This is a genomic window from Streptomyces sp. NPDC058198 (assembly GCF_042882605.1).
GTDB lineage: Bacteria > Actinomycetota > Actinomycetes > Streptomycetales > Streptomycetaceae > Streptomyces.
Genome location: NZ_JBHVVP010000008.1, coordinates 1 through 55980, shown reverse-complemented (window position 1 = coordinate 55980; position 55980 = coordinate 1). Strand labels below are relative to the sequence as shown.

53 protein-coding genes and 2 pseudogenes (1 of these 55 only partly in view) are annotated in these 55980 nt (G+C 70.5%); 29 read left to right on the top strand and 26 right to left on the bottom strand.

Annotated features, from left to right (window positions below):
- A protein-coding gene (sdhC, locus tag ACFVWW_RS24415) for a succinate dehydrogenase, cytochrome b556 subunit (RefSeq protein WP_384182336.1) crosses the window boundary here: on the bottom strand, positions 1 to 244 show its 5' portion. Its footprint begins 137 nt before the window's first position; 244 of the gene's 381 nt are visible here — the first part of the coding sequence; it begins with the start codon at positions 242 to 244; its stop codon lies beyond the left edge, outside the window.
- A 187-nt stretch (positions 245 to 431) separates the two neighbouring features.
- Positions 432 to 1055 carry a 2-oxo-4-hydroxy-4-carboxy-5-ureidoimidazoline decarboxylase gene (locus tag ACFVWW_RS24410; protein ID WP_386877956.1) on the bottom strand — a complete coding sequence of 208 codons (624 nt, stop codon included), beginning with the start codon at positions 1053 to 1055 and terminating at the stop codon, positions 432 to 434.
- 291 nt (positions 1056 to 1346) lie between these two features.
- Between ACFVWW_RS24410 and ACFVWW_RS24405 the strand changes: the two genes are divergently transcribed.
- The 3 genes from ACFVWW_RS24405 (at position 1347) to ACFVWW_RS24395 (ending at position 4866) form a co-directional block, all read left to right on the top strand.
- Complete coding sequence (locus ACFVWW_RS24405; protein ID WP_384182477.1) at positions 1347 to 2984, top strand: glycoside hydrolase family 20 protein; 1638 nt, start codon at positions 1347 to 1349, stop codon at positions 2982 to 2984.
- Between the two features lie 196 nt (positions 2985 to 3180).
- Entirely contained in the window at positions 3181 to 4002 is an 822-nt protein-coding gene (locus ACFVWW_RS24400; RefSeq protein ID WP_384182331.1) for a DUF4328 domain-containing protein, read from the top strand.
- 249 nt (positions 4003 to 4251) lie between these two features.
- Positions 4252 to 4866, top strand: coding sequence for a hypothetical protein (locus tag ACFVWW_RS24395; RefSeq protein WP_384182329.1), 615 nt, complete (start codon positions 4252 to 4254; stop codon positions 4864 to 4866).
- Between the two features lie 170 nt (positions 4867 to 5036).
- Here ACFVWW_RS24395 and ACFVWW_RS24390 read toward each other — a convergent pair whose 3' ends face one another.
- The 9 genes and pseudogenes from ACFVWW_RS24390 to ACFVWW_RS24350 all read right to left on the bottom strand — a co-directional run bounded on the left by ACFVWW_RS24390 (position 5037) and on the right by ACFVWW_RS24350 (position 9792).
- Positions 5037 to 5399 (bottom strand): glutamate ligase domain-containing protein, encoded by a 363-nt coding sequence (locus tag ACFVWW_RS24390; protein WP_386877955.1) that lies wholly within the window; start codon positions 5397 to 5399, stop codon positions 5037 to 5039.
- Positions 5399 to 5920: a C39 family peptidase gene (locus ACFVWW_RS24385; protein ID WP_386877954.1), complete on the bottom strand. Its 522-nt coding sequence runs from the start codon at positions 5918 to 5920 to the stop codon at positions 5399 to 5401. Before ACFVWW_RS24385 ends, ACFVWW_RS24390 begins: the two co-directional genes overlap by 1 nt.
- A 37-nt stretch (positions 5921 to 5957) precedes the next feature.
- The gene (locus ACFVWW_RS24380; protein WP_386877953.1) at positions 5958 to 7049 is read right to left on the bottom strand and encodes an ATP-grasp domain-containing protein; all 1092 of its coding nucleotides are present in this window, start codon (positions 7047 to 7049) and stop codon (positions 5958 to 5960) included.
- Positions 7046 to 7417, bottom strand: a pseudogene (locus ACFVWW_RS24375) (diaminopimelate epimerase); the annotation flags it as partial. The gene ACFVWW_RS24380 and the pseudogene ACFVWW_RS24375, both read right to left, overlap by 4 nt.
- Positions 7418 to 7438: 21 nt before the next feature.
- Positions 7439 to 7846, bottom strand: a complete 408-nt coding sequence (locus ACFVWW_RS24370) for a hypothetical protein (RefSeq protein ID WP_386877952.1) — start codon at positions 7844 to 7846, stop codon at positions 7439 to 7441.
- 321 nt (positions 7847 to 8167) lie between these two features.
- Complete coding sequence (locus ACFVWW_RS24365) at positions 8168 to 8857, bottom strand: DUF5753 domain-containing protein (protein ID WP_386877951.1); 690 nt, start codon at positions 8855 to 8857, stop codon at positions 8168 to 8170.
- Position 8858: 1 nt separating this feature from the next.
- Positions 8859 to 9011 (bottom strand): annotated as a pseudogene (locus ACFVWW_RS24360) (helix-turn-helix domain-containing protein); the annotation flags it as partial.
- 27 nt (positions 9012 to 9038) lie between these two features.
- Positions 9039 to 9551 (bottom strand): DUF6879 family protein, encoded by a 513-nt coding sequence (locus ACFVWW_RS24355; protein ID WP_386877950.1) that lies wholly within the window; start codon positions 9549 to 9551, stop codon positions 9039 to 9041.
- Positions 9529 to 9792, bottom strand: a complete 264-nt coding sequence (locus tag ACFVWW_RS24350) for a hypothetical protein (protein ID WP_383914685.1) — start codon at positions 9790 to 9792, stop codon at positions 9529 to 9531. The genes ACFVWW_RS24355 and ACFVWW_RS24350 overlap by 23 nt, the downstream gene beginning before the upstream one ends.
- A gap of 624 nt (positions 9793 to 10416) precedes the next feature.
- Between ACFVWW_RS24350 and ACFVWW_RS24345 the strand changes: the two genes are divergently transcribed.
- On the top strand, positions 10417 to 11220 hold the full coding sequence (locus ACFVWW_RS24345) for an RNA polymerase sigma factor (RefSeq protein ID WP_384182474.1): 804 nt from the start codon (positions 10417 to 10419) through the stop codon (positions 11218 to 11220).
- Positions 11220 to 12434 carry a hypothetical protein gene (locus ACFVWW_RS24340; RefSeq protein WP_386877949.1) on the top strand — a complete coding sequence of 405 codons (1215 nt, stop codon included), beginning with the start codon at positions 11220 to 11222 and terminating at the stop codon, positions 12432 to 12434. The genes ACFVWW_RS24345 and ACFVWW_RS24340 overlap by 1 nt, the downstream gene beginning before the upstream one ends.
- Before the next feature lie 211 nt (positions 12435 to 12645).
- Here the strand turns inward: ACFVWW_RS24340 and ACFVWW_RS24335 are convergent, their stop codons facing one another.
- Positions 12646 to 13533, bottom strand: a complete 888-nt coding sequence (locus ACFVWW_RS24335) for a L,D-transpeptidase family protein (protein ID WP_384334368.1) — start codon at positions 13531 to 13533, stop codon at positions 12646 to 12648.
- A gap of 380 nt (positions 13534 to 13913) precedes the next feature.
- On the opposite strand from ACFVWW_RS24335, the gene ACFVWW_RS24330 reads away from it, so the two are divergent.
- The 6 genes from ACFVWW_RS24330 to ACFVWW_RS24305 all read left to right on the top strand — a co-directional run bounded on the left by ACFVWW_RS24330 (position 13914) and on the right by ACFVWW_RS24305 (position 22347).
- Entirely contained in the window at positions 13914 to 14843 is a 930-nt protein-coding gene (locus tag ACFVWW_RS24330; protein WP_384334370.1) for a class I SAM-dependent methyltransferase, read from the top strand.
- Positions 14844 to 14985: 142 nt separating this feature from the next.
- Positions 14986 to 16584: a methylmalonyl-CoA mutase gene (locus ACFVWW_RS24325; protein ID WP_386877948.1), complete on the top strand. Its 1599-nt coding sequence runs from the start codon at positions 14986 to 14988 to the stop codon at positions 16582 to 16584.
- 110 nt (positions 16585 to 16694) lie between these two features.
- Complete coding sequence (gene leuE / locus ACFVWW_RS24320; protein ID WP_384182294.1) at positions 16695 to 17351, top strand: leucine efflux protein LeuE; 657 nt, start codon at positions 16695 to 16697, stop codon at positions 17349 to 17351.
- Positions 17348 to 18391, top strand: coding sequence for a pyridoxal-phosphate dependent enzyme (locus ACFVWW_RS24315; RefSeq protein WP_386877947.1), 1044 nt, complete (start codon positions 17348 to 17350; stop codon positions 18389 to 18391). Before leuE ends, ACFVWW_RS24315 begins: the two co-directional genes overlap by 4 nt.
- Before the next feature lie 234 nt (positions 18392 to 18625).
- Positions 18626 to 20107: a hypothetical protein gene (locus ACFVWW_RS24310; RefSeq protein ID WP_386877946.1), complete on the top strand. Its 1482-nt coding sequence runs from the start codon at positions 18626 to 18628 to the stop codon at positions 20105 to 20107.
- Positions 20104 to 22347: a polysaccharide pyruvyl transferase family protein gene (locus ACFVWW_RS24305; protein ID WP_386877945.1), complete on the top strand. Its 2244-nt coding sequence runs from the start codon at positions 20104 to 20106 to the stop codon at positions 22345 to 22347. Before ACFVWW_RS24310 ends, ACFVWW_RS24305 begins: the two co-directional genes overlap by 4 nt.
- A 122-nt stretch (positions 22348 to 22469) precedes the next feature.
- Here ACFVWW_RS24305 and ACFVWW_RS24300 read toward each other — a convergent pair whose 3' ends face one another.
- Positions 22470 to 23846 (bottom strand): polysialyltransferase family glycosyltransferase, encoded by a 1377-nt coding sequence (locus ACFVWW_RS24300; RefSeq protein ID WP_386877944.1) that lies wholly within the window; start codon positions 23844 to 23846, stop codon positions 22470 to 22472.
- Positions 23846 to 24826, bottom strand: coding sequence for a glycosyltransferase family 2 protein (locus ACFVWW_RS24295; protein WP_384182282.1), 981 nt, complete (start codon positions 24824 to 24826; stop codon positions 23846 to 23848). The genes ACFVWW_RS24300 and ACFVWW_RS24295 overlap by 1 nt, the downstream gene beginning before the upstream one ends.
- Before the next feature lie 208 nt (positions 24827 to 25034).
- Here ACFVWW_RS24295 and ACFVWW_RS24290 point away from each other — a divergent pair, with 208 nt between their 5' ends.
- The 12 genes from ACFVWW_RS24290 to ACFVWW_RS24235 all read left to right on the top strand — a co-directional run bounded on the left by ACFVWW_RS24290 (position 25035) and on the right by ACFVWW_RS24235 (position 38747).
- Positions 25035 to 26354 carry a DUF6716 putative glycosyltransferase gene (locus ACFVWW_RS24290; protein WP_386877943.1) on the top strand — a complete coding sequence of 440 codons (1320 nt, stop codon included), beginning with the start codon at positions 25035 to 25037 and terminating at the stop codon, positions 26352 to 26354.
- 29 nt (positions 26355 to 26383) lie between these two features.
- Entirely contained in the window at positions 26384 to 27586 is a 1203-nt protein-coding gene (locus tag ACFVWW_RS24285) for a cytidylyltransferase domain-containing protein (protein ID WP_386877942.1), read from the top strand.
- A gap of 10 nt (positions 27587 to 27596) precedes the next feature.
- Positions 27597 to 28523 (top strand): N-acetylneuraminate synthase family protein, encoded by a 927-nt coding sequence (locus ACFVWW_RS24280; protein ID WP_384182276.1) that lies wholly within the window; start codon positions 27597 to 27599, stop codon positions 28521 to 28523.
- Positions 28524 to 28527: 4 nt separating this feature from the next.
- The gene (locus ACFVWW_RS24275; protein WP_384182273.1) at positions 28528 to 29613 is read left to right on the top strand and encodes a hypothetical protein; all 1086 of its coding nucleotides are present in this window, start codon (positions 28528 to 28530) and stop codon (positions 29611 to 29613) included.
- A gap of 219 nt (positions 29614 to 29832) precedes the next feature.
- Positions 29833 to 31056 (top strand): amidohydrolase, encoded by a 1224-nt coding sequence (locus ACFVWW_RS24270; RefSeq protein WP_384182473.1) that lies wholly within the window; start codon positions 29833 to 29835, stop codon positions 31054 to 31056.
- A 138-nt stretch (positions 31057 to 31194) separates the two neighbouring features.
- The gene (locus ACFVWW_RS24265; protein WP_384182270.1) at positions 31195 to 32256 is read left to right on the top strand and encodes a BMP family protein; all 1062 of its coding nucleotides are present in this window, start codon (positions 31195 to 31197) and stop codon (positions 32254 to 32256) included.
- A gap of 212 nt (positions 32257 to 32468) precedes the next feature.
- Complete coding sequence (locus ACFVWW_RS24260; protein WP_384182470.1) at positions 32469 to 34013, top strand: ABC transporter ATP-binding protein; 1545 nt, start codon at positions 32469 to 32471, stop codon at positions 34011 to 34013.
- Positions 34010 to 35137, top strand: coding sequence for an ABC transporter permease (locus ACFVWW_RS24255; protein ID WP_384182267.1), 1128 nt, complete (start codon positions 34010 to 34012; stop codon positions 35135 to 35137). Before ACFVWW_RS24260 ends, ACFVWW_RS24255 begins: the two co-directional genes overlap by 4 nt.
- Positions 35134 to 36423 carry an ABC transporter permease gene (locus ACFVWW_RS24250; protein ID WP_384182264.1) on the top strand — a complete coding sequence of 430 codons (1290 nt, stop codon included), beginning with the start codon at positions 35134 to 35136 and terminating at the stop codon, positions 36421 to 36423. Before ACFVWW_RS24255 ends, ACFVWW_RS24250 begins: the two co-directional genes overlap by 4 nt.
- Positions 36420 to 36827, top strand: a complete 408-nt coding sequence (locus tag ACFVWW_RS24245) for a cytidine deaminase (RefSeq protein ID WP_384182261.1) — start codon at positions 36420 to 36422, stop codon at positions 36825 to 36827. The genes ACFVWW_RS24250 and ACFVWW_RS24245 overlap by 4 nt, the downstream gene beginning before the upstream one ends.
- A gap of 62 nt (positions 36828 to 36889) precedes the next feature.
- Positions 36890 to 38167 (top strand): thymidine phosphorylase, encoded by a 1278-nt coding sequence (locus ACFVWW_RS24240; RefSeq protein ID WP_384182258.1) that lies wholly within the window; start codon positions 36890 to 36892, stop codon positions 38165 to 38167.
- 181 nt (positions 38168 to 38348) lie between these two features.
- Complete coding sequence (locus ACFVWW_RS24235; RefSeq protein WP_386877941.1) at positions 38349 to 38747, top strand: STAS domain-containing protein; 399 nt, start codon at positions 38349 to 38351, stop codon at positions 38745 to 38747.
- A gap of 95 nt (positions 38748 to 38842) precedes the next feature.
- Here ACFVWW_RS24235 and ACFVWW_RS24230 read toward each other — a convergent pair whose 3' ends face one another.
- Together ACFVWW_RS24230 and ACFVWW_RS24225 are read right to left on the bottom strand one after the other, a co-directional pair.
- Positions 38843 to 39826, bottom strand: a complete 984-nt coding sequence (locus tag ACFVWW_RS24230; protein ID WP_384182251.1) for a sigma-70 family RNA polymerase sigma factor — start codon at positions 39824 to 39826, stop codon at positions 38843 to 38845.
- A 142-nt stretch (positions 39827 to 39968) separates the two neighbouring features.
- A complete protein-coding gene (locus tag ACFVWW_RS24225; RefSeq protein WP_386877940.1) occupies positions 39969 to 41276 on the bottom strand; it encodes an MFS transporter in 1308 nt (435 codons plus the stop codon).
- A gap of 62 nt (positions 41277 to 41338) precedes the next feature.
- On the opposite strand from ACFVWW_RS24225, the gene ACFVWW_RS24220 reads away from it, so the two are divergent.
- Entirely contained in the window at positions 41339 to 42325 is a 987-nt protein-coding gene (locus ACFVWW_RS24220) for a LysR family transcriptional regulator (protein WP_386877939.1), read from the top strand.
- Positions 42326 to 42355: 30 nt separating this feature from the next.
- Here the strand turns inward: ACFVWW_RS24220 and ACFVWW_RS24215 are convergent, their stop codons facing one another.
- Positions 42356 to 43036 (bottom strand): alpha/beta hydrolase, encoded by a 681-nt coding sequence (locus tag ACFVWW_RS24215; RefSeq protein ID WP_386877938.1) that lies wholly within the window; start codon positions 43034 to 43036, stop codon positions 42356 to 42358.
- Positions 43037 to 43277: 241 nt separating this feature from the next.
- On the opposite strand from ACFVWW_RS24215, the gene ACFVWW_RS24210 reads away from it, so the two are divergent.
- Both ACFVWW_RS24210 and ACFVWW_RS24205 read left to right on the top strand, forming a co-directional pair.
- Positions 43278 to 44411 carry an adenosine deaminase gene (locus ACFVWW_RS24210; protein WP_384182242.1) on the top strand — a complete coding sequence of 378 codons (1134 nt, stop codon included), beginning with the start codon at positions 43278 to 43280 and terminating at the stop codon, positions 44409 to 44411.
- 151 nt (positions 44412 to 44562) lie between these two features.
- Positions 44563 to 45006 (top strand): ATP-binding protein, encoded by a 444-nt coding sequence (locus ACFVWW_RS24205; RefSeq protein ID WP_386877937.1) that lies wholly within the window; start codon positions 44563 to 44565, stop codon positions 45004 to 45006.
- 83 nt (positions 45007 to 45089) lie between these two features.
- On the opposite strand, the gene ACFVWW_RS24200 is transcribed toward ACFVWW_RS24205, so the two are convergent.
- The 5 genes from ACFVWW_RS24200 to afsQ1 form a co-directional block, all read right to left on the bottom strand.
- Entirely contained in the window at positions 45090 to 45305 is a 216-nt protein-coding gene (locus tag ACFVWW_RS24200; protein ID WP_384182236.1) for a PspC domain-containing protein, read from the bottom strand.
- A 91-nt stretch (positions 45306 to 45396) separates the two neighbouring features.
- Positions 45397 to 45918 carry a VanZ family protein gene (locus ACFVWW_RS24195; RefSeq protein WP_384182233.1) on the bottom strand — a complete coding sequence of 174 codons (522 nt, stop codon included), beginning with the start codon at positions 45916 to 45918 and terminating at the stop codon, positions 45397 to 45399.
- 235 nt (positions 45919 to 46153) lie between these two features.
- Complete coding sequence (locus ACFVWW_RS24190) at positions 46154 to 46810, bottom strand: hypothetical protein (protein ID WP_386877936.1); 657 nt, start codon at positions 46808 to 46810, stop codon at positions 46154 to 46156.
- Between the two features lie 5 nt (positions 46811 to 46815).
- Positions 46816 to 48591, bottom strand: coding sequence for an ATP-binding protein (locus ACFVWW_RS24185; RefSeq protein WP_386877935.1), 1776 nt, complete (start codon positions 48589 to 48591; stop codon positions 46816 to 46818).
- Positions 48489 to 49166, bottom strand: coding sequence for a two-component system response regulator AfsQ1 (gene afsQ1 / locus ACFVWW_RS24180; RefSeq protein WP_173476453.1), 678 nt, complete (start codon positions 49164 to 49166; stop codon positions 48489 to 48491). The genes ACFVWW_RS24185 and afsQ1 overlap by 103 nt, the downstream gene beginning before the upstream one ends.
- A gap of 192 nt (positions 49167 to 49358) precedes the next feature.
- On the opposite strand from afsQ1, the gene ACFVWW_RS24175 reads away from it, so the two are divergent.
- The gene (locus ACFVWW_RS24175) at positions 49359 to 50111 is read left to right on the top strand and encodes a SigE family RNA polymerase sigma factor (RefSeq protein WP_384182224.1); all 753 of its coding nucleotides are present in this window, start codon (positions 49359 to 49361) and stop codon (positions 50109 to 50111) included.
- Positions 50112 to 50343: 232 nt separating this feature from the next.
- Here the strand turns inward: ACFVWW_RS24175 and ACFVWW_RS24170 are convergent, their stop codons facing one another.
- Positions 50344 to 51009 carry a hypothetical protein gene (locus tag ACFVWW_RS24170; RefSeq protein ID WP_384182467.1) on the bottom strand — a complete coding sequence of 222 codons (666 nt, stop codon included), beginning with the start codon at positions 51007 to 51009 and terminating at the stop codon, positions 50344 to 50346.
- A gap of 157 nt (positions 51010 to 51166) precedes the next feature.
- Here ACFVWW_RS24170 and ACFVWW_RS24165 point away from each other — a divergent pair, with 157 nt between their 5' ends.
- Entirely contained in the window at positions 51167 to 51574 is a 408-nt protein-coding gene (locus tag ACFVWW_RS24165) for a hypothetical protein (RefSeq protein WP_384334418.1), read from the top strand.
- Positions 51575 to 51679: 105 nt separating this feature from the next.
- Here ACFVWW_RS24165 and ACFVWW_RS24160 read toward each other — a convergent pair whose 3' ends face one another.
- From ACFVWW_RS24160 to deoC, 3 genes are read right to left on the bottom strand one after another with little or no spacing between them, the layout of a single operon-like run.
- Complete coding sequence (locus ACFVWW_RS24160; protein ID WP_384182219.1) at positions 51680 to 52591, bottom strand: aldehyde dehydrogenase family protein; 912 nt, start codon at positions 52589 to 52591, stop codon at positions 51680 to 51682.
- The gene (locus ACFVWW_RS24155; protein ID WP_386877934.1) at positions 52584 to 54014 is read right to left on the bottom strand and encodes an aldehyde dehydrogenase family protein; all 1431 of its coding nucleotides are present in this window, start codon (positions 54012 to 54014) and stop codon (positions 52584 to 52586) included. The genes ACFVWW_RS24160 and ACFVWW_RS24155 overlap by 8 nt, the downstream gene beginning before the upstream one ends.
- 7 nt (positions 54015 to 54021) lie before the next feature.
- Positions 54022 to 54969, bottom strand: coding sequence for a deoxyribose-phosphate aldolase (gene deoC / locus ACFVWW_RS24150; RefSeq protein WP_384182464.1), 948 nt, complete (start codon positions 54967 to 54969; stop codon positions 54022 to 54024).
- Positions 54970 to 55104: 135 nt separating this feature from the next.
- Here deoC and ACFVWW_RS24145 point away from each other — a divergent pair, with 135 nt between their 5' ends.
- Positions 55105 to 55740 (top strand): PH domain-containing protein, encoded by a 636-nt coding sequence (locus ACFVWW_RS24145; protein ID WP_386877933.1) that lies wholly within the window; start codon positions 55105 to 55107, stop codon positions 55738 to 55740.
- The last annotated feature ends 240 nt before the right edge of the window (positions 55741 to 55980 follow it).

Genomic DNA, 55980 nt, shown 5'->3' with positions numbered 1-55980 from the left:
CGATGACACGCAGGCCGTTGAGCGCGTGAAAGAGGATGGCGGCCACAAGGCCGTACTCGAGCAGCGCGACGACCGGGTTCTTGTAGGTCGCTACGACGTCGTCGTAGGCCTCGGGGGAGACACGGACGAGAGCGGTGTCCAGCACGTGTACGAACAGGAAGAAGAAGATGAGGACGCCGGTGACTCGATGAGCCACCCAGGACCACATTCCTTCCCGGCCGCGGTACAGCGTTCCAGCCGGCACGGAAAAACCCTCCGGGAGCGGTGATCGGGGCCGGCCGCCATCTTCTACTCAATCAAGCACAGTGGTGTCGGTCGCGCCCGGCCGGGTACGGTCCACCGGCCCCGGCCATCGTAGCGACGAGTTGTCGGTTCGTTCGCCCGGGGTCCGTAGGTGTGATCAAACAGGCAATCAAACAGCCACGGACGGGCTACTGGGGCGCCCGAAATCCCTGCATTCCATATGAACCTATCGTCGCTCGATCACCCGAATGGCCGGTTTCCGGAGGGCATTCCGGATCGCATCCCGGCTGGCGTCCCGGATCGTGTCCCGGATCGCGTCCCGGGTGGCGGACGAGCAGCCGGGTGATCCGGCCCCTGGCGAGCCGGCGCAGCTCGTCGGCGGCGACGGCCCGCTCGTGGTCGGGATCGTGGCCGAGTCGGGTCCGGATGACGGCCAGCATGTGGTCGAGGTACTCCTCCGGCCGGTGTCCGTCGGGGCTGATCACGAAGGCGTGGCCGAAGCTGCTCTCGTACGCGGCGTGCGCGGCGCGCAGCGCGGTGATGGCCGCGGGCGGGGCGCTGCGGGGCGGCCCCGAGGACGATTCGTCGGCGAGCGCCTCGGTGAGGTCGGCGTGCGAGAGGTCGTAGCTGGCCTCGTCGGACGCGGCGAGCAGGGTGTCGAGATCGGCGTAGGGACGGTGGGCGGCGAGCCGCTGGGCCCAGCGGTGGCTGCCGCAGCACGTGAGGAACGCGGCTTCCGCGGCGCAGGCCGGGGCGGCGTTGAGGAGGCGGAGGCCGTCCGGAGGGCCGGCCTGGGATGCACTGGACAGCATGGGCTCCTCGAACGCGGCGTGCGCGGGGCGCAGACGTGACGGCGGACGTGCCGGGCGTGCCGGATGCGGCAGACGCCCTGGCAGACGTCATGGCGGACGCGGTGGTTGAGCGGTGAACGGATGAATCTGCCGTAACCGTATCGACGCCTGGAGTGAATTGTCCCAGGGATGCTCGATTTTCACCCGGACGGGAGAGTTTCAGCGCGCGCCGTGGACGTGGGCGTGGGACCTTCGCCGTAACTGCGTCATGCTTTTGCCGCGCTTTCCCCGCACATGGGAGGTTTCTGAGTGATGTGGATATCCCGGGGTACCCAGGTCGTGGGCACGGTTGTCGCGGTGGCCGCCACCTTCACGGTGGTGGGATGCGGCTCCGGGGGCGCGCGTGCCGGCTCGCCGGACGACGTGCGGTCGGCGTCCGCCGCCTCCGCCTCCGCCTCTTCGGCGGCGGCTCGTTCCTCCACCCTCTCCTCCGCGGCCTCCCCCTCACCGACGTACGCACTCTCGGTCGCGCCGCGATCCATACCCTCCGTCCGCACGCACGAGGCGGCCCGCGGTCCCGGCTGGCGGCCCGGCGCGAAGAGCGGGGTCGTGATCGCGACCGGCAGCGAGGGACTCGCCGACGAGGGCAAGCTGCTCTCCCAGGAGCTGAAGATCGCCTACCGGGGCACCGCCAAGGCGCGCGCCGGAGATGTCGAGCTGGCCCTCGCGAGCGGGGGCGGCGCGGCGGAGTCGTACACCCTGAGCGTGCGCTCCGGCCGGGTCCGGATCACCGGCCCCGACCAGGCCGGGGTCTTCTACGGCACCCGCACGCTCAAGCAGTCCGTGCGCGCCGACGGCGCGATGCCGGAAGGCGTCGTACGGGACCGTCCCGGCCGTCCGCAGCGCGGGCTCAACCTCGACATCGCACGCAAGTACTACACCCCGGGCTGGATCGAGGACCGGCTGCGGGAGATGGCCGACCTCAAGCTCAATCAGCTGGGGCTGCACTTCTCCGACGACCAGGGCTTCCGTATCGAGTCCACCAGCCATCCCGAGATCGTCTCCAAGCAGCACCTGTCCAAGGCCGAGGTGCGGCACATCCTGGCGCTGGCCAAGCGGCTGCACATCAACGTCGTCCCGGAGATCGACAACCCGGGGCACCTCGGCGCGGTGCTGCAGGTGTACCCCGCGCTCCAGCTGCGCAATGTCAACGGCACGCCCACGCGCGGTGCGATCGACATCTCCCAGGCGGCGTCCGCGCGGCTCCTGGACGATCTGCTGCGTGAGTTCGCCGGGCTGTTCCCCGGCCCGTACTGGCATCTCGGCGCGGACGAGTACCAGGCGCTGGTCGTCGCCGACCCCCAGGCGTCTTTTCCGAAGCTCGCCCAGCTCGCGGTCAAGAAGTACGGAAGCGGGGGCACCGTCCAGGATCTGACGACCGGCTGGACGAATGACCGCGCCGCGGTGATGCGTCCGTTCAAGAGGCAGCTCAGGGTGTGGAACGACGGCATCTTCAGGGGCGGTTCCGTCCAGGCCGACAAGAGCCTGCAGGTCGCCTACTGGACGGGCAAGGAGATCGGGGCGCGGCCGCCGGAGGAGTATCTGAGCGCCGGCCGCACGATGGTCAACTACAACGACGAGTACCTCTACTACGTGCTCGGCCAGCCCAACGACTTCCGCTATCCGACCGGGCAGCGGATCTACGAGCAGTGGACCCCGCTGGTCCTGCGCGGCACGAACGCGGTGCCCGCGCGCTACTCGAAGCAGATCCTGGGCGGAGTGTTCGCGGTCTGGGGCGACTTCCCGAACGCGCAGACCCAGGACCAGGTGGCCAACGGGATCAGGCTGCCGCTGGCGGCGGTGTCCCAGAAGCTCTGGGATCCGGGCAAGCCGCCGCTGAGCTGGAGCGGGTTCACGGCGCTCGCCGCGAAGGTCGACGGGAACGGCTGAGGCGACGGCGGAGAGTCGGCGGCGGAGTCGGCGGCGGAGGGCGGGCGGCGCGCGGCGCGCGGCGGATACGGACCGCGCGCCGTGCCGAACCCTGTGGACAGGGCGTGCGGCGGACGCATATCTTCCGCTGGCGCCCGGGGAGGGCGCGTTCAAGAACCTTGGGGGGTTCCACACCATGCTGTGTACGGACTGCCGTATGCGAGCCGCGGTCACCGCGGACGGACTGTGCGACATATGTGCCACCGAGCGGGCGCGGACGGGCGGGACGGCGGGACACCTCGCGCCGCTCGCGCCCCCGCCTGCGCCCGCGTACGGCTACCCGGCCGCGCCCGCTGTCGCTCCGCCTCGGCTGGCCTCACCGGTCGGGCTGTCGCGGGCCGTTGTCGTACTTCTCTGCGCGGTCATCGCGGCGGACATCTTCGCGCTGGCCGCCGGGGCCAATGTCTACGGGCTGATGTCCGATGTCCTGGCCGAGGACTTCGACGCGTTCACCGACGCGGACCTCGACCGGGCCGACTGGCTCTACGCCGGGTCCGGCGTCGCGCAGCTCGTCGCGCTGCTGGCGGCGGCCGTCGTCTTCATCATCTGGTTCGTCAGGGTGCGCAAGAACGCGGGCGTCTTCGCCCCGGACCGGCACCGGATGGGGCCCGGCTGGGCCATCGGCTCGTGGTTCGTGCCGTTCGGCAACTTCTGGCTGCCGCGCCGGGTCGCGGGCGACATCTGGGCGGCGAGCACGCAGGACGAGCCGGACGGGAGCCGGCGCCCGGTCTCGTACGCACTGGTCAACGCCTGGTGGGCGGCGTGGGTCTGCACGCTGCTGCTGGGGCGGTACGGCTCTCGTATGTACGACCAGGCAGAGGAGGCCGACGCGGTCAGGGAGGCGGCGGGTGTGCTGTTCGCCGCGGACCTGGTGGATGTACTGGCCGCCGTGCTCGCGATCCTCTTCGTACGGAAGCTGACGCGTATGCAGCACCTGAAGGCGACGCAGGGACCGCTCGCGCCGGCCCCGCCGCTGTAGCGGACGCCGCTGCCCGGGTCCGGCACACCACCGGCGCGATCCCGCCGGACCGGGCCTCGGGGCAGCACCCGGCGGTCGGCGGCCGGATTCATTCGTCGAAGATCCGTTTCTCCCCTTCCTCGGCGGCGGGTAATTCCGGCGTACCGGGCCTTCGTCGCGTAAAGCCCCGGGTTGCATGATCTACGAGTGACGTATTCCAGCCGTTCGGCGCTGTAGGGGTCAGTACTGCGTCCGCGACGGGAGACGTGAATGAGCCTGGTGAAGCTGATCGCACAAGCGGACGAGCGCGGTCTGGCCGCGAGCGGGCTCGCCTGCCTCGACCGGTGTCTGCCGCTGCTCGCCGAGGAGCCCGATGTCCTGCGGCCGCTGTGGGCGGGCATCGTGGACGGTGAGCAGGACTGGTCCGTACGGCTGGCGGCGGCCAGGGTCGCCCTGGACCACGCCGTCGACGAGGAACCCGCCGAGAACGTCACCACCGCGCTCGTACGGACCATGCTCGGTTCCGCGCCGTCGCAATGGTCGGCGGAACCGCTGCGGCTCTGGGCGGACACCTGCTCCGTCGTCGCCCTGGAGATCCACCGGACGTTCGACGCGGTGAGTGAGGACGGGAGCGACGCCGCCGCGGAGCGGCTGGCGCGCTGCCGCGAGGACACGGCGGAGGTGGCGGACGCGGTGGACGGGGCCGAGGGCGCGTACGGCGTCGGCCCGCTGGTCGCCGGTGAACTGCGGCGCCAGATACGGATCCTGGAGATCCTGGCCGAGACGCCGGGGGCGCCGGGACTGCGCCTGGCCATGGACCACTCGACCGAGGGACAGCGGGTACTGCGCGCGGTGGTCTCACGCCGAGCGAGGGCGGAGAGCTGACGTTCCCGGCAGCTGTGAGGTGACCGGTTCCGACCGGTCCGCCGCCGAACCGGCGCGTCCGCCCGGAGACATCGGGAGGACGACCGGGGCCGCCACCCCCCACAGGAGAGGCCCCGGTCGCCGTCCGCCGGTTCAGGAGACAGCGAGGGGCTGAGCGAGCGGAAGGCGGCTCAGAAGCCGGTGATGGGTTGTCCGGTGAGGGCTTGCGCGATCTGCCAGAGCTGACTGGCGCGCGATGCCTTCACGAGTACCACATCGCCGGGCTTGAGGATGGAGTCGAGGTAGGCGGCAGCGGTCGTGTTGTCGCCCACCAGCGCGATATCCGGAACGCCTGCCGCGCCCGCTGAGAGGGCGAGCTGCTTCGCCATGAGACCGCCGACTGCCACCACGAGATCGACACCGCTCTCGGCTGCGAAGCGCCCGGTCTCGCGGTGGGCTTCTGCTGCCCCGTCGCCCAGCTCAAGCATCTCCCCGAGTACGGCGATCCTCCGGCCGCCCTCGGCCTCGGTCGTATCGCCGACCGCCTCGGTCATCAAGACTCTCCGTTGTTCAGAGGCGCGAAGGTGATCGCGCGGCCCGTGTAAGAAAGGGACAGGCGGCTGAGGGGGACTCGATCATGCGTCTGGCCCCACGCGGAAGGGTCTCGGATGAAGACCGCGGGGTCGGGGCCGTCCTCGTAGCCGTGCAGAATTACGAGGTGGCCGCCTGAGCGGCCGTCGTCGGGGAACTGTTCTGTCACTGACACGATCATGGGTGCTTGGCCGAGGCGTTCGAGGAGGTTCCCCGCCGGGATCGGCTCGGCACGGGAGGGGACGCCGAGGTCGGTTGCGAGGTTGGCGATCCCCGCGTGAAGTGCTCCACGCGGGGTCAGGACCTTCTCCTTTTCCGCGAGTTTCAGCAGCTCCGTAACCGTTGGAGCTTCGCGCCCGTAGGCGAGCAAGATCATCCGGAGTGACGCCAGGCCGCACGCCCGGTTGGACCATGCGATCCGATCCCCGAGGGCCCAGCCTCCGTGTAGATCCCACTCGGCGGCGTCGATGAGCTGTCGGCACATGGGGACATCGTGGACGCGCGGCACAGCTGGCTGGCTCCTACGGTGAGACGGCAGCCTCCCGAGTCGACTCGGTGCTGGAGAACGCGGGAGTGGGCAGGGGGACAGCGTACGGCTGGCGGGCGAGCGCCTCGTGAAGCATCGCCAGGACGACATCCGTGTGCGTGAAGCCGAGTGTGGCGGCGCCCACCACGAAGTTGCTGTCACGCGACATGCCGGGGGTGGAGTTGACCTCCAGCGCATACGGCTGGCCGTCCGAGGTGAGCATGAAGTCGATGCGAGCCGAGCCGCGCAGCCCGAGACCGTCCCACAGCCTCTTGACCTGCCGGGTGATCTTGCTCAGCGCCTTGGGGGCAAGGTCCGCGATCCGCACGGCGACGGCTCCACGGGAGTCGGCGTCGAGCTTGGTGTCGGCGTCGTAGAACTCGGCGTCGGTGGCTTCCGTCGCCAGCGGCGGAAAGGTGGCGACGGAGCCGCCCGGCAGTTCCAGGAGCCCCACGGTCAGCGGCGTGCCGGTCAGGTACTCCTCCACGAGTACGTCGTCTCCCGTTTCACCGGCCGCGTCGGTCAGCGCTCGTCCGAGGTCCGCCTGCTCGCGAACGAGGCTCATGCCGACGCTGGAGCCTCCGAAGGGCGGCTTCACCATCACAGGCCGCCCGGTCCAGGCCGCCGGCCCTCCCGACCATACGGACCAGCCTGGGGTGGGTACCCCCAGACTGAGCATCACCCTCTTGCAGAGGATCTTGTCGGCGGCCACTGCGGACGCCGAGACCCCGCTCCCGCAGTACGGCACCCGGAGGTAGTCGAGGAGGCCCTGCAAGCGTCCGTCCTCCCCGTACGGGCCGTGGAGGTTGGAGAGGGCCACGTCGTACGAGGCCAGCTCCTCGATGAAGCTCGGCGCGCAGGGGTTGAGCACAGTCCAGCGTGCGCCGATCTCGTCCAGAGCCTCGGACAGGGCGGTCACGGAGCGCTGGTCGACGGGGCACTTCGAGTGGTAGAGCCGATCCTCGGCCGAGACCGGGCCGTGGATGAGAGCGACGCCGAGACCCTGGCGGGTGTGCCCCCAGGCGCGAAGGTCGTGGACGGCCTTCTGCGTAGTGGGGTCCGTGCCGGGGTTGAGGAAGAGACTCATGCGAGTAACCCTTCGAAGGTGTGGGTGACCGGGCCGCCAACCCATTGCGTTTGCTCCGGCCGGTCGCTGTGTGGCCGGACGCTGAGTGGTTCCCCGGCGCGGTTGTGAACGGTGACGGGCCGCGCAGAAACGAGTCCCCGCATGGTGGCGATGACGACGGCCGCGACGGCTCCACTGCCGCACGACAGGGTTTCCGCTTCGACTCCGCGTTCATAGGTGCGGATCGTGAGCGCCTGGTTGCCGGCGGCCTGGACGAAGTTGACGTTCGTGCCGAGCGGGGCAAGGTCGGCGTGATGGCGGATCAATCGCCCCACCAGAACGGCGTCGATGGCCTCAACGTCGTCCACGACGGCAACGACGTGCTCGGTGCCCGTGTACGCGCTGTCGAATCACGTCGGCTTGCCGTTGATCATGGCCTGCACCCGTCGCGGGCGGATCGCGCCGACCTCGGCCGTTACCCACACCGAGTCGTCACTGACGACCGCTTCGTGCGTGACCCCCGCCATGCGGAGGCCCATCTCCTGGAAGCCGTGATCACGGTGCGCGGCCCACGCGGTACACCGCAAGGCGTTGCCGCACATGGCTGCGATTGACCCATCCGCGTTGAAGCAGCCGACTTCGAGAAGGGCAGGGCTGTTCTCAATCAGGCTGCCGACGACCAGGCCATCCGCACCGACTCCGGTTCGTCTGGCGCAGAGGCGCTCGGCCTCCTTCGACCAGTCCTTGTCGATGCCCGGTTCGAGATCGGAGAACAGGACGAAATCGTTTCCCGCTCCGTGGATCTTCCGGAAGCGCATGGCAAAGCTCCTCGTGTCGTGCGGTGACAAGCAAGATGTAGGCAGCAAGCGCCAAGAGATTTCCGCGGTAGATGAGTTACTGGTTGCGTGGGTTGTGGTGGCCATCTGCATCGCGAGCACGACATCGGTGCGCGAGGAGATTGTCTCAACGTCGATGGGGGAGGGGGCGAATGCCGTTCCTCCGGCTGCTCCCAGTGCCTTGCCGGTACTTGCCACAGTCATCACCGCTTCGCCCCTCCGGAGCACGATTTGAGCCGTGCTGCACAAGCTAGGAAGGGAGAGAGGCGAGGCTCCACGAGTGTGCCGGAACGTGCCCGGAGTTCACCCGAGAGATTCGATCGCAGCCGTAATGATCTGCCTTGCTGCCGCGCCGTAGACGGCGAGTTCCTTCAACTCGGCGAACGTCCGCGAATACATGGAAAGTTCGTGGTCCTGTACGACGGTGAGGTGTGCGGAGACCAGCTCGACGTTCACGGTGGTGTCGTCGTACAGGAAGAATCCCTCGACGGGCCAGAGCATGCGGTCGACATCCTGCGGAATGATCCCGAGGCTCACCGAGGGCAGCGCCATGACGCTGAGCAAGTATCCCAACTGCCCTGCCAGCACGTCCGCTCCGCCGATGCGGTACCGGAGTGCGCTCTCCTCCAAGAGGATGGCGAACGTGTGGTTCCCGTAGACGATGTTCTGCTTTTCCACGCGAACCTTCACGGCCGCCGGCACATCGTCCTTGAGGCCGCGACGGTCACGGATGGAAGTCAGAAGGGCGGTGATGTACGACGCCGTCTGTACCGGGCCAGGGATGAGCCACGGCGAGTAGATGCGAAACCGTTGGGTGCGTTCCCACAGGGGGAGCACCGACTCCTGCGCCAACGTGAGTCCGTCGCGTTCCATCCTTTGCCACTCGACGTACATGCCGTCGATTCCGCGGGCTGTCGAGATGAGGTCTTCGGCCTTGCTCTCCGCCCCCGCAGGCAGAGCACCAATCGCGAAGGTCGCGTTCCGAGGGCGCACGGGTACCGCTCTCGAAGCGCGAAGCCTTCGACTCGTGCCAGCCACAGCGTCTGGCCAATTCCCGCTTGCTGATTCCGGTGGTGCCCCGGATTTCAGCCAGGCGTTTCCCGAGCGCCTTGCGGGCTTCCTGAACGCTCGAAGATGGCGATGTCATGTCGTCGCGACGGCGCTGTTCGACCTGTCAGGACAACTCGAACTCTGCGTGTGGCGTTGCTCGCGTCCACACGGCCTCGAAGGCGGATTCGCAGAGCTTCGCCACCTCTGGGTCTTCGGTGAGTTCCATGTCCATGTTCTCGCCCTCACCGTCGAAGTGGTTGAGGAGAACGAGGCTGGAGTCGAACAGCCAGAAGTCGTTGCCGGGGAGTGCGACAGCCGTCACTCGGCGGCGCGAGAGCCAGCGCACGTCTTCGCCGGCGGCAATGTTCAGCCCGTCCGTCACGGCGTGCTCGAAGCGGATGTACTCGCTGACGGGCGTCGACACGATGCGTGCCCGGCGGACCGCGACACCTCGTGCGGTCGCCTCCGTGACGATGCTGTGCCAGCCGGCCCAGCGCTCAGCGGGGTCGAGGGTCTTACCGGCCTTCCAGTCGATGAAGGCCGGGTCCGACTTCATGTACGCGTCGCGCATCTCCAGATGGACAGCCGTCCTCTGGCAGTCGCGGAACAGCTCCTCAAACGTCGGAGTCCTCGTCATCCTCTTTCACCTCCGGTTCGGCGTCCTTGGCGCTCTGCTCCATCTCCAGGAAGAACTGCACCATGCGCCGGGGGATCTCCACCACCGACTCATGGCCGGGGATGTCCATCTGCCCGAGGCGCTCGGTGTCCTCCACCTTCCACCCCTGCACGAGGTAGTTGTCCTTCTCCTTGTCGAGGTAGATCGTGGGCGAGCCGCCGCTAGGGCTCTCCGGGTCTTTGCCGAGCTTGATCAGGGCCATGAGGTTCTCCTCGAACGCCGATGACGATCTGTGTGGCAGAGCTTGCCCACGACTGACCTGCGGAGCGAGGAACTTGCCGAAACGTGCCAGGACCCGTCGAGGATGCAGCTTGTGCGGGGGAAGAGTGACGAGCGACTGATCGGCTGCCCCGTCCCAGGACACGGCGCGACAGGCCGGAGAGAGGCTGGACCTTCCCGAGCGGTTCCGCATCCCCGACCGGCGTCACAGCAAGGTCACCAACGACCTGGACGCGGGTGAGAACCCCGTGGAGGTCTCCGCGAATGTGAGGCACCTCGCATGAAGCGCCGGGTCGGTTGGTCACGCGCTTGGTCACAGCGGCGGGCGGCGGCCCGTATCTTCCCAGGTCATAACGGGAGACATCGGGAGGACGACCGGGGCCGCCACCCCCCACAGGAGAGGCCCCGGTCGCCGTCCGCCGGGGCCGCAGTGCGGCCCCGTACTCATATCAGCGCCATGGATGCGTTTTCTGTCACACCGCACAACGTCAGCAAGTTGTTGCTGGTTGTACAAGTCATGGACGCGGCCCCCGACAAGGCCGTAGCGTGCAGAAACGCGTGGGCGGCGCGGCAGTGACCAGCCGCGATTTCAGGACAGGTTGTGGGAGTGCTGGGGGACGACGCGGAGCTGACCGCCGCGGTGCTCGCGGCACAGGACGGGGACGAGGACGCCTTCCGGACTGTGTACCGCGCCGTGCACCCGCGGCTGTTGGGCTATATCCGGACGCTCGTCGGCGAACCCGACGCCGAGGACGTGGCCTCCGAGGCGTGGCTGCAGATCGCCCGCGACCTCGACCGCTTCAGCGGTGACGCCGACCGGTTCCGTGGCTGGGCCGCCCGGATAGCCCGTAACCGCGCCCTCGACCACATCCGGATGCGGGGCAGGCGCCCCGCGGTCGGCGCCGACGAGACGGAGCTGTCCGGGAAGCCGGCCGAGTCGGACACGGCGGACGAGGCCATCGAGGCGCTCGCCACCGGCCGGACGATGGCGCTGATAGCGCAGTTGCCGCAGGATCAGGCCGAGGCCGTCGTGCTGCGGGTCGTGGTCGGGCTCGACGCGAAGAGCGCGGCCAAGACGCTGGGGAAACGTCCCGGCGCGGTACGGACGGCCGCGCACCGGGGGCTCAAACGGCTGGCAGAACTGCTCGGTACGGACGACTGCCCCGGTGGCTCGGACGTTGTGTGCGGTGCGGGTGGCGGGGGAGGCGGACCCGTTTCCGGTGGCGCCGGTGAAACCGCTTACTCCAGGGACACGGGACCTGCCGAGGGTACGGCCGCCGACCCGGTCCACGCCTCCGCAGGTCAGGGCGCGGGACTCGGCGTCGTACCGCCGCAGCGCAGCGCTCGGCCGGAGGCCGCGGCCTCCGCGGGTGTGACGCATTCGCGCCTGCGGACGCAGAAGGACATGTGATGGCCGACGAGCGTGACGCGTGGCTCGACAAGGACGCGGCGGAGAGATTGCTGCGCGGTGAGCCGGTCGAGGCCGCGGACGAAGCTGTCCGCGCCCGGGCGGAACGGCTCTCCGGTGCCTTGCGCGATGTGGCGGCCGTCACGTACGCAAACGACGCCGAACTCCCCGGCGAGGCAGCCGCCCTGGCTGCCTTTCAGCGTGCCAGGAGCGCCGGCGGCGAGCGCGCGGGCCGGATGCGGGCGGGGGAACTGCTCGGGACGGTACGGCTCGCTCCCGCGCCCCGGGCCCGGCGCGCGGCGGTCGGCCGGCCGGTGCGGATGGGACTCGTCGCCGCGGTGGCCGGATGCGCGCTGGGCGGGATGGCCGCCGCCACGGGCGCCGGGGCCCTGCCCTCTCTGTTCGGCGGCGAGCACAACCCCGTGCCCGCGAACTCCGTCTCGTCGGTCCCCTCTCCGAGACCGCTCGCATCCGGCTCGTCCGGCGGCGGCAGCTCGGCCGGTCCGTCGGACGCCCCGGCCGGTACGGGGCAGCCCACGCCCGAGTCCTCGTCGGCGGCGGACCCCGGGAAGGGTCACGGCGCGGCGGAGGACGGAAAGCGCGGGAAGGGCGAACCGGCGGGACCGGACAGCGGGCACGGCGACCGGCCGGGTTCGCCGGACAACGACGCCGGCGCGTGGTACCGCAAGACGGTCGAGGCCTGCCGCGACTACCTCAGCGGCGAGATCGACGCGGCGCGCAGGGACGCGCTGGAGTCGGCGGCCAAGGGACCGCAGGGGGTCGAGCGCTTCTGCGGCCGGCTGCTGGCCGGCGACGGCAAGGGCGGCGGCGGGGACAAGGGCGGCAAGGACGAGGGCGGTAAGGACGACGGGGACGGGGACGGTTCACCGGGCGTGCCCACCGCGCCCCCGACCGTGCCGCCCATCTCCTGGTCGCCGTCCCCGTTCGAGCCTCCGACGCCGACGCCGACCGTGACACTCGAGCCGACCTCGCCGCCCGAGCCGACGGCGACGCCTCAGCTCACCCTGGCGCCCGACGCTTCCCCTGACGCGGACGCCGACGCGGACACGGAGGTTCACGTCGATGTCGATGTCGCCGTGAACGTCGATGGCGCCGTGGACGCGGACGTGGACGCGGACGTGAACCTGGACGTAGACGTGGATGGGGACGTGAACGTCGGCCTGAGCCTCGGCATATCGCCCCTCGCCAGCTCCTGACCTGCTGGTTCTCCCCGTTCAGAGATCAGGTGTGACGTTTTTCCGGACCGTGACGCAGTAGTGAGTGAGCCGACTGGTCATCGGCCGCGCATCGAGCCGGGGTTCCCCCCGTACCTTCGGCTCAGCGCATCGGCGCGGGCGGGACACGTTCCCCCGGTCCCGCCCGCGCCACCTCTCCCTCCGCGCCGTGAGCCGGCGCCGCGTGCGGCCGCTACCAGTAGATGACGACCTTGTCGCCGTTGCGGACCTGCCCGAAGAGCGACGCGATCTTCTTCTCGTCCCGGACATTGACGCAGCCGTGCGAGGCGCCGGAGTAGCCGCGGGCCGCGAAGTCCGCGGAGTAGTGCACCGCCTGGCCGCCGCTGAAGAACATCGCGTACGGCATCGGGGTGTCGTACAGCGTCGAGACGTGGTGCCGGGACTTCCAGTACACCTCGAACGTGCCCTCGCGGGTCGGGGTGTACTGCGAGCCGAAGCGGACGTCCATCGACGACTTCACCGTGCCGTCGATCATCCACGAGAGCGTGCGGCTGTTCTTGCTGATGCACAGCACCCGCCCCGTCATGCACCGCGGATCGGGCTTGGCGACCGGCTTGGTGGTGGGCGGACGCAGTTCGTCGCGCGTCGGCTTCCTGGTCATCCCGAGCAGCTTCTGCCAGGTGTCCGTGTCCGTCGCGCCGGTGCGCGGCAGACCGCGCTTGCCCTGGAACGAGGAGACGGCGGTGACCGTGACGGAGCCGTAGTAACCGGTGGGGCTGCGGTCGAAGTGGCCTATCTGGCGCAGCCTGGCCTGGAGCTCCCGTACCTGCTCGCTCTCCGCGCCGCTCGCCATCAGCGTCTTGGGCTTCGCCGCGCTCGGGGTGGGCGCCGGGCTCGTCCTGGTGTCGGCGATGGGCCGCGGCGGCGCGGTCGACGGCTCAGAAGGCTCGGCCGGTTCGCTGGGCTCGGCCGGCTCGGGCGTGGGCGTGACACGCGCGCCGCCGGCCGGCTTGGCGTCGGCCACCGGCCCGCTGTTGGCCGGCTGCACCGTACAGCCGACGCTCACGGCCAGCACGGCGGCCGTGGCGAGCCCTCTGCACAGGCCGGATTTCGTGAGCATTCTCGTCCCCCCAAGATTTCCCGTGTCCCAAGGCAGCTGTTCTGTGGTTCAGACGGTTTTCCGTCCGGCGCGGTTGCGTAGCGCGTACGGAGCCTTCCGCCGGAGTCATCTTCCCTTGACGGGAGGTGAATTCCAGCGGGCGGTTCGCCAAAAAGAAAGTACTTTCCGCCATGTTCTCCGGCCGGGCTGACATGATCCCGCGCATGGAGAGCGGCGCTGCCCGTTCCCCCGCGCGGCGGTGAGCCGGAAACCGCCCGCCGCGCCTCGCGGAAGATCATCCAGTCCACGAGACAAGCCCAAGAGACCTACCCAAGAGACATAAGAGACACAACAGAAGCGCACTTTCAGTAATTCCTGTTTCCTCGTGAGGGTTCTCTGTCATGACGACCGCATACGAAGACAAGCCGCGCCCGCGTGAACTCAATGACGTTCGCGGCTGGTTCCCCCCTCTTGATCAGGTTCTCTTCGAGAGGCTGCTCACCCGTCAGGAAGACCGAGGCGAGCGGGGCGATCTGCTGGAGCTCGGCGTCTTCATGGGCAAGAGCGCGATCTTCCTGGGCCACCATCTGCGGGACGGGGACCGGTTCACCGTCTGCGACCTCTTCGAGTCGGAGGCCCCCGACCTGGCCAACAGCGCGGAGACGGCGAAGTCCTATCCGACGCTGACCCGGGACGCGTTCGAGCGGAACTACCTCTCCTTCCACGACGAGCTGCCGCGCGTGCTCCAGGCGCCCAGCTCCGTCATCCCCGGCGAAGTCGAGCCGAAGTCGTGCCGTTTCGTGCACATCGACGCCTCGCATCTCTACGAGCACGTGTACGGGGACATCGGTGCGGCGCGGGAGCTTCTGAAGCCGGGCGGCATCGTCGTCCTCGACGACTTCCGCTCCGAGCACACCCCCGGCGTCTCCATCGCCACCTGGGAGGCGGTGCTCACGCGCGGACTGCGCCCGATCTGTCTGAGCACCCAGAAGCTGTACGGCACCTGGGACGACCCCGAGCCGATCCAGGACGAACTGATCGCCATGGCCGAGGAGCGCGAGGACTGCGACCTCAGCGTCCAGCAGGCGGCGGGCCACCGGATCGTACGGCTGAAGAGCCGGGGCATGACGGCGCCTGACTTCCCCTTCTCCAAGTACTACACGGAGGAGACGCCGGCCCCGGCCGAGCTGCCAGGACCCGAGCCGGTCGCGTCCCCCGCGGCGCCCCGGCGCAGGTCGGCCCGGTCCCGGGTCCGGCGCGTCGCCATCGATGTCCTGCCGCCCGTGATCACCCGCGCGGTCCAGCGCAGCAGGGCCCAGCGCCGGGCGTGAGCGCCGCTGTGGGGCGGCTTCCCGCGTGTGGCCCGCCACTCGACGCGCACCCGCCGCTACAGTCCGTCGCGAAGGCCGTCGTCACCGGAAGGCGACGGCGGCCGGCGGATGACGGCGGTCGGTCCAGCGGGAGGCACAGCAGATGGCGCGCGAGCCCGGCAGCGTACGAGTCACCGAGAGCGGACTGCCCATCGAGCCGGTCTACGGCCCCGACGCGCTGGACGGGTGGGATCCCCGGGAGAAGCTCGGCGAGCCGGGCTCGTACCCCTTCACCCGCGGCGTCTACCCAACGATGTACACCGGCCGGCCCTGGACGATGCGTCAGTACGCGGGCTTCGGCACCGCGGTCGAGTCCAACGCCCGCTACCGGCAGCTGATCGCGCACGGCACGACCGGCCTGTCCGTCGCCTTCGACCTGCCGACCCAGATGGGGCACGACAGCGACGCGCCGATCGCGAGCGGTGAGGTCGGCAAGGTCGGGGTCGCGATCGACTCGCTCGACGACATGCGCGTACTGCTCGACGGGATTCCGCTGGACCAGGTCTCCACCTCGATGACGATCAACGCGCCCGCCGCCCTCCTGCTCCTTCTCTACCAACTGGTTGCGGAGGAGCAGGGCGTCCCGGCGGCGCGGCTGACCGGCACCATCCAGAACGACGTGCTCAAGGAGTACATCGCGCGGGGCACGTACATCTTCCCGCCCAAGCCCTCGCTGCGGCTGACCGCGGACATCTTCCAGTACTGCCGGGCCGAGATCCCCCGGTGGAACACCATCTCGATCTCCGGCTACCACATGGCGGAGGCCGGGGCCTCGCCCGCGCAGGAGATCGCGTTCACGCTGGCCGACGGCATCGAGTACGTACGGACGGCGGTCGCCGCCGGCATGGACATCGACGACTTCGCGCCCAGGCTCTCCTTCTTCTTCGTGGCGCGTACGACCCTCCTCGAAGAGGTCGCCAAGTTCCGCGCCGCGCGCCGCGTCTGGGCCCGGGTGATGCGCGACGAGTTCGGCGCCAAGGACCCCAAGTCGCTGATGCTGCGCTTCCACACCCAGACGGCCGGGGTGCAGCTGACCGCGCAGCAGCCCGAGGTCAATCTCGTACGGGTGGCGGTCCAGGGGCTGGCGGCGGTCCTCGGCGGTACGCAGTCGCTGCACACCAACTCCTTCGACGAGGCCATCGCCCTGCCGACGGACAAGTCGGCGCGGCTCGCGCTGCGTACACAGCAGGTGCTGGCGTACGAGACGGATGTCACCGCGACCGTCGATCCCTTCGCCGGCTCGTACGCCGTCGAGCGGATGACGGACGAGGTGGAGGCCGCCGCGGTCGCCCTGATGACCCGGATCGAGGACATGGGCGGCGCGGTCGAGGCCATCGAACGGGGCTTCCAGAAGGGCGAGATCGAGCGCAGCGCGTACGCCGTCGCGCGGGAGACGGACAGCGGCGAGCGCGTGGTCGTGGGCGTCAACCGCTACGCGATGGACGAGGAGGAACCGTACGAACCCCTGCGCGTCGACCCGGCGATCGAGGCCCAGCAGGCGGCCCGGCTGGCCCGGTTGCGGGCGGAACGCGACCAGGGCGCGGTGAACGCGGCGCTCACCGCGCTGCGGAAGGCCGCGGAGGGCACGGAGAACGTCCTTCACCCGATGAAGTCGGCGCTCAAGGCGCGGGCGACGGTGGGGGAGGTCTGCGACGCGCTGCGGCAGGTGTGGGGGACGTACGTGCCGACCGACGCGTTCTGACGGACGCGTTCTGACGTTCCGCATCCGGCGCGGGCCACGGAAGGGGAGCGTGCGTCCGGTCGCCGGACGCCTCGTGTGAGGGGGCGGGCGCATGTGCGACACTCCGGCACATGCTGGGTGTTACTGATCTGCCGACCTATCTGATCGGCCTCGTCCTGATCGTCCTGCTGCCGGGACCGAACTCCCTCTATGTGCTCTCGGTCGCGGCCCGCCGCGGGACCGGGCCCGGATACAAGGCCGCCGCGGGCGTCTGGTGCGGTGACACCGTGCTCATGGTGCTCTCCGCCGCGGGCGTCGCGTCGCTGCTCCAGGGCAACGCACTGCTCTTCGGGATCGTGAAGTACGCGGGCGCCGGGTATCTGACCTGGCTGGCCATCGGGATGATGCGGGCGGCGTGGTCGCTGTGGCGCAGCCGGCACGAGAGTACGGAGGGGGCCGGCGAACCCGGTAGCGCGCCGGAGGCCGTCGAGCGGCCGTACCGCCGGGCCTTGGTGATAAGCCTGTTCAATCCGAAGGCGATCCTGTTCTTCATCTCGTTCTTCGTGCAGTTCGTGGATCCCGGCTACGCGCATCCCGCGCTGTCGTTCGTGCTGCTGGGAATCCTCGCCAATGTGGCCAGCGCGCTTTATCTCTCGGCCCTGATCTTCGGCGGTACGAAGCTGGCCGCGGCCTTCCGCCGCCGCAAGCGCCTCTCGGCGGGGGTCACGAGCGCGGCCGGAGCGCTGTTCCTCGGCTTCGCCGTGAAGCTCTCGGTGAGCAGCGTATGACGGCGGGGACGGCGGGGACGGCCGGGGCGGGCGGTACGGACCACGGCCCGGCGTCCCGCGTGGTGCTGGCGAGCTGGCCGACACCGCTGGAACCGGCGCCCCGGCTGGCGCGTGCGGTGGGGCTCGGCCCCGACGACCTGTGGATCAAGCGCGACGACCTCATCGGGCTCGGCGGTGGTGGGAACAAGGTCCGCAAGCTGGAGTGGCTCTGCGGCGCGGCGCTGGCGGCGGGCGCGAAGACGCTGGTCACCAGCGGAGCCCCGCAGAGCAACCACGCCCGCCTCACGGCGGCCGCGGGCGCCAGGCTCGGACTGGGTGTCGTCCTGGTCCTCGCCGGAAACCCGGACGACTCCGCCTCGGGCAACCTCGCGCTCGACGGACTCCTCGGCGCGGAGATCGTATGGGCGGGAGACACCGACGGGACCGCGCTCGCGGCCACGCTGAAGGAGGTCACGGACCGCCTGCGGCGCGAAGGGGCCGCGCCCGCGCTGATCCCGTTCGGCGGATCGAGCGTGACGGGAGCCCTCGGCTACGCGGAGTGCGGCCGCGAACTGCTCGCCCAGGCACCAGACCTGTCGCAGGTGATCACGGCGGTCGGTTCCGGAGGCACGATGGCGGGGCTGGTGTACACGCTCGGCGGGGAGCGGGTGCTCGGCGTCCACTGCGGCGCGGTTCCGGACCCGGTGCGGACCGTGAGCGACCTCGTGGCCGGACTGTCGGCGGAGGGCGTGACAGCGGACGGCGTCGTGCCGGACGGCGTCGTGCCGGAAGGGCTGAGGATCCGGCTCGACCAGGTCGGGGACGGATACCCGAGCCTTACGGAACCGGTGAAGGCCGCCATGAGCGTCGCGGCGCGTACCGAGGGAATCATCCTGGACCCGGTCTACACGGGCCGGGCGATGGCGGGCCTGATCGCGGCGGTCAAGGACGGAGACGTGCGTCCTGGCCGGCGGACGGTCTTCCTCCACAGCGGAGGACTGCCGGGCTTCTTCGGCCACGGCGCCACGGTGACCTGGGCGAAGAACCCCGGGCTCCAGTGACCCGACCGCACGCCCCCTAGCCGAAACGCAGGTCCGTGCTGGTCGTGATCTCGCCGAACCGGGGGAGGTCAAGCGTCACCGCGGCATGCTCGGCCCGCTCCATGGGGCCTAAGTGACGCCCGAAGCGGTTCGTTCGCCTGACCGACGGTGTGAGTTCACCTCAGGGGCCGGGAGGTTTCCTACCCTGTCACCCACCCACCATCTGTCCGTGGGGGAGTAGACGCCGGGAGCAGCATGACGAAGGCCCGCAGCCTGTGGCCGAGATGGCGCGGCGGCAAATACGCCAAGGCCGCCAAGAGCACGAAGAGCGCCGCCGTCCCACCGGGCGGTCCGGCGCCCGGCGCCCGGATCAGTCCGACGGCGCCCGCGGACTGCCTGCGTGCCTGTGCGCTGCACAGCGAGAGGCTCGTGGCGGGTGACGGTGACGACCGCAGGCGTACCGAGCTCGCCGGGAAGCTGCGGCAGCTCACAGCCGTCCACGCCGCGGCGCCCCTCCCGGCGTCCGGTATGGGCGCCGAGCTGTTCGACGCGCTGCTCGGCGTCGGCACCAAAGCCATGGAGTGCGGCGGCGACGAGCTGAAGCTCGCCCTGCTCATCAGCGACACCGTGCTGACCGAACGCGGGAACTCCCGCGCCGGCTGGCGGCTGCGCGCCCGGACGCTGGAGGCCCTCGGCGACGAGGCCGCGGCCGTCGAGGCGTACGACCGCTACCTCACGCTCACCTCCGACGACACGTACGGCGTCGCTCCCCGGCTCGCCGGACTGCGGATCGCCGCACGGTCCCAGGAGGAGATGCTCCAGCTGCTGGCCCGTGAGTGCCCCCGGGCCGAGGAGTTCTCCGCCGCGCCCGCGACCGACGTGTGGGCCGAGGGACTGGAGCTGCACGGCCGGGGCGACCGGGAGCAGGCGGAGCCGCGCCTGGTCGGCGCCCTGCTGGCCCTGGGCCGAGGCGGCGGGCCGGTGCCGGAACTCCAGGACGCCGTCGGCCACTACCTCGACCTGCGGATCGAGGCGGCCGGTGGCGACGCCTCCGAGCTGAGCGGACTCATCGGCCTCTACGCCGAACAGCGCAGGAACCGGATGCGGCCGCCGGTCGTCGACCCCACCTTCGGCGGCGTCGACTGGATCAGCCTCGGTGAGCTGCGCAATCTGATCGCGGGCCGGTCCGTCTGCCTGGTCGCCAACTCCCAGAGCCTCGGCGCCGGCACCCTGGGCCCGGAGATCGACGCGTACGACCTGGTCGTCCGCTTCAGCTCGTACCGGATCGACGCGGCGGCCACCGGCAGCCGTACCGACATCCATGCCACCAGCCACGAGCACCACTTCAACTGGGACCGGAAGGTCACCACGCGGCTGGTGTTCGGCGGCGCCTCCGACGAGTGGAGGTACGCGCTGCGCGAGCGGCTGGTGCCCGGGGCGCAGCGGTACGTGGCCGACGACTCGCTGCGCTGGCCGCTCCGCCATATCGGCGGGGTGGACTGGGACGCCTGGCCGTCCGTCCCGACGAGCGGCTTCAACACGCTCTGGCTGCTGGACTTCCTGGACGTCAGCCCGACGCTCGATCTGATCGGCTTCGACTTCTACGAGAGCGGTGTTCACCGCCTGCCCGGAGCGATGCGGATCCCCGTCACCTCCGAGCGCGAACGGGCGAGCGAGAAGGCCTGGGTCATGGAACGCGCACAGAGCGTCACCGATATGAGGATATCCCTGAGATGACCGCCACCAGCCTCTCCGGTGCCGACACCGGCGCCGACGCCGCTGGCGGCGTCGCTGTCCCGGCCCCCGCTGCCGCCCACGCGTCGCACGCGCTGACCGGCAAGCGCCGCATCGCCTTCGCCTCCTTCGTCGCAGACGACGACGTGCCCGCCTTCCTCGTACTGCTGCGCAGCCTCGCCCTGTCCAACCCGGGCCTGTGCGAGGACTTCATCGTCCTGCACGACGGTCTGCCGTCGGACGCCGCCGCCCGCATCAGCGCGCTGCATCCGCGGATCGAGCTGCGGCCGGTGGCCGGCGAGCGCTACGCGTCGTACGCCGGCGACGGTTCGTCCCGTACGGCCTTCTTCGGCCTCGACGTGTTCCGCGTCCGCGACTACGACACCGTGATCAGCCTGGATCCCGGCATCGCCGTCCTGGGCGACCTCGGTGAGCTGCTGGTGCTGCGCGAGGGGCTGGCCGCAGCCGACGGGCTCACCGCCGCGGGACCGCTGGTCATCCAGCGCGAGTATCTGACCGACGCGTTCTGCGCGCGGCTCGACGCCCTGGGCCGCAGCGGCGCGTACGACCGCGAGCGGACCGTCCGCGGCCTGCTCGACGCCGTGCTGGACGGGGACCTCCTCCCCCTCGACGGTACGGCGAAGTACAGCGCGGCCGAGGACGACCGGCGGAAATTCGAGCTCTCGGACGCCGCGTTCCACGCCGCGTACATGGCGCTGAACGGGACCACGCACCATGACCTGATCGTGCGCTACGGCACCGCGCACGTCGCCCGCACCGGGGATGTGGAGAGCGCCCGGCGCGTCGCCCTGGCCCATATCGGCGCGGGCGAGTTCCAGGAGGCGGCCGACCTGCTCGGCCAGGTCCGTATCCCGGTGAACGAGGCGTGGCCGCACGAGGTGTTCGGTCATGCGCTGATGAGCGTCTCGCGCTACGACGAGGCCAGGGCCCAGCTGCTGCTGGCCACCGCCGCCCCCAAGCGCGCCGCGACCGCCTTCGCGCGGCTGGCCCAGATCGCCTGGGTCCACGGCGACGACGGCGCGGCGCGGGAGTACGCGCTCGCGGGCCTCGCCACCGACCCCGCCCACCCGGCGGGCCGGGAGATGCTCCGCCGTACGCCGGTCCTGCCGACGCCGCGGGAGGGCGCGGCCGAGGACCAGCTCGCCCATGTCGCCTTCTACATGCCCCAGCAGGGCAACGCCGGGGACAAGCTGCTGCCCGAGTCCGTACGGCTGACCTTCGGCACCGACACCGGCCCGCGCCGCTGGCACTCGATCCACGCCCACCGGCTCTTCGACGAAGCGGCGCTGGAGCGGGTCAACGCCCGGCGCGGTCTGGTCATCGGCGGCGGCGGACTGTTCATCCCGGACACCGCGCCCAACGGCAACAGCGCCTGGCAGTGGAATGTCCCCGACGCGCTGCTGAAGCGCATCGACGTACCCGTGATGGTGTACGCGGTGGGCTTCAACGCCTTCGACGGGCAGTCCTACCGGCGCGAGCGCTTCGCCGCCAGTCTGCGTCAACTCGTCGAGCGTGCCGCCTTCTTCGGGCTCCGCAACCACGGTTCGATCGAGAAGGTCCGCGCGCTGCTGCCCGCCGGACTGCACGACAAGGTGCGCTTCCAGCCCTGCCCGACCACCGTCACCCGGCAGCTGGTCGACGGCTGGACCGATCCCGAGCACCGCGAGAACACCGTTCTGGTCAACGCCGCGTACGACCGGGCGGGGCTGCGCTTCGGCCATGACTACGGGCACTTCCTCGCCGAGATGGCCACGGCGGTACGGGCGCTGGGCGCCCACGCCGAGGTGAAGTGCGTGGCGCATTCGCTCGACGACGAGCGGATCGCCTTCGACCTGCGGCGCGAGCACGGCATCTCGCTGCCGGTGATCCCGATGTACGACTTCGGGAACGACGCGATCCGGGACCTCTACGCCCGTACGAAGCTGGTGATCGGGATGCGCGGGCACGCGGGGATGATCCCGTTCGGCTGCGGGACGCCGATCATCAGCCTGATCTCGCACCCCAAGATGGCGTACTTCCTGTCCGACATCGAGCGCCCGGAGTGGGGTGTCTCCGTCCACGACAAGAACCTCGGGGCGCTGCTCACCGAGCGGGCGCTCGGGCTGCTGGACGACCATGCCGCGGCCGTGGCCGACGTACACGGCCGGCAGCAGGAACTGTGGAAGATCACGCAGGCGAACGCGGCGGATCTGCGGGCGGTCCTGGGGACCTCGGCCGGCTGAGCCGCCGCACCCGGTCCACCGGGACACGAGCCGGGACCTGAGTCAGGACCTGAGCCGGGACATGAAGGAGGGCGGGCCACTCGTCAGTGGCCCGCCCTCCCCCCCCGGTACATCAGCCCCCGTCAGGAACCCGTGCGCAGCACCGTCCGCCGCAGCTTCCGCGCCCGCCGCACCATCCGCCGCGCCGTCGCGTTCCGCGGCAGACGCGCCAGCTGCGCCGGGACCGCGCCCGGCAGCGCGAGCGCCGTGAGCCGGCGCCGCTTGAAGTAGCGCCAGGTGTACTGGTTCAGCTGCTGTGAGAGATACGCCTCCGCCGCGGGCCGCAGCTCGGGATAGATCTGCGGCTGCATCGCGTAGCCGACGGCCGCGACCAGCTCCGCCACCCGGGCGTCGGGCCGGTGCTTCCCGTCGTCGTCCAGCGGCGGCAGCAGCGCGTCCACGATCGTCACCGGCACACGGTTGCTGTTCTGGTACGGAGCGAGCCGCTCCAGCAGCAGTTCCGTGCCGGTACGCGCCACCGGGAGGCCGTAGAAGGCGGACGCCGTGAACAGGGCCGTGGAGAAACAGCCGACGACCAGCGCCGGCTTCAGCCGCCGGTACAGCACCTCGGCGAGCACCGGGCTGTCCAGGATGGTCAGATCGGCGCCGAGCTTCTCCGCCTCCCGCTCCAGCAGCCGCGACCAGACGGCCGGGGCGCTGGGGTGCGGCTTGAACACCACCTGGGTGTGCCCGAGGGCGACCGCGCCCCGGACCATCCGGATGTGCAGGTCCTCCTCCTCGCGCTCGCTGAGGATGCCCAGCGCCGAGAGGTACTGGCCGAGCAGCAGCGCCGGAGGCACCGACGGCGTCTCGATGCCGGTCGCGCTCACGTCGTCGGTGAGTTCGTCCAGGACCCGGGTGAACGCCTCCGTGGGCACCAGCTCGGGTTCGACACCGAACTCGGTGAGGAGCAGCGGCTTGAGCCCCGGTACGAGATCGAGATGGAGCAGTCTGCGCACCCGTTCACCGACCAGCGGCTCGATCTTGGACCGGGTGGGGCCGTAGCTCATCAGCCCGTCCGCGTACACCTCGACCGGTGCGCCGGTGAAGATCTGCGCGATGGCGAGGGCCGGGTTGACCTGGATCGACTCGACGATCAGCTCCACGCTGTCGTCGCCGAGGTGCCAGGCCAGCCGCAGATGGCGCTCCCAGATGGGGATGTCGTCGGGCCGCGGGGCCCAGCCGCCCGGATGGAAGGGCGCGATGGTCTCGTTCCACGACACCAGGTCGTCGAACCGGCCGCGCAGCTGCTCGAACCCCGGCATCTCGTCGACGGACGGCGACAGTTCGGGTGATCCCGCGTTGTTGCAGACGACCAGCAGGCGCCGGCCGACCGGCCGGAAGAGACCCGCGTCGATCGCGGCGGCCAGGGTGGCGGCTCCGTAGAGGGTGGAGACACAGAAGACCTGCGTCGTGCCGGTGCCGGCGTTCGTACCGCGGGCCGGGAAGGGCGACGCCATCACGCTGCCGCCTTCCCGCCGGACACCGGCCGCCTTCGCAGGCGGCGCAGCAGGACGGAACGGTCCAGGTCCATCGAATCCAGCGCTTCCTTCAAGATGTCCTGGGGCAGTCGTTTCAGAGCGGCGGCGCTCATGGAGCGCAATTGGCGGGCCACGGCCGGCTCGAACCGCTCTTTCGATCCCAGATGGTGGGCGATGATGGCGCAGTAGGTGCGTACGGCCTTGCCCAGAAAACGGTCCGCTTCCTCGTCCTTCGAGGTTTCCTCGATGACCTGGTCGAAAGCCCGGATGAAATCGAGCTGCCGTACGTCCCCGATCTGGGTGAGCGACGTGGCGACCCCGCGCCGGTAGAAGATTCCCAGCAGGCCGACCGCGGCGAAGGACTCCGCCTCGCGGTGCAGCCGCCAGATCCACGGCCGGTCCTCGGCCGTCCGCAGCCCGTCCGTGAAGTGAATGAGACCGCGGTCGACCAGACGCCGGTGGTAGATGCCCGCCCAGGCGAACGGATAGTCGACGGAGGTGGACCGGTGGGAGGGCAGGATCCAGTCCCGCGGCCGCAGCACCTCGTCGCGCCGGCCGACGGGCACGCGCTGGACCGTACGGGCCCTGGCCGTGAACTGGACATGGTCCGTACGGACGAAGTCGCAGCCCAGTCCCTCGATCGTCGCGAGCAGCCGCTCGTAGTAGCCGGGGGCCACCCAGTCGTCACCATCGAGGTACGTGACGTACTCGCCGCGTGAGGCGTCGAGGCCCGTATTGCGCGCGGTCGCCAGTCCACCGTTCCGTTCATGTCTGAGCAGGACCGCCCCCGGAAGCTCGCGCTCGGCGCGTTCGAGGATCTCCGGGGTTCCGTCGGTCGAACAATCGTCGACAAGAAGGAACTCGAAGTCCTCACGGCTGTTCGCTCGGAGGCTTCTAAGGGTTTCGAGGGCGTATGTCTGCACGTTGTAGAACGGCACGACGACGGAGAGCTTGACCACTCACCTGACGCTAGGCGGCGGCCCGTCATTCGGCCTGACATCCGGACGCATGGAAGGTGAACGAAGAATGGCGGAACGGTGAACCAGCCCGCTTCCCGGCCGTTCCGGACCGTTTCCGGGGCTCCGACGCCATTCGTAGATGTTCTGTTAACCCTTTATTGCCATTGAGTTGGGACGACAAACGGAATGACTTCCTAACGTCCTCGTCGTGCCATCACGTACCAGCCAAGCGGTCCGGGTCGCCGTGCTCGCCGACTCCGACACCCGGTGGAAGTGGGGTGCGCTCACCGCGCGCCGCATCGCCCCGGCAGGCCGCTCCACAGAGCTCAGCGGGTTTCTGCTGCGCGGACGAGCTACGCCCACCGCCCGACAGCTCGCGGAGGTCGGCGCGGAGGCTGACGCCCTGCGCGAGATGACCGGCACCGACTTCCTGCGGACGCTGCGGGAGGAGCAGTACGACGTGGTCGTGCTGGCCCTGGTCGGCGGCGCCGTACAGGCGATGCTGCACGGGATAGCCGCTCTGAAGCTGGCGAGCAGACCCGTCGTCGTCACCGGCTATGTGGGAGTCGTCTACGAGAAGCTCTCCGACGGCCTGCTGCTGCGGCACGGCGCGGATGTCGTCCTCGCCAACTCCCGTTACGACGCGAAGCGGTTCCGCGCCGTGTACGAGGGAGTGGGCGCCGACGCCTCCTCGGTGACCGAGGCCGCGCTGCCGTTCCTCGGCGGCGAGCGGTACGTCTCCGAGGAAGCCCGCGACACCGTCGTCTTCGCCGCCCAGCCGTCCGTGCCGGCCAGCCGGGCCGACCGTACGTATCTGCTGCGGCGCCTCGTCCAGCACGCCCAGCTGCACCCGCGGCGCGAGGTCCTGCTGAAGCTGCGCAGCCGGGTCGGCGAGCACACCACGCACGTGGAGGAGTTCCCGTACCAGCGGCTCGCCGAGAAGCTGCCCGGCGGTCTGCCGCCCAACTTCAGGCTCGTGTACGGGAACATGGGCGAGGTCCTCGACCGCACCGATCTGCTGGTCACCGTCTCCTCCACGGCGGCCCTGGAGTCCCTGCACCGGCGCATCCCCACGGCGATCCTCACCGACTTCGGGGTGCGCGAGCCGCTCGGCAACCACCACTTCATCGGCTCGGGCTGCCTGGCCTCCTGGGACCAGCTGGACAGCGGCCACCGGCCGCGCCCCGATCCCGTCTGGGCGGACCAGCAGGGCGTCGCCGCGGACGGCTCGTACTCCTCGGCCTTCGACACGGCCCGCGAGCGCGTCGCCGAGCTGCTCGACGAGACCGAGCTCCCCGCCGTCAGCCCGTATTACACGGCCACCACCGCGCCCGGATATCTGCCGGGGCTGCTCGCCCGCTACCACCTGGCGGCCGACGGCACCCCGCTGACCACCCCGGCCGCTTCGAGCAGCACCAGCGGGGTCCGCCGTGTGGTGCGCGAGGCCGTACGCGGAGCGGCGCGCGGCGCCTACCGCCACGGCGTGCAGCGCGTGGCCCCCGTCATCCGCCGGATGGGCGAGCTGTGAACCGCCGAGCCGCCGACCAAGGAGTACCGATGACCGTCCTCGCCGTGATCCCCGCCCGCGGTGGATCCAAGGGCGTCCCCGCCAAGAATCTCGCCCCCGTCGGCGGTGTCCCGCTGGTCGTGCGCGCGGTCCGCGCCTGCCTGGCGGCCCGGCGGGTGACCGATGTCGTCGTCTCCACGGACGACGCGGCGATAGCCGACGCGGCCCGCTCCGCCGGGGCCGAGGTCGTCCTGCGTCCCGCCGCCATCGCGGGGGACACCGCGACCAGCGAGGCAGCGGTGCTGCACGCGATGGACGCCTACGGGGCGATGCGCGGCGCGAGCGCGGACGTCGTCCTGCTGGTCCAGTGCACCAGCCCGTTCATCACGGGCGAGGACCTGGACGGCGTCACGAGCGCCGTCACCGAGGACGGCGCCGACACCGCCCTGACCGTCGCGCCGACCCACGGCTTCATCTGGCGCAACGACGGCGCGGCGAGCGCCGAGCGGGACGGCTACGGCGTCAACCACGACAAGGCGAACCGGCCGCGCCGCCAGGACCGTCCCCAGGAGTACCTGGAGACCGGCGCCGCGTACGCGATGCGCGCCGAAGGCTTCCGCGAGGCCAAGCACCGCTTCTTCGGCAGGACCGCGCTCGTCAGGACGGACCCCGCGCGGGTCCTGGAGATCGACGATCCGCACGATCTGGCCCGCGCCCGCGCCCTCGCGCCGCTGCTCGACCCGGCCGTCCTGCCCGGCTACGACGACATCGACGCCGTCGTACTCGACTTCGACGGAACCCAGACCGACGACAAGGTCTTCGTCGACTCGGACGGCCGCGAAATGGTCGCCGTCCACCGCGGCGACGGCCTCGGCATCGCCGCGCTGCGCCGCTCCGGCCTGGAGCTGCTCATCCTCTCCACCGAGCAGAACCCGGTCGTCGCGGCCCGCGCGAGAAAGCTTCAGGTGCCGGTACTCCACGGCATCGACCGCAAGGACCTCGCACTCAAGCAGTGGTGCGACGAGCACGGGATCACGCCCGAGCGTGTGCTCTACGTCGGCAACGACGTCAACGATCTCCCGTGCTTCGGCCTCGTCGGCTGGCCGGTGGCCGTCGCGAGCGCCCATGACGCCGTACGCGCCGCGGCGCGTGCCGTCACCACGACCCCCGGCGGCGAAGGGGCGATCCGTGAGATCGCCGCCTGGCTCCTCGGTCCGGGTCTGCACACCCCCCACAACACCCTCAACAAGTAAGGACCCACCCATGAGCACCGACGCCACCTCCCGCCTGCGGACCTTCGGCACGCGGACGGCCGGGCCCGGCCGCCCCGTCTATGTCACGGGTGAGATCGGCATCAACCACAACGGCGAGCTGGACAACGCCCTCGCCCTGATCGACGTGGCCGCCGACGCCGGCTGCGACGCGGTCAAGTTCCAGAAGCGCACCCCGGAGATCTGCACCCCGCGCGACCAGTGGGACATCGAGCGCGACACCCCCTGGGGCCGGATGACGTACATCGACTACCGCCACCGCGTCGAGTTCGGCGAGGACGAGTACCGCACCATCGACGAGCACTGCCGCAAGCGCGGTATCGACTGGTTCGCCTCCCCGTGGGACACCGAGGCTGTCGCCTTCCTGGAGAAGTTCGACCTGCCCGCCCACAAGGTGGCCTCCGCCTCCCTCACCGACGACGAGCTGCTGCGCGCCCTGCGCGCCACCGGCCGTACGGTCATCCTCTCCACCGGCATGTCGACGCCGAAGCAGATCCGCCACGCGGTCGAGGTCCTGGGCAGCGAGAACATCCTGCTCTGCCACGCCACGTCGACGTACCCGGCCAAGGCCGAGGAGCTCAACCTGCGCGTGATCAACACCCTCCAGGCCGAGTACCCGAACGTGCCGATCGGCTACAGCGGCCACGAGACCGGTCTGCAGACCACCCTCGCCGCCGTCGCCCTCGGCGCCGCCTTCGTCGAGCGTCACATCACCCTCGACCGCGCCATGTGGGGCTCCGACCAGGCCGCCTCGGTCGAGCCGCAGGGCCTGCAGCGCCTGGTCCGCGACATCCGCACCATCGAGGAGTCCCTCGGTGACGGTGTCAAGAAGGTGTACGAGTCGGAGCTCGGCCCGATGAAGAAGCTCCGCCGCGTCGCGGGCGTCATCGCCGAGGCCGCCGAGCCGGTGGCGGTCTGACGCCATGACCGGTGCCGGCGGGGGCCGCTCCCCGCAGCCTCGTGCGACCGCTCCGGCGATTGCTTTCGTGGAGAGCCCGGTCCAGCTGCTGAACGTGCTGGAGTGGGCCAGGGCGAGCGCGACCGGTGACGCCCTCACCGTCGTCGTGCTGTCGCCGACCGATCCCATGTCACGCGGCCAGCTCCGCCGGATGGCCGAGCTGGCCCGCGACGAGGGCTTCACCGTGCGCTGGCAAGAGGCGCGCGGTGGAGCGGGGGCGCCCCTGCGGACCGTCCGGGAGCTGGCGCCGCTGCTGCGCCGGGCCGGCCGGATCGTCATCGGCGATCCGTTCTCCCGCTACGTACAGCTGCTGCTGACCCTGGTCGGCGGCAAGGAACTGACGGTCGTGGACGACGGCACGGCCACGATGGAGTTCATCGGGCAGCTCGCCCGCGGTGAGCGGCTGGTGCGCTGGCACCGGCGCGGCGGCGGCCGCGGGCCGAGGGAACTGGTCCTCGCGCCCGTCACCGCGGCCGCGCGGCGCCGGCTGACCCCGTCCGCCACCCGTACGGTCGAGGTCTTCACGTCGATGCCCGTCGAGGAGGTGCCGGAGGGCGTCACCGTGACGGCCAACCGCTTCGCGTGGACGCGGGCCACCTTCGGCCCGCCCCGGATCACCGCGGGCGCGGACATGGTCGGCACCTCGCTGGTCGAGACGGGCGTGGTCGACGCGGACCAGTACACCGAGGCGGTCATCGCGCTCGCCCGCACCCACGGCGCCACCCGGTACTTCGCGCACCGCCGCGAGAACGTGGACAAGCTGCACCGGCTGCACGCGGCGACCGGTCTGGAGATCGTCCGCCCGGACCTGCCGCTGGAGCTCATCGCGCGGCGCGGCCCGATCGGGAGCACCGTCCTGAGCTTCCCCTCCACCGTGGTGCACACCCTCCCGCTGGCCCTCGCCGGGACCGGCGTACGGGTCGCGGTGTGCGACATCGCACCGGAGTGGCTCAAGGAGACGGCCTCGCCCCGGGCGCAGGGCTTCCTGTCCGGGGTCACGGGCACGGCCCGCGACGTCCACCGGCTGCCCCGGCTGCCGTCACCCGCCTGAGGCACGGCCGGCCGGGCCACCCGGCCGGCCGTGCCTCGCGGGGCGGGAACAGTGATCAACCCATAAAATTGGGGCACTGGGAAAGGGCGGCAGCTTACCCACCCCGGCGGTCCGTCATACGTTCACGGGCAGATTTCTTGGCCTAACGGGCTGAAATTTTGTTGATCGCTGATCAGTTGACCCCCGAAGGGGCCTACCCTTCAACAGGTGAGCCAGTTGATGTCCCGTGAGTCCGAGACCGACCTGCCCGGCGACGCCGCACTTCCCGGTGCGCTGCCCGAGGCACTGCGCGCCGAGCTGATCGCCTTCCGCCGGGACATGCACATGCATCCCGAGCTGGGCAACCAGGAGTTCCGCACCACCAGCGCGCTCAAGCACCGGCTGGAGCAGGCCGGGCTCACGCCCCGGGTGCTCAACACGGGCACCGGGCTCATCTGCGACGTAGGGACCTGGGACGGCGTCCGTCCCATGCTGGCGCTGCGCGCCGACATCGACGCGCTCCCCATCCCGGACACCAAGACAGGGGTGCCGTACCGCTCCACCGTGGCCAATCGCGCGCACGCCTGCGGCCACGACATCCACACCACCGCCGTCCTCGGCGCCGGACTGGTCCTGGCCGGCCTCGACCGGCAGGGTCTCCTGCCGAACGCGGTGCGGCTGATCTTCCAGCCCGCCGAGGAGGTGCTGCCCGGCGGCGCCCCCGACGCGATCGAATCCGGCGTCCTGGACGGCGTCGGAAGGATCATCGCGGTGCACTGCGACCCCCGCGTCGACGCCGGTCTGATCGGGCTGCGCCCCGGCCCGATCACCTCCGCCTGCGACCGGCTGGAAATCAGCCTCGACGGCCCCGGCGGCCACACCGCCCGCCCGCATCTCACCACCGATCTGGTCACCGCGGCGGCGAAGGTGGTCACCGACGTCCCCGCGCTGCTGGCCCGCCGGGTCGACGCCCGCTCCGGGCTCGCCGTCACCTGGGGCCGTATCGAGTCCGGGCACGCCTGCAATGTCATCCCGCAGCACGCCGAGCTCTCCGGCACGGTCCGCTGCCTGGATCTGCCCGCCTGGCGGGACGCGCCGGACCTGGTCCATGCCGCGATCGACGAGATCGCCACGCTCCATCACGCGAAGTCGCAGATCAACTACATCCGCGGAGTCCCGCCGGTCGTCAACGACCCGGTCATCACGGAACTGCTGCGCGCCGCCCAGACCGCCCGCCGCGGTTCGTACGCAATCGAGGACACCGAGCAGAGTCTCGGCGGAGAGGACTTCTCCTGGTATCTGGAACAGGTGCCGGGCGCGATGGCGAGGCTCGGCGTGCGGACGCCGGGAGACCCGGTCCACTACGACCTGCATCGTGGGGATTTCGATGCCGACGAGCAGGCGATCGAGGTCGGCGTGGAGCTTTTCACCGCCGCCGCGTTGATCGACGGCAACCGTTTGTAATCGGCCATGACACCTCCCGTTCGCGACGATCCGATAACAGCTTCCGTACAGGTCATTATCTGACATCTACGCGCGTTACGATCGCCGCGAAACCAGCGCCGGAAGAGGCGCTTCGGTCAGGTTGAAGGGACCACCCTCTTGCGCCGGGTAACCAAGATCGCTGCGGCGGGGATCGCCTCCGCCGCGCTCGCTCTGACTGCCACCGCTTGTGGCAGCACGTCGGCCGACAAGGCCAAGGACAGCAGTGACGCGTCGAGTTCCGCCAAGGACGGCGTCAAGGTCGGTGTGGCCTATGACGTGGGCGGCCGCGGCGACCACTCCTTCAACGACTCCGCCGCGCGCGGCATAGACAAGTCCAAGGCCGAGTTCGGTGGTGAGGTCAAGGAACTGACCGCCAAGACCACCGACACCGAGGCGGACCGCGTCGAGCGCCTCACGCAGCTCGCCCAGGCCGGATACAACCCGGTCGTCGGCATCGGCTACGCCTACTCCAACTCGATGAAGCAGGTGGCGGTCAAGTTCCCCGACACCACCTTCGGCATCGTCGACTCGGTCGTCGACGCGAAGAACGTCGACAACATCGTCTTCACCGAGGAGCAGGGCTCCTACCTCGCGGGTGTCGCCGCGGCGCTGAAGACGAAGTCGAAGCACGTCGGCTTCATCGGCGGCGTCGACGTTCCGCTGATCAAGAAGTTCGAGGCGGGCTTCGTGCAGGGTGTCAAGGACACCGACAAGAGCATGAAGGTCGACGTCCAGTACCTGTCGCACGGTTCTGACACCTCCGGCTTCGCCAGCCCCGACAAGGGCAAGGCCGCTGCGCAGGGCATGCTCGACAAGGGCGCCGACGTGATCTACAGCGCCGCGGGCTCCTCCGGCTCCGGCTCCATCGAGGCCGTCAACGGTGCCAAGGGCGCCTGGGCGATCGGTGTCGACTCCGACCAGTACAACCAGGCTTCCCTGGCCAAGTACAAGGACTCGATCCTGACCTCGGTCGTCAAGAACGTCGATGTCGGCGTCTACGACCTGATCAAGTCGATCCACGACAAGAAGCCGTTGGTCGGCACCAACAGCTACTCGCTCGCCAAGGACGGCGTCTCACTGTCCGCCAGCGGTGGCTTCATCAAGGACATCCAGCCGAAGATCGACGCCGCCAAGGCGAAGATCATCGACGGCTCCGTCACGGTCAAGACGACCCCGTGACCTGCTCCGGTCCGCGGATCAGAACGCTCGCGGCCGGCTGAGTGTACGGCCCGGTGAAAGGGGCTTCCCCTTTCACCGGGCCGATAACAATGTGTCAACTCTACGCGCGTAGGCGTGGGTTGACGCAGTAGCGTCACCGAACGCCCCCCGCCCCAACGCTCCTTCTCCGAGGAGAGTGCGCCATCAACGCGTCCAGCCCTCCCGCCGTCGAACTGCGCGGCATCACCAAACGCTTCCCCGGTGTCGTCGCCAACAGCGATATCGACATCACCGTTCGCAGAGGCACCGTGCATGCCCTCTGCGGCGAGAACGGTGCCGGCAAGTCAACCCTGATGAAGATCCTCTACGGCATGCAGAAGCCCGACGAGGGAACCATCACCGTCGACGGCGAGCAGGTCACCTTCGGCAGCCCCGCGGACGCCATCGCGCGCGGCATCGGCATGGTGCACCAGCACTTCATGCTGGCCGACAACCTCACCGTGCTGGAGAACGTCGCCCTCGGCGGCGAGAAGCTCTACGGCATCGGCACCAAGGCCCGCAACAAGATCAAGGAGATCTCGGACGCGTACGGCCTGAACGTCCGCCCCGACGTCCTCGTCGAGGAGCTCGGCGTCGCCGACCGGCAGCGCGTGGAGATCCTCAAGGTCCTCTACCGGGGCGCCCGCACCCTGATCCTCGACGAGCCCACCGCGGTCCTCGTCCCGCAGGAGGTCGAAGCGCTCTTCGACAACCTGCGCGGGCTGAAGTCCGAGGGCCTGACGGTCATCTTCATCTCCCACAAGCTGGGCGAAGTGCTCTCGGTGGCCGACGAGATCACCGTCATCCGCCGCGGTACGACCGTGGGCACCGCGGACCCGCGCTCCACCACCTCCAAGCAGCTCGCCGAGCTGATGGTCGGCAGTGAGCTGCCCTCCCCGGAGACGCGCGAGTCGACCGTCACGGACATACCCACGCTGCGGGTCCAGGACCTGAAGCTGACCGCGACCGACACCGACGGTGTCGTGCGTGACGTCCTCGCCGGGATCGACTTCACCATCCACCGCGGCGAGGTCCTCGGCATCGCCGGTGTCGAGGGCAACGGCCAGGCCGAACTCGTCGAAGCGATCATGGGCATGCGCGACCCGGACGGCGGTGTCATCACCCTCGACACCGCCGACATCTCCCACGCGCCGACCCGCAAGCGGCGCGAGAGCGGCATCGGCTACATCCCCGAGGACCGCCACCGGCACGGCCTGCTGCTGGAGGCCTCCCTCTGGGAGAACCGCATCCTCGGCCATGTCACCGAGCGCCCCAACTCCAAGGGCGGACTGCTCGACGCCAAGGCCGCCCGGCTCGACACCGAGCGGATCGTGCGCGAGTACGACGTACGCACCCCCGGTATCGAGGTCACCGCGGGCTCCCTGTCCGGCGGCAACCAGCAGAAGCTGATCGTCGGCCGCGAGATGAGCCACAGCCCCAAGCTGCTGATCGCCGCGCACCCCACCCGGGGTGTCGACGTCGGCGCGCAGGCCCAGATCTGGGACCAGATCAGGGAGGCACGCCGCGAAGGTCTCGCCGTCCTGCTGATCTCCGCCGACCTGGACGAGCTGATCGGCCTGTCCGACACCCTGCGGGTCATGTACCGCGGCCGTCTGGTCGCCGACGCCGACCCCGCCACGATCACCCCCGAGGAGCTGGGCTCCGCCATGACGGGGGCCGCCACCGGACACCTCGAGCACGGCGCCGAGTCCGCCGTAGCTGGGGAAGAGGACCGATGAAGAAGCTCACCTCCCGGGTCGACAAGGAGCGGCTGCTCCTCGCGATAGCGGCGCCCGTGCTGGCCGTGATCACCGCGTTGGTCGTCACCGCGCTGGTCATCGCCGTCACCGGCAAGAACCCCTTCGAGGCGTTCAACGACATGCTGTCGTACGGCTCTGCCAGCGACAGCCAGGTCTACATCCTCAACAAGGCGACCACGTACTACATCGCGGGCGTCGCGGTGGCCATCGGCTTCCGGATGAACCTGTTCAACATCGGCGTCGACGGTCAGTACCGCATCGCGGCCTTCTTCGCCGCGGTCGTCGGCGGCACGCTGAACCTGCCGGGCATCATCCAGATCCCTGTGATCATCATCGTCGCGATGCTCGTCGGCGCCATGTGGGCCGGTATCGCGGGTGTCCTCAAGACCTCTCGCGGGGTCAGCGAGGTCATCTCCACGATCATGCTGAACTCGATCGCGACCGCGATCATCGGCTATCTGATCCAGCCCGAGCGGCTCGGCCAGCTCGACGAGGCGGGCACCCTGGTCTCCACCAAGCCGCTGTCCGAGTCGTCGTGGTTCTTCACCATCGACCTGGGCCCGGCCGGCATGCTGTGGGGCTTCCTCTTCATCGCCCTGCTCGCGGGTCTCGCCTACTGGTTCGTCCTCGGCCGCACCCGCTTCGGCTTCGACCTGCGCGCCGTCGGCCAGTCCGAGTCCGCGGCCGCCGCGAGCGGTGTCAGCGTCAAGAAGATGGTCGTCACCAGCATGATCCTCTCGGGCGCCATGGCCGGCCTGATCGGCATGCCGACGCTGCTCAACGAGAGCCACATGTACAGCAACGACTTCCCGCTGGGCATCGGCTTCACCGGTATCGCCATCGCGCTGCTCGGCCGCAACAACCCGATCGGCATCGCCCTCGCGGCCCTCCTCTGGGGCTACCTGGAGCGCACCACCAACCACCTTGAAGTGATCGGCTACGACAAGGAGATCCTCGGCGTGCTCCAGGGCGTCATCGTCCTGTGCGTCGTCATCGCCTACGAACTCGTACGCCGCTACGGCCTCAAGCGCCAGCAGCAGCAGGTCGGCGCCGAGCTCGCCGCCCAGGCCGCGAAGACCGAGAAGCTGGAGGTGGCGCGATGACCGCCACGATGACCGCCACTCCGCCTCCTACGGCCCCGAAGGCCCCGGGCGCCAAGCCCGCACGCTCCCGGCTGTCGGTCGCGCGGATCCTGCTGATCGTCGCGGGCGCCCTGGTGCTGATCTCCGCCGTACGCGTCCTCACCGGCGCCGACCAGCTCACTTCCGCGGGCCAGATCAGCGCCTCCCTCGGCCTCGCCGTACCGATCGGCCTCGCCGGTCTGGCCGGTCTGTGGTCCGAACGGGCCGGTGTGGTCAACATCGGTCTCGAAGGCATGATGATCCTCGGCACCTTCGGCGCCGGCTGGATCGGCTGGCAGACCAGCCCCTGGCTGGGCCTGGTCGCGGGTGTCGCCTTCGGTGTCCTGGGCGGACTGCTCCACGCGGTCGTGACCGTCACCTTCGGCGTCGACCACATCGTCTCCGGTGTGGCCATCAACCTGCTCGCGCTCGGTGTCACCCAGTACCTCGCCAAGATCTTCTTCAACTCCGGCGAGGCCCAGACCATGGGCGGCAACCCCAAGCAGTCCCCACCGGTCGACTCCATCCCGGACGTCACCGTGCCAGGACTCTCGGACGGCCTCGCCACCCTCGCCGGCCACCACTGGTTCCTGATCTCGGACCTCGCGGGCATCCTCGGCGGCCTCGTCACCAATGTCTCGGTGCTGACGATCTTCGCGGTGCTGCTCTTCGTCGCCACCGGGTGGCTGCTGTGGCGGACCCCGTTCGGTCTGCGGCTGCGCTCCTGCGGTGAGAACCCGATGGCCGCCGAGTCGCTGGGCGTCAACGTCTACTCGTACAAGTACGCGGCCGTCGCGATCTCCGGCGGACTGGCCGGCCTCGGCGGCGCGTTCCTCGCGACCGTGCCCTCGCACATCTACCTGGAGGGCCAGACCGGCGGGCGCGGCTATATCGGTCTCGCCGCGATGATCTTCGGCAACTGGCGTCCCGGCGGCCTCGCCATGGGCGCGGGCCTGTTCGGCTTCTCCGACGCGCTTCAGCTGCGCAACGGCGGCGAGACCGTCCACGCGCTGCTGCTCCTGCTGGTCGTCCTGCTGGTGCTGCTCGCCGTGTGGAAGGCGTACAAGAAGGTCATGTTCCAGGCCGTGGCGAGCGCGGTCGTGGCCGCGCTCATCCTGGTCTGGTACCTGCTGACGGACACCGTCCCCGAGGACTTCGTGGGCGCCACTCCGTATGTCGTGACCCTTCTGGTGCTGTCGCTGTCGGCGCAGCGGCTGCGTATGCCCAAAGCTGACGGTATGCGCTATCGCAGAGGACAAGGCAAGTGACGGCCGCCGCGGACACCGCGGGCATCGACTGGGAGACCCTGAGGGCCGCGGCGCGGGACGCGATGTCCCGCGCGTATGTGCCGTACTCGAACTATCCGGTCGGGGTCGCGGCCCTGGTCGACGACGGCCGTACGATCACCGGCTGCAACGTCGAGAACGCCTCGTACGGACTCGGGCTGTGCGCCGAGTGCGGTCTGGTCTCCGCGCTCCACCTGAGCGGCGGCGGCCGGCTCACCCACTTCACCTGCGTCGACGGCGCTGGCGAGGTGCTGGTGCCGTGCGGCCGCTGCCGCCAGCTGCTGTACGAATTCGGCGGCCCGGCCCTGGTCCTGGAGACCCCGGACGGAATCCGCACGCTGGACGAGATGCTTCCGCAGGCCTTCGGGCCCGGGCACCTCAACTGAACCCGGCCTCTCCGTCGTCGCGATCCGGCGGCGGAGGGGCCGTACCCATCGAAAGGAACGTGATGGACGTCATCTCCGTCATCCGCACCAAGCGGGACCGGGGCGAACTGTCCCCGGAGCAGATCGACTGGGTGATCGACGCCTATACGCGCGGCGAGGTCGCCGACGAGCAGATGTCGGCGCTCGCGATGGCGATCCTGCTCAACGGCATGAACCGTACGGAGATCGCCCGCTGGACCGCCGCCATGATCGCCTCGGGCGAGCGCATGGACTTCTCCGCGCTGTCGCGCCCCACGGCCGACAAGCACTCCACGGGCGGCGTGGGCGACAAGATCACCCTGCCGCTGGCGCCGCTGGTGGCCGCGTGCGGCGCGGCCGTACCGCAGCTCAGCGGGCGGGGCCTTGGCCACACCGGCGGGACGCTCGACAAGCTGGAGTCCATCCCCGGCTGGCGGGCGCTGCTCTCCAACGCCGAGATGCTGGACGTCCTGAACACCGCCGGCGCGGTGATCTGCGCGGCGGGCGACGGACTGGCCCCCGCGGACAAGAAGCTGTACGCGCTGCGCGATGTCACCGGCACCGTCGAGGCCATCCCGCTGATCGCCTCCTCGATCATGTCCAAGAAGATCGCCGAGGGCACCGGATCGCTGGTCCTGGACGTCAAGGTCGGCACCGGCGCCTTCATGAAGACCATCGAGGACGCCCGCGAACTCGCCTCCACCATGGTGGGCCTGGGCACCGACCACGGGGTACGGACGGTCGCCCTGCTCACCGACATGTCCACGCCGCTCGGGCTCACCGCGGGCAACGCGCTGGAGATCCGCGAGTCCGTCGAGGTCCTGGCGGGCGGCGGCCCTGCCGATGTGGTCGAGCTGACCCTCGCCCTGGCGCGCGAGATGCTCGACGCGGCGGGTCTCCAGGATGCCGACCCGGCGAAGGCACTGGCCGACGGCTCGGCGATGGACGTCTGGCGCCGCATGATCGCGGCCCAGGGCGGCGACCCGGACGCGGCGCTGCCGGTGGCCCGCGAGCAGCAGGTGATCACGGCCCCGTCGTCGGGTGTCCTCACCCGCCTCGACGCGTACGGCGTCGGCGTCGCCGCCTGGCGCCTCGGCGCGGGCCGCGCCCGCAAGGAGGACCCGGTCCAGGCGGGCGCGGGCGTCGAACTGCACGCCAAGCCGGGCGACACGGTCACGGCCGGCCAGCCGCTGCTGACGCTGCACACGGACACCCCGGAGAAGTTCGACTACGCACGCGGCGCGCTGGACGGCGCGTACGACATCGTGGCGGGCGACACGCAGTACAAGGCGACGCCGGTGGTGCTGGAGCGCATCGCCTGACCAGGCGTTTCCCCATTCGGATGAACGGGACCGGCGACCGCCCACCGGTCCCGTTCGCCATGCGCTCTCACCGTCGGCCCAGAGCCGAAGGGGCCCGGGGCCGTGTTCCGGTGCCGGGGCTGTACCGGGTGTGTCCGGGGGGCTGCGATGAGTTCCGGGCGGGGGGTCGGTCTTTCTCTCCGTGGACGTTACGGAACCGATCGTGCTCGTCATCGCCGGCCGGCTCACCCCGGCCGATGGGCCCCGGCTGTGTGAGGAGCTGGCCGCGCGGCTGCGGGAGACGGGCGGCGCCGAGGTGATCTGTGACGTCGGCGGCCTGGCCCCGCCGAACCTGGCCGCCGTCGACGCGCTGGCCAGGCTGCGGCTCACCGCCCGCAGACAGGGCTGCCGGATCCGGCTGACCGGCGCCGGGCGGGAGCTGCGGCTGCTGCTGGATCTCGTGGGCCTCGCGGACCTGATCCAGGAGGTGACCCCCGACGGGGACCACGACCCGCCCGACATGAGTGCCCCTCCCGGAAATGTTCGCCCCGTCGCGACGCCCAGCACGCACGCTCGCCGCGTTGGCCAAAGACCCGAGTAGCTCCGCTACAAGGGCCTCCGGCCGCCTTGCGATCGCACGCACCGGCCGCCGCTCCTCGACGGGCAAACATTCCCGGTCGCGGCACTAGGTAGTGATCACTCCTTTGTCAGCCGCTGGGGGAGATCGAACAGCGGGAACCAGCGCGCCGTGTCCAGGAAGGAGTTGATCCCGGTGATCCGGCCGTCCTCTATCTCGATCACCATGAGCGCCCACGGCGTATAGCCGGTGCCGTCCTTGCTCGAGTGGTAGTGGGCGAACGCCGGAGTGCCGTTGGCCACCGTCGGGACGAGCCGTGAGCCACGGCAGACGGAGCCGACGCCGAGCATCCAGCCGACTATGTCGGCATGGCCCTGAAGCCACAGGTCGTACGGCGGCATCGACAGCGTCGCGTCCTCGTGGAGCAGCGCCGTCAGCGCCTTCATGTCATAGCCCTCGAAGGCCGCCACATACCGCTCCAGCAGCTCCTTCTGCCCCTCGTCGAGCGGGTCCGCCGCCTCGGTCGCGGCGGGGCCGCAGTCGGCGAGCGTCGCGCGCGCCCGCTGGAGCGCGCTGTTGACCGAGGCGACCGTCGTGCCCAGCAGCTCGGCGACCTCGGCGGCCTTCCAGGCCAGCACCTCGCGCAGGATCAGCACCGCCCGCTGCTTCGGCGGCAGATGCTGCAGCGCGGCGACGAACGCCAGCCGGATCGACTCCCGCTCCACCGCGGTCTCCGCCGGGTCCGCCACCGACGGCAGCACCCGGCCGTCCGGCACGGGCTCCAGCCAGGTGATCTCCGGGCGCCCGTTCAGCTGGGCCTGGGCCACCGGCTGCGCGGCGGTCAGATCCATCGGGCGCGCCCGGCGGTTTCCCGCGCTGAGCATGTCCAGGCAAACATTCGTCGCGATGCGGTAGAGCCAGGACCTCAGCGAGGACCGGCCCTCGAACTTGTCGAAGCTGCGCCACGCGCGCACCATCGTGTCCTGCACGGCGTCCTCGGCCTCGAAGGCGGAGCCCAGCATCCGGTAGCAGTAGCCCGTCAGCTCCGTCCGGTGCTTCTCCAGCCGGGAATCCAGATCCTCTGTTGTCGCGAGATCACTCATCGGCTCACCCCAGTCGCCCCCTTGTAACCCATCTCTCGGAAGCTACCGCAGGCCACTGACAATCGCCGGTTTCGGGTCAAAAGGATGAAAAATGGCGCCCGAGGCGTCGTGGAGCCCCGGGCGCCGTGCGGCGCGGCACCGCCTACCGCTGTACCGCCGGCACCGGCCGCCTCGCGGCCTCGGTCCGCGCCGCGTGCGTCCCGTACAGCGTGATCGAGACGACCCCGAGCACCGCCACCAGCCCCAGCAGCACCGTCGCCTCCCAGCCGCCGGCGTGGAACGCGACCGCGCCCAGCGTGCCGCCGGCGCTGCTGCCCAGGTAGTACGCCGACTGGTAGAGCGCCGAGGCCTGTGCGCGGCCCGTCTTCGCCGTACGGCTCACCGACGACGAGGCGACCGCGTGGCCCGCGAAGAAGCCCGCCGTGATCAGCACCAGACCGAGCAGCACCGCGGCCAGCGTGTCCGACAGCGACAGCAGCAGGCCGGCCGCCGTCGTCCCCACGGCCAGATACAGCGCCCCGCGCCGGCCCAGCCGCGCGACCAGCCGCCCGGCCGCCGCCGAGGAGACCGTACCGACCAGGTAGACCAGGAAGATCGAGCCGATGATGCCCTGCGGGAGGTTGAAGGGCGCCTCCACCAGCCGGTAGCCGATCACGGTGTAGACCGCGCCGAACACCGTCATGAAGAGCGCGCCGATCGCGTACAGCCGTCGCAGCAGCGGGTCGGCCAGATGACCGCCGACGGTCTTCGCCAGCGCGCGCGGGCTCAGCGAACGCGAGGTGAAGTTCCGCGCCTTCGGGAGCAGGACGCGGAAGACCACCGCGCACACCACCGCCATCAGCCCGACCGCGCCCAGCGCCGCGCGCCAGCCCCACAGCTGGGCGACCCAGCCGGTGACGATACGGCCGCTCATCCCGCCGACGCTGTTGCCCGCGACGAACAGCCCGATCGCCGCGACCAGCGCCTTCGGCCGTACCTCCTCCGCGAGAAACGCCATCGCCGACGCCGGGAGCCCGGCGAGCGCCGCGCCCTGCACGGCGCGCAGCGCCACCAGCCACTCGATGTCCGGCGCGAACGGCACCAGCAGCCCGACCGCCACCGCGATCACCAGCGACGCGGTCATCAGGGTGCGCCTGCCGAACCGCTCGGACAGCGCGCTCAGCGGCAGGACGAACAGGGCCAGCGCGCCCGTCGCCGCCGAGACCGTCCAGCTCGCCTGGCCGGCCGTCACGCCGAGGTCGGCGGAGATGGCGGGCAGCAGGGCCTGCGTGGAGTAGAGGAGGGCGAAGGTCGCGACCCCCGCGGCGAAGAGCGCGAAGCTCATCCGGCGGTAGCCGGGGCCGCCGGGGGAGAGCTGCGACGGGGCGGACGGCGAGGAAGGCGAAGGCTGAGCGGACGGCGCGGCGGAGGCACCCGGGATGACGGGCGCCTCGGTACTGACTGAAGGCATACGACGACCGTAGGCACCCCGTCTTCATGCGTCCAATGCATGGAATGGAGATAATCGTTCCCATGGTGCATGAACCCAGCTCACGAGCGCGCGTGTCATGGAACAGTTACGAAGACGACATGCCGGTGACGGCCGAACTGGACCCCGAGTCCTGGTCCGCGGTCCTCGCGCCCCGCCTCGCGTACTTCGCCGGGGTGGCCCGCCATGAACATGTGACCCGCGCCGCGCAGGACATGGGCGTCCCGCAGTCCACCCTCTCCCGGGCGATGGTCAGGCTCGAAAAGGACCTGGGCATCGCCCTGTTCGCCCGCAAGGGCCGTACGGTCTCCCTCACCCATGCGGGCCGGACCTTCCTCTCCTCCGTCGAACGCGCCCTCGCGGAGGTGGAACGGGCCGCCGAGACCGTACGGGCCGACGCGGACCCGGCGTCCGGCAAGGTCGCCTTCGGCTTTCTGCACACCATGGGGTCGGAGACCGTGCCCGGACTGATCCGGGCCTTCCGCGCCGACCATCCGCGCGTGCGCTTCCAACTGGTCCAGAACTACGGCGAGGCGATGATCGAACGCCTGCGCGCGGGCGATCTGGACCTCTGTCTCACCTCACCGGTGCCGGACGCCCCCGATCTGGTCGCCCGCAGGCTGGACGAACAGCGGCTGCGGCTGGTCGTCCCCGACGACCACCGGCTCGCCCGGCGCCGCCGCGTCCGCCTCGCCGAGGCCGCCGACGAAACCTTCGTCACCCTCGAACCGGGCTACGGACTGCGCCGGATCACCGACGACCTCTGCGCCGAGGCCGGCTTCCGGCCGCGCGTCGCCTTCGAGGGCGAGGAGGCCGAGACGCTGCGCGGCCTGGTCGCGGCGGGCCTGGGCGTCGCCCTGCTGCCGCCGCCCGCCGTGGCCCGCCCCGGGGTGGTCGAACTGACGGTCACGGCGCCGCGCGCGGTACGCGAGATCGGCGTCGCCTGGCTCAACGGCCACCCGGACACCCCGCCGGTGGCGGCCTTCAAACGCTTCCTGATCTCCCGCCGCGGCCACCTGCTCCCGGACTGACGGGACCTCAGCGGCCAGGCCCGCGCCGCCCTACGGCCGCAGTGACCGGCCGAACCCCGCCGCCAGCGGCATCCGCAACCCCAGCGGCGGCGGCGCCGCGAGCGCGTCCGCGACCGGCCGGGAGTACGTACGCGAGAGCAGTGCGCCGAGCACGAAGTCCGCTGCCAAGGCCAGGACTTCGCCGTGGTGCTGACGCAGCGCGTGGCCGTCGGAGTGGACCTCGAAGCGGCAGGTGTCCCGGTTGACCTTCTTGGCGCGTTCGGCCAGCCGGTAGGAGAGTTCGGGATCGGTACGCGCGTCCGTCGTACCGTGCACGATCATCACCTGACGCCCCGCCAGCTGCCGTACCGGCTCCGGTTCGACCGCCCGGTCGTCCTCCGGCAGCCACGGGGCCATCGCCAGCACGGAGTTGACGGCCGTGTGGCCCGCGGCGTGCAGGGCGGCACGGCCGCCCATCCCGTGTCCCGCGAGGCACACCGGTATGTCGCCGTAGCGCCGCACGGCCTCCTCCGCCGCCCAGTCGGCGTCCGCCGCGAGGCGCGCGTCCGGCCCGTTCCAGCCGCGCCCGCGGTAGTGGACCACATGCACGACCAGCCCTTCGGCCGCCCCTGACCTGGCCAGCGACCGCGCGAGCGGCAGCATCCCCGCGTACGCGACGGCCGAGGCGCGGCGGGCCGAGACCGGTTCGCCCTCGGGAAGTACCAGGACCACGCCTCCTACCGCCGATCCCGCGGCGAGTGCGGTGACCGCCCGCCCCAGCCGTGCCTGAGGCTCCGCGCGACGCCCGCGTGCCCACCCGTCCCGGCCTGCCGTACGCTCCCCCGGCCCGGGAACTGCGTGCCATCCCATAACAGAACAGTCTCAGAAGGGCAGGTGTACGCCACCCGTCCGCGCGGTCACTGTTACGTATCGACCCCCGCCGATCTACGCGCGTAGGCGTTAGAGTGCGAAGATGACGAGCCAGACCTACCGTCCACCCACAGCCGAACAGATCCGCCGCGCCCCCAAGGTCCTTCTCCACGACCACCTGGACGGCGGGCTGCGCCCCGGCACGATCATCGACCTCGCCCACGAGGTCGGCTACGAGGCCCTGCCCGAGCACGAGTCCGACAAGCTCGGCCTCTGGTTCCGCGAGGCCGCCGACTCCGGCTCGCTGGAGCGCTATCTGGAGACCTTCGCGCACACCTGCGCCGTCATGCAGACCCGTGACGCGCTCTTCCGGGTCGCCGCGGAGTGCGCCGAGGATCTCGCCGAGGACGGCGTCGTCTACGCCGAGGTGCGGTACGCCCCCGAGCAGCACCTGGAGCACGGGCTCACCCTCGAAGAGGTCGTCGAGGCCGTCAACGAGGGCTTCCGGGAGGGCGAGCGACGCGCCCGCGAGAGCGGCCACCGTATCCGCGTCGGCGCGCTGCTCACCGCCATGCGGCACGCGGCCCGCGCCCTGGAGATCGCCGAACTCGCCAACCGCTACCGCGACTCGGGCGTCGTCGGCTTCGACATCGCGGGCGCCGAGGCAGGCTTCCCGCCCACCCGCCACCTCGACGCGTTCGAGTATCTGAAGCGGGAGAACAACCACTTCACCATCCACGCCGGCGAGGCCTTCGGGCTGCCCTCGATCTGGCAGGCGCTCCAGTGGTGCGGCGCCGACCGGCTCGGGCACGGCGTGCGCATCATCGACGACATCGAGGTCGCCGAGGACGGGTCGGTGAAGCTGGGCCGGCTCGCCGCGTACGTACGGGACAAGCGCGTCCCGCTGGAGCTGTGCCCCAGCTCCAATCTGCAGACGGGCGCCGCAGCCTCGATCGGCGAGCACCCCATCGGTCTGCTGCGCAAGCTGCACTTCCGCGCGACCGTGAACACGGACAACCGGCTGATGAGCGGCACGAGCATGAGCCGTGAATTCGAGCTGTTGGTCGAGGCATTCGACTACACGCTCGATGACATGCAGTGGTTCACCGTCAATGCGATGAAATCAGCATTCATTCCTTTCGATGAACGACTCGCCATGATCAACGACGTGATCAAGCCCGGATATGCCGAGCTGAAATCCGAATGGCTGTTCAAGCAGACGGCTGTGACCAGCTGATCTCTGCTTGGATCAGGTTGATCACATAGACCGGGAAGCGGTCGGGGATACGGATTCCCGGCCGCTTCCCGGTGTTTGCGGGCTCCGCGCGCGGCTGGCTACCTTGGAGAGCCGCTCGTATTCCCCTCATTCCCCAAGGACGAAAACCCAGATGAAGAAGTCCGCCGTCAAGACGCTCGGTGTCGCCGCCCTCGGCGTCGCCTTCGCCGCCACCGCCGCCGGCAGTGCCTCCGCCGCCGCGCCCGCCGCCCCCGACGTCGGCACCGGGCTGGACCTCGTCACCAAGACGCTGCCGATGGACGAGGCCGCCGGGCAGCTGCCCGTACCCACCTCCGCCTCGGCGACCGCGGGACGGACCGCGCTCGGCGCCGTCCAGCAGACCGGCCCCTACGCGCTCCGGGCCGCCGGGACCACCAATCCCCCCAACACGCTGCTCGGCGGGCTGCCGGTGAACGGTCTGGGCAAGGGCGGGCTGCCGGTCAACGGTCTGGGCAAGGGCGGACTGCCGGTCAACGGTCCGGGCAAGGGCGGACTGCCCGTGAACGGTCTGGCGAAGGGCGGCCTCCCGGTCAACGGGACGGCCCTCGGCGGCTGATCGCCTCCGGAACCACGACCGTGGGGGCGCCCACCCGCCTACGGGTGAGTGCCCCCACGGTGCGGGAACGAGGCCGCGGCCGGTTACCAGGCGGTCGTGGCGGTGCGGTTCTTCTCGCTCGGCAGCAGCACCCACAGCGCCAGATAGAGCAGGAACTGCGGGCCCGGCAGCAGACACGAGACCAGGAAGATCACCCGCATCGTGCTCGCGGAGGTGCCGAAACGCTGTGCCAGCGCCGCGCACACTCCGCCGATCATGCGTCCGGCACGGGGGCGGACCGGGCGGACCAATGCGGCCATGGTGGGCTCCTTCACGAGACCGAGGCGGGAGCCTCTCCTTGTGCTCCCGTTGTTTCCATGGTGCCCCCGGAGAAGGGGGCAAAGCGTCGCTCTATGGGGCGACCCCGACCCTGGGAATCGTCGGGGTCGCGCCCTGAGAGGCGTCATCCCAGGGAACGGCGTGCCGTACGCCTTCCGGGCGCCGCGCCCCGTAGACCGCCGCGGAGACGGGGTGGGAGCGCCGTCTGCGGCGCATTCTGGCCCGGCCCGCGGGCACGACCGCCAGGTGCGCCAGCGCGACACCCGCGGTGTTGAGCAGCAGGGAGTCCACGTCGACCACCTGACCCGGCACTCCGGTCTGCAGCAGCTCGATCCCCAGGGAGAGCAACGCGCCGGCCGCGACCGTACGCGCCAGGGACGCCAATGGGGAGACGGTGAGCCTGCCGCCCGCCATCGGCAGCAGCACGCCGAGCGGGGCCAGCAGCAGCAGTCCCTCACCGATGCGCCGCGCGGCGTGCAGGGGGGCCAGCGCCAGATCCGCCCGGATACCGGCGAACGGCCGCAGGTTGGCCGCGGTCACCCACGTGACATCCAGCGGACGGAGCGTCAGCCACCCCACCAGCAGGAGATGCATGAGGAGAAGGGCGAGTCCCGCCCTGCGGAAGCGGATGGCGGCACTGCCGCCCGGACCTTGACACACGCACCCCAAGACGCGGCCGTAAGCGGGATCGGTTCCGCCGGTTCCGGACGAACGGCCTCATGAGACGGGCATCACCCGTTCGCCGTTACGCCGACGACAGCCCGTACGCCGTTACGACGCCGACGACAGCCCGTACGCCGCTACGACGCCGACGACAGCCCGTACGCCGCTACGACGCCGACGGCAGCGGGGCGAGCGTCGGCGCCGTGGAGTCCGGACGGCGCTTCGTCTCCTGGTCGCACCCGTAGCGGCGCGGCGGATAGTCCCCGGGCCCGCCCAGCACCACCTGGCCGTCCGTGGCGTCGCTCTCGGCGAACGTACAGACGATCTGCGCGAGCGCGGCCGCCGGCAGGTCCTCCGGCTGGAGGCTGAGCCGCAGCGTGCCCGCGGGATCGCCCTCGCGCGGCGCGGACACGAGCAGCGTCCCCCGTACGGACGTGGTGAAGCCCGCCTCCCGCTCGGCGGACGACGGCTGCGCCTGAAGCTCGTCGAGCAACGCCTGCCCGATCTGCACCCGGCTGTCGAACACCTTCTCCTCGGGGATCCGCGCCGTACGCTCCACCGCGGCCAGCTCGGAGGCGCACACCAGATAGATGAACACCGGGATGCCCGGGTGCGTCTGCGTGATCACGTCCTTCCCGGAGACCTCGCACGGCACCCGGGACGGCGCGGGCCCGGCGTCCACCGGGACCGAGGTGGTCCTGATCCCGCACCCCGCGGCGCAGACCGCGAGCGCCACCGCGCCCGCGAGCCGCGCGAACGCGACGGCCGGCCGGTTCCCGCCGGTGCGGCCCCCGCCCGTCCGGATCCCGCGCGGCCGGCTCATGGGCGTCACGGTACGTCGCCTTCCTCTCCCCGTCCTTGTTCCTCATCCAGCCCCGCCGTCTCCGAGCCGTCCCGCGGCAGCCGCAGGACGAACATCGCGCCGCCGTCCGGCACATTGGACGCCGTGATGTCGCCGCCGTGGATATGGGCGTTCTCCATCGCGATCGACAGACCGAGCCCACTGCCCTCGGAACGTGGCCGGGACGCGCTCGCCTTGTAGAACCGGTCGAAGACATGCGGCAGGACGTCCTCGGGGATACCGGGCCCGTGGTCCCGTACCTCGATGACGAGTTCGTCGCCCTCCGTCCGCACCGCCACCCGCACCGGCGAACCGCCGTGCTTGAGCGCGTTGCCGATCAGATTCGCCAGGATCACATCGAGCCGGCGCGGATCCAGCCGCGCCATGATCCCGCGTGCCGCGTCCAGGTCCACCGCGTCCAGCCAGGCGCGCGCGTCGATACAGGCCGTGACCTGGTCGGCGACATCGACATCGTCGAGGACGAGCCGGGCCGTACCCGCGTCGAAGCGGGTGACCTCCATCAGGTTCTCCACCAGGACGTTGAGCCTGCGGGTCTCGCTCACCACCAGGGTCACGGCCGGCGCGATCATCGGGTCGAGGTTGTCGGCCTCTTCCTCCAGGACCTCCGTCACGGCGGTCAGCGCGGTCAGCGGGGTACGCAGCTCGTGCGACATGTCGGCGACGAAGCGGCGGCTGGACTCCTCCCGCGCGCTCATGTCCGCGACCTTCTTCTGCAACGACTCCGCGGCCTTGTTGAACGTACGGGACAGATCGGCCAGTTCGTCCGTCCCCGACACCCGCAGCCGGGTACCGAGCCTGCCCTCACCGAGCTGCCGCGCCGCCTCGCCCAGTCGCTGTACGGGCTTGAGCACGGTCGTGGCCGCGGCCTGGGCGAGCAGCGCCGACCCGACGAGCGCGAGCGCCGTGGCGATCCCCAGCGACCAGGCGAGCGAGTTGAGGTCCGCGCGCTCCTGGTCGAGGGACTTGAACATGTATCCGGTCAGCCCGCCGTCGATGATCCGCGTACCGCCCACCAGATAGGGCGTGCCGGCGCGCTCGGTGCGCTGCCAGAAGAGGTGGTACGGATACGCGTTCCCCGACGTGACCTTCTGCTTCTCGTTCACGGCCCGCTGGAGTGAGGCGGGCACATCACTGAGGGTGAACGCGTCCGGATCGGAGGCGCCGACGATGGGCTTGCCCTCGGCGCGTTCACCGATCAGCAGCACGCTGTAGCCGGGGCTGTCGCCCTCGATCCGCTGGGCCGTGTTCTCCAGATCGCTCTGGCTCGGCCGCAGGGGCAGTTCCGCGGCGCGGTTCTGCATCTCCTGCCGGAAGTCGTCCAGGGCCGAGTCCTGCGTCCGGGTCAGCACGGCCTCGCGGTTGAGCCAGTACGCGATCCCCGACGCGGAGACCGCGGCGGTCAGCGCGACGGCCCCGAAGACGACCACGAGCCGCAGCCGCAGACTGGTCCAGCGGAGCCCCGCGATGATCGCCTTCTTCGCCGCGCCGGTCTTCGCGGCGCCGCTCTCCGCGCCGGTCGGCTCCGGGCCGCCGGCGCCGCGCTCCGTGTCGTACCTCGTCGCGCCGTTCTGTACCGGGCCGCTCTGCACTGAGCCCTTCTGCGCCGGGCCGCCGGGCCCGCCCGCCGCGGGTGCGTCCCTCACGAAGGCGCGTCCAGCCGGTAGCCCACTCCGCGCACCGTACGGATCAGGGTCGGCGAGGACGGTACGTCCTCCACCTTCGCCCGCAGCCGCTGCACACACGCGTCCACCAGACGCGAGTCGCCCAGGTAGTCGTGCTCCCACACCAGCCGCAGCAGCTGCTGCCGCGACAGCGCCTGGCCCGGCCGCCGGCTCAGCTCCAGCAGCAGCCGCAGCTCGGTCGGCGTGAGCTGCAGATCCTCGCCGTTCTTCGTGACGGTCATCGCGGACCGGTCGATCACCAGACTGCCGAACGTCGCGGAATCCGTGGACTCCCGCTCGCCGCGCCGCAGTACCGCGCGGATCCTCGCGTCCAGCACCCGCCCCTGCACCGGCTTCACCACATAGTCGTCGGCCCCGGACTCCAGGCCGACCACCACATCGATGTCGTCACTGCGCGCGGTCAGCAGGATGATCGGCAACTGGTCGGTACGCCTGATGCGACGGCACACCTCGAAACCGTCGATCCCGGGGAGCATCACGTCCAGCACGATCAGATCCGGCCGCTGTTCCCGCAGCAGTTTCAGGCCGTCCTCTCCCGTCGCCGCGGTGGCCACACGGTGGCCCTGGCGTGACAGCGAGAGTTCGAGGGCCGTGCGGATGGCGTCGTCGTCCTCGATCAGCAACAGGAAAGGCACAGAGGTCATTCTGTCCCATGGGGGGACCGGAGTTCGACAGTTGGAGCGGCCGTACCTTCCCGCACGTGGTGCGCAAGCTCCGAAGTCCCCTGTGACAGGCCTGTGACAGTCGGCGGACAGCGCCATGAAACTGCCCCGGCAAGCTCATTGGCACACGGAACGAAGCAGACTCCAACCGACGGGGGGCGCGAGATGAACGCACCGCACGGCACGACCTCGAGCGCGGTAGTCACGCGTCTCCACGACGTCACGCGGAGCAGCGAGAAGTCCGGCGCCGTGAACGGGCGGGGGTGCGTTCGCGGCGCCGGGCGTCAGCACAAGCCGTCGTACATGACGGTGGTTGACGCGCCGCAGGTGAGCAACGTGGCGGCCGCGTACGGGGAGGTCACGGGGGAGCGGAAGGACCCGGCGGGGACGGCGGACGCCGAAGCGGCGTTCACCGCCTACGTCCAGGAGCGCCGCGCCTCCCTGTACGCGACGGCCTACCACCTGACCGGGGACCGCTTCGAGGCCGAGGACCTGCTCCAGAGCGCGCTGTTCTCCACGTACCGGGCGTGGGACAGGATCAGCGACAAGGCCGCGGTCGGCGGCTATCTCCGCCGCACCATGACCAATCTGCACATCAGCGCCTGGCGCAGGCGCAAGCTCAACGAGTATCCGACGGAGGAGCTGCCGGAGACGGCGGGCGACACCGACGCGATGCGCGGCACGGAACTGCGCGCGGTGCTCTGGCAGGCGCTCTCGCGCCTTCCCGAGCTGCAGCGCACGATGCTGGTACTGCGCTACTACGAGGGCCGCACCGACCCGGAGATCGCGGACATCCTCGACATCAGTGTCGGCACGGTGAAGTCGAGCATCTGGCGGTCGCTCCGCCGGCTGCGCGAGGACGAGGTCCTCAGCTTCGGCCGTGACGAGGAAGAGTCCTTCGGCGAACTGGTCGCTTGAGGGCAGTAGGGGGAAACGGGGGGCCTGTCGTCTCCGGGGGGAGACGGCGGGAGTACGGGGGAAACACGGGGGAGTCCGGGGGGACACCACGGGGGAGCACCACGGGGGAGCACAGAAAAAGGAAGCGGGACCGAACAGGCCGGGGGGTCTTGTCCGGTCCCGCTTCTCTGTGTCGCTGAGAAGGTGCCGCTGAGACGATGCCGCGCGGGCGGTCGCCCGCCGCACGCGTCGTTCAGTGACCGCTCGCCGTACGGGCTGCCGCGTCCGTGATCTCCGCCGCCGGCGGCCGCGCGCCACGCTGCCCCGGGCACCGGCCGGCCGCCGCGGCCGCGATACGGCCCAGCGCCTCCGCCTTGCCGCACGCGTACGCGCCGAGTGCCGTCTGCCGGCCGACGATCACGCGCTCCGCGCGCATCAGCCGCCAGCCGCGCCGCACCAGGAACGGAACCGACTTCCGTCCCTCGCGCAGGTCGCGCAGCAGCCGCCGCCGGAACGTGGTCGAGGGACGGCCGCGCAGACAGAGCGCGTCGGCCAGCACATCGAGCTCCTGGCAGCGCGCGACGATATCGGCGGCGAAGATGCCCTCCGCGAGGAACAGCGGGGTGCGCTCGATGTCCAGCGCCTCCGTGTCCACCCGTGAACTGGTGGCGATCGAGTAGACGGGAACGGTCGTACGGCCCGTACGGCACAGCTCCATGACCGCCGCGACCGCGGCGTCCGCGTCCCAGGACAGCGGAGAGTCCCAGTCGATGTCCGTACTGTCCGGGACCAGCGGGAGCGTCGGGTCGTCGCCCTCCTTGTAGAAGTCGTCGAGGCGCAGCACGGGCAGGCCCGTACGGGCGGCGAGGGACGACTTTCCGGAGCCTGAGGGGCCGGCGAGCAGCACGACCCGGGTCATGGGGGATTGGGGACTCACGGGACACCAGTGTGCGGCATACGCCCGCGCAGGGAACCCCCGGGGACCGATCGGCCGGGTTTATTGGCCTCGGACACCCCGCCTCAACTACGCTGCGTGTCATCTCGATTACTCACTCACCCGCCAGGCAGGAAATCCCATGGCACGTCACGCAGCTCCCACCTCCCCGCGCCGCACTCTGCTGCGCGCCGGTCTGACCGTCACGGCGGCGGGCGCCGCCCTCGGTCTGGGCGGTGCGGCGGCCCAGGCGGCGGAGCCGGCCGCCCTCGCGCCCGCGACGGGCACCGACACCGCGAGCGCGGTGATGGGCCAGGACCTCAGCGACGCCCTCGGGCACGGGACGACCGGCGCGGTGACTCCCGCCAAGCGCCTCAAGCTCAACCCGATGGCCGGCACGGGCGTGGACCCGCTGGACAACTCGGTGGGTACGCAGGTCGCCGACTTCAAGCCGCTGTCCACGACGATGGTGACCGGTCCCGTGACCCGGGGCGGCGCGCTCACGGACCTGCCGGCGGCCGGCCCGGCGGCGGGGATGCTGCCCGGCTGATCTGTCCCGTACAGATATACGGGAGGACCCCCGCCACTCCTCGGAGCGGCGGGGGTCCTCCCGTATCGCTGGGGTCCTCCCGTACCGGCGGGGTGCGGGAGCGGCTCAGTAGGCCGAACCGGACGCGCCCAGGCTGCCCGTGGGGTGCCAGACCGTCTTCGTCTCCAGGAAGGCCGTCAGGCGGTGCGTGCCCGGATCGGCCGACCAGTCCGCGGACCGCGGACGCAGCACCCGCTTCAGATTGTCCGCCGCCGCGATCTCCAGCTCCTTGGCGAGGACCTCGTCCGCGCCGGTCAGGTCGATCGCGTTGACGTCCTGGTGCGCGGCCAGCGGGGCCGCGATCTCCGCGGTCTTCCCGGAGAGGACGTTGACCACGCCGCCCGGGAGGTCGGAGGTGGCCAGCACCTCGCCCAGGGAGAGAGCCGGGAGCGGGGACTTCTCGCTCGCGACGACGATCGCGGTGTTGCCCGTGGCGATCACCGGGGCGACGACCGAGACGAGGCCGAGGAAGGACGAGTCCTGCGGCGCCAGGACCGTGACGACCCCGGTCGGCTCCGGAGTGGAGAGATTGAAGAACGGACCTGCGACCGGGTTCGCCCCGCCCACGACCTGGCCGATCTTGTCGGTCCAGCCCGCGTACCAGACCCAGCGGTCGATCGCGGCGTCGACGACCGCCCCGGCCTTCGCCTTGGACAGGCCCTCGGCCTCCGCCACCTCCCGTACGAACTGGTCGCGACGGCCTTCCAGCATCTCGGCGACGCGGTAGAGGACCTGGCCGCGGTTGTACGCGGTCGCGCCCGACCAGCCGCCGAACGCCTTGCGGGCCGCGACGACCGCGTCACGCGCGTCCTTGCGTGAGGACAGCGGGGCGTTGGCCAGCCAGCTGCCCTTGGAGTCGGTCACTTCGTACACCCGGCCGCTCTCGCTGCGGGGGAACTTGCCCCCGACGTACAGCTTGTAGGTCTTGAAGACGCTCAGCCGGCCCGCGGCGGAGCCGCTGATGGATTCCTTAGACATCGAGGTACGCCTCCAGGCCGTGGCGGCCGCCTTCGCGGCCGAAGCCCGATTCCTTGTAGCCGCCGAAGGGCGAGGTCGGGTCGAACTTGTTGAACGTATTGGCCCAGACGACACCCGCCCGGAGCTTGTTGGCGACCGCGAGGATGCGGGAGCCCTTCTCCGTCCAGATACCGGCCGAGAGGCCGTACTGCGTGTTGTTGGCCTTGGCGACGGCCTCGTCGGGCGTACGGAACGTCAGCACCGACAGCACAGGACCGAAGATCTCGTCCCGGGCGATGGTGTGCGCCTGGGTGACGTTCGTGAAGAGCGTCGGCGCGAACCAGTATCCGGAGGAGGGGAGTTCGCACGCGGGCGACCAGCGCTCCGCGCCCTCCGCCTCGCCCGTCTCGGTCAGCGTCTTGATACGGGCCAGCTGCTCGGCGGAGTTGATCGCGCCCAGGTCCGTGTTCTTGTCCAGCGGATCACCGACGCGCAGCGTGGACAGCCGGCGCTTGAGCGAGTCCAGCAGCTCGTCCTGGATCGACTCCTGGACCAGCAGCCGCGATCCGGCGCAGCAGACCTGGCCCTGATTGAAGAAGATGCCGGTGACGATGCCCTCGACCGCCTGGTCGATGGGGGAGTCGTCGAAGACGATGTTGGCGCCCTTGCCGCCCAGTTCGAGCGTGACCTTCTTGTCCGTGCCGGCGATCTCGCGGGCGATGGCCTTGCCGACCGCGGTGGAGCCGGTGAAGGCGACCTTGTTGACGTCCGGGTGCCGCACGAGCGCGGCGCCGGCGTCGCCGTATCCGGGAAGGATGTTGACGACGCCCCTGGGCAGCCCGGCCTGGCGGCAGATGTCCGCGAAGAACAGGGCGGAGAGCGGGGTCGTCTCGGCGGGCTTCAGAACCACCGTGTTGCCGGTGGCGAGCGCCGGGGCGATCTTCCACGCGAGCATCAGCAGCGGGAAGTTCCAGGGGATGACCTGTCCGGCCACGCCGAGCGGGCGGGGGTTCTCGCCATATCCGGCGTGATCGAGCTTGTCGGCCCAGCCCGCGTAGTAGAAGAAGTGCGCGGCGACCAGCGGAAGGTCCGCGTCGCGGGTCTCCCTGATCGGCTTGCCGTTGTCGAGCGTCTCCAGGACGGCCAGCTCGCGCGAGCGCTCCTGGATGATCCGCGCGATACGGAACAGGTACTTGGCGCGCTCGGCGCCGGGCAGCGCCGACCACTTCTCGAACGCCTTACGGGCCGCCTGCACCGCGCGGTCCACGTCCTCGGCGCCGGCCTGGGCGACCTCGGAGAGGACCTCTTCGGTGGACGGGCTGACGGTCTTGAAGACCTTGCCGTCGGCTGCCTCGGTGAACTCGCCGTCGATGAACAGGCCGTAGCTCGGCGCGATGTCGACGACGGAGCGGGACTCCGGAGCGGGTGCGTATTCGAATGCCATCTCTGCCTCAGTCCACCGTGACGTAATCGGGGCCGGAGTACCGGCCGGTCGCCAGCTTCTGACGCTGCATCAGCAGGTCGTTCAGCAGGCTGGAAGCGCCGAAGCGGAACCAGTGGTTGTCCAGCCAGTCCTCGCCGACGGTCTCATTGACCAGCACCAGGAACTTGAGCGCGTCCTTGCTGGTGCGGATGCCGCCGGCCGGCTTCACGCCGATCTGCACCCCGGTCTGCGCGCGGAAGTCGCGTACGGCCTCCAGCAGCAGGAGGGTGTTGGCCGGGGTGGCGTTGACCCCGACCTTGCCGGTGGACGTCTTGATGAAGTCCGCGCCGGCGATCATGCCGAGCCAGGAGGCGCGGCGGATGTTGTCGTACGTGGAGAGTTCGCCGGTCTCGAAGATGACCTTGAGGCGGGCGGCCCCCGCCGCCTCCTTCACGGCGCGGATCTCCTCGTAGACCTTCAGATAGTGACCCGCGAGGAACGCGCCGCGATCGATGACCATGTCGATCTCGTCGGCGCCCGCGGCCACGGCGTCGCGGGTGTCCGCGAGCTTCACGCCCAGCGCGGCGCGGCCGGCCGGGAAGGCGGTGGCGACGGAGGCGACCTTCACCCCGGAGCCGGCCAGCACGGCCACGGCCGTCTCCGCCATGTCCGGATAGACACAGACCGCGGCGGTGGAGGGCGTGGTGCGGTCGGTCGGATCGGGACGAAGGGCCTTGGCGGCGAGCGCCCGGACCTTGCCCGGGGTGTCCGCGCCTTCGAGCGTCGTCAGGTCGATCATGGAGATGGCCAGGTCGATGGCGTACGCCTTGGCCGTGGTCTTGATCGAGCGCGTACCGAGCGATGCGGCGCGTGCCTCCAGGCCGACGGCGTCGACGCCGGGCAGCCCGTGGAGGAAGCGGCGCAATGTGCTGTCGGACGCGGCCACGTCAGCGAATGCGGGGGTGATGATGGGCATGGTCACCAGATGAGCATATCTACGCGCGTAGCAACCTGTACAGGGGGGTGTGAGGTTGCCGGGCGAGCCGTTCCCGAGCTGTGACCGGGGGCCGCTCGTTCCGGCTTGCCGGGGGCATACGGCAGAATCGGGCATATGACGAGCCCCGATGAGCCCACCGAGCCGACCTACGCCGACCGCGTCTTCCGGTCGGCCGGCGGGATCATGGGCGGTGTCGCGCTGCTCCTGATCGCCGCCTGGATCGGCGGTGACGCGCTCGCCCGGGGGACGGGCCGCACCCCCTGGCTGGCGCTCGCCGGGCTGCTGCTCGTCGTCCCGCTCGTCGTCGCGTTCAGCCTGCGCCCGGCCGTCTTCGCCAACGCGGACCGGCTGCGGATCAGGAACCCCTTCCGGACGATCACCCTTCCCTGGGGGACGGTCACGAATGTGCGGGCCGCGTACTCGTGCGAGGTGTTCACCGAGAACGACGGGAAGTTCCAGCTCTGGGCGGTCCCCGTCTCCCTCCGTCAGCGCAAGCGCGCCGCGCGCCGTCAGACGCACCTCGCGCACGACGACCCGTACGGCAGGACCTCCGTACAGGCGGACGTCACCGACACCCAGGCCCGGCTGGCGCAGGCGGACCGGACGGTGGTCGAGCTGCGCGACCTGGCCGAGCGCTCCGCCACCCGCCCCACCGCACAGGGCGCACCGACGATCCGCTGGGCCTACGAGATCATGGCCCCGGCGACGGCGGGCCTGATCCTCCTGATCGTGCTGCTGCTTCTGCCCTGACGCCGTCCGGCGCGGTGCGGGTGCGGGGTTGTTCGTCGGGGTGCGGGCTGTTCGTCGGGGTGCGGGTGCCGGGGGTTCCGGAGGTCCATGTCCGGACTGCATGATTTACGGCGCCCTGCGGACCGGATCCCGGGTGCGGCTCGGTGTGCGCCACAAATCACGCTTTACGTCCGGACACGCACCTCCTGCACCCCCGACCCCCTCCCGCCGGTGGGCCCGCGCCAAGCGGCTCGTGGGCCT

Bases quoted from the DNA above. Each gene is read 5' to 3' on its own strand.
- ACFVWW_RS24225 (WP_386877940.1), bottom strand. From the start codon at position 41,276: ATGCCTTCAGTCAGTACCGAGGCGCCCGTCATCCCGGGTGCCTCCGCC.
- ACFVWW_RS24230 (WP_384182251.1), bottom strand. From the start codon at position 39,826: ATGAGTGATCTCGCGACAACAGAGGATCTGGATTCCCGGCTGGAGAAG.
- ACFVWW_RS24170 (WP_384182467.1), bottom strand. From the start codon at position 51,009: ATGACCCGGGTCGTGCTGCTCGCCGGCCCCTCAGGCTCCGGAAAGTCG.
- ACFVWW_RS24250 (WP_384182264.1), top strand. From the start codon at position 35,134: ATGACCGCCACGATGACCGCCACTCCGCCTCCTACGGCCCCGAAGGCC.
- ACFVWW_RS24210 (WP_384182242.1), top strand. From the start codon at position 43,278: ATGACGAGCCAGACCTACCGTCCACCCACAGCCGAACAGATCCGCCGC.
- ACFVWW_RS24385 (WP_386877954.1), bottom strand. From the start codon at position 5,920: ATGTGCCGACAGCTCATCGACGCCGCCGAGTGGGATCTACACGGAGGC.
- ACFVWW_RS24350 (WP_383914685.1), bottom strand. From the start codon at position 9,792: ATGGCCCTGATCAAGCTCGGCAAAGACCCGGAGAGCCCTAGCGGCGGC.
- ACFVWW_RS24145 (WP_386877933.1), top strand. From the start codon at position 55,105: ATGACGAGCCCCGATGAGCCCACCGAGCCGACCTACGCCGACCGCGTC.
- ACFVWW_RS24335 (WP_384334368.1), bottom strand. From the start codon at position 13,533: ATGCTCACGAAATCCGGCCTGTGCAGAGGGCTCGCCACGGCCGCCGTG.
- deoC (WP_384182464.1), bottom strand. From the start codon at position 54,969: ATGCCCATCATCACCCCCGCATTCGCTGACGTGGCCGCGTCCGACAGC.
- ACFVWW_RS24195 (WP_384182233.1), bottom strand. From the start codon at position 45,918: ATGCATCTCCTGCTGGTGGGGTGGCTGACGCTCCGTCCGCTGGATGTC.
- ACFVWW_RS24175 (WP_384182224.1), top strand. From the start codon at position 49,359: ATGAACGCACCGCACGGCACGACCTCGAGCGCGGTAGTCACGCGTCTC.
- ACFVWW_RS24160 (WP_384182219.1), bottom strand. From the start codon at position 52,591: ATGTCTAAGGAATCCATCAGCGGCTCCGCCGCGGGCCGGCTGAGCGTC.
- ACFVWW_RS24305 (WP_386877945.1), top strand. From the start codon at position 20,104: ATGACCGCCACCAGCCTCTCCGGTGCCGACACCGGCGCCGACGCCGCT.
- ACFVWW_RS24355 (WP_386877950.1), bottom strand. From the start codon at position 9,551: ATGACGAGGACTCCGACGTTTGAGGAGCTGTTCCGCGACTGCCAGAGG.
- ACFVWW_RS24155 (WP_386877934.1), bottom strand. From the start codon at position 54,014: ATGGCATTCGAATACGCACCCGCTCCGGAGTCCCGCTCCGTCGTCGAC.
- ACFVWW_RS24310 (WP_386877946.1), top strand. From the start codon at position 18,626: ATGACGAAGGCCCGCAGCCTGTGGCCGAGATGGCGCGGCGGCAAATAC.
- leuE (WP_384182294.1), top strand. From the start codon at position 16,695: ATGCTGGGTGTTACTGATCTGCCGACCTATCTGATCGGCCTCGTCCTG.
- ACFVWW_RS24370 (WP_386877952.1), bottom strand. From the start codon at position 7,846: ATGCGCTTCCGGAAGATCCACGGAGCGGGAAACGATTTCGTCCTGTTC.
- ACFVWW_RS24220 (WP_386877939.1), top strand. From the start codon at position 41,339: ATGGTGCATGAACCCAGCTCACGAGCGCGCGTGTCATGGAACAGTTAC.
- ACFVWW_RS24300 (WP_386877944.1), bottom strand. From the start codon at position 23,846: ATGGCGTCGCCCTTCCCGGCCCGCGGTACGAACGCCGGCACCGGCACG.
- ACFVWW_RS24165 (WP_384334418.1), top strand. From the start codon at position 51,167: ATGGCACGTCACGCAGCTCCCACCTCCCCGCGCCGCACTCTGCTGCGC.
- ACFVWW_RS24400 (WP_384182331.1), top strand. From the start codon at position 3,181: ATGCGAGCCGCGGTCACCGCGGACGGACTGTGCGACATATGTGCCACC.
- ACFVWW_RS24240 (WP_384182258.1), top strand. From the start codon at position 36,890: ATGGACGTCATCTCCGTCATCCGCACCAAGCGGGACCGGGGCGAACTG.
- ACFVWW_RS24410 (WP_386877956.1), bottom strand. From the start codon at position 1,055: ATGCTGTCCAGTGCATCCCAGGCCGGCCCTCCGGACGGCCTCCGCCTC.
- ACFVWW_RS24275 (WP_384182273.1), top strand. From the start codon at position 28,528: ATGACCGGTGCCGGCGGGGGCCGCTCCCCGCAGCCTCGTGCGACCGCT.
- ACFVWW_RS24405 (WP_384182477.1), top strand. From the start codon at position 1,347: ATGTGGATATCCCGGGGTACCCAGGTCGTGGGCACGGTTGTCGCGGTG.
- ACFVWW_RS24330 (WP_384334370.1), top strand. From the start codon at position 13,914: ATGACGACCGCATACGAAGACAAGCCGCGCCCGCGTGAACTCAATGAC.
- ACFVWW_RS24395 (WP_384182329.1), top strand. From the start codon at position 4,252: ATGAGCCTGGTGAAGCTGATCGCACAAGCGGACGAGCGCGGTCTGGCC.
- ACFVWW_RS24285 (WP_386877942.1), top strand. From the start codon at position 26,384: ATGACCGTCCTCGCCGTGATCCCCGCCCGCGGTGGATCCAAGGGCGTC.
- ACFVWW_RS24340 (WP_386877949.1), top strand. From the start codon at position 11,220: ATGGCCGACGAGCGTGACGCGTGGCTCGACAAGGACGCGGCGGAGAGA.
- ACFVWW_RS24280 (WP_384182276.1), top strand. From the start codon at position 27,597: ATGAGCACCGACGCCACCTCCCGCCTGCGGACCTTCGGCACGCGGACG.
- ACFVWW_RS24315 (WP_386877947.1), top strand. From the start codon at position 17,348: ATGACGGCGGGGACGGCGGGGACGGCCGGGGCGGGCGGTACGGACCAC.
- ACFVWW_RS24200 (WP_384182236.1), bottom strand. From the start codon at position 45,305: ATGGCCGCATTGGTCCGCCCGGTCCGCCCCCGTGCCGGACGCATGATC.
- ACFVWW_RS24325 (WP_386877948.1), top strand. From the start codon at position 14,986: ATGGCGCGCGAGCCCGGCAGCGTACGAGTCACCGAGAGCGGACTGCCC.
- ACFVWW_RS24205 (WP_386877937.1), top strand. From the start codon at position 44,563: ATGAAGAAGTCCGCCGTCAAGACGCTCGGTGTCGCCGCCCTCGGCGTC.
- ACFVWW_RS24390 (WP_386877955.1), bottom strand. From the start codon at position 5,399: ATGACCGAGGCGGTCGGCGATACGACCGAGGCCGAGGGCGGCCGGAGG.
- ACFVWW_RS24380 (WP_386877953.1), bottom strand. From the start codon at position 7,049: ATGAGTCTCTTCCTCAACCCCGGCACGGACCCCACTACGCAGAAGGCC.
- ACFVWW_RS24190 (WP_386877936.1), bottom strand. From the start codon at position 46,810: ATGAGCCGGCCGCGCGGGATCCGGACGGGCGGGGGCCGCACCGGCGGG.
- ACFVWW_RS24255 (WP_384182267.1), top strand. From the start codon at position 34,010: ATGAAGAAGCTCACCTCCCGGGTCGACAAGGAGCGGCTGCTCCTCGCG.
- ACFVWW_RS24270 (WP_384182473.1), top strand. From the start codon at position 29,833: ATGTCCCGTGAGTCCGAGACCGACCTGCCCGGCGACGCCGCACTTCCC.